Annotated in this window: 53 protein-coding genes and 1 tRNA gene (1 of these 54 only partly in view); 29 read left to right on the top strand and 25 right to left on the bottom strand. The window is 60.5% G+C overall.

Annotated features, from left to right (window positions below; translation table 11 throughout):
• Positions 1-679 precede the first annotated feature (679 nt).
• Both VH599_15640 and VH599_15635 read right to left on the bottom strand, forming a co-directional pair.
• On the bottom strand, positions 680-904 hold the full coding sequence (locus VH599_15640) for a DUF433 domain-containing protein (protein ID HEY7349748.1): 225 nt from the start codon (positions 902-904) through the stop codon (positions 680-682).
• Between the two features lie 76 nt (positions 905-980).
• On the bottom strand, positions 981-1,169 hold the full coding sequence (locus VH599_15635; protein ID HEY7349747.1) for a hypothetical protein: 189 nt from the start codon (positions 1,167-1,169) through the stop codon (positions 981-983).
• An 808-nt stretch (positions 1,170-1,977) separates the two neighbouring features.
• Between VH599_15635 and hutH the strand changes: the two genes are divergently transcribed.
• From hutH to VH599_15615, 4 genes are all read left to right on the top strand, one after another.
• Positions 1,978-3,510 carry a histidine ammonia-lyase gene (hutH, locus tag VH599_15630; protein ID HEY7349746.1) on the top strand — a complete coding sequence of 511 codons (1,533 nt, stop codon included), beginning with the start codon at positions 1,978-1,980 and terminating at the stop codon, positions 3,508-3,510.
• A 358-nt stretch (positions 3,511-3,868) separates the two neighbouring features.
• The gene (locus VH599_15625; GenBank protein ID HEY7349745.1) at positions 3,869-4,492 is read left to right on the top strand and encodes a retropepsin-like aspartic protease; all 624 of its coding nucleotides are present in this window, start codon (positions 3,869-3,871) and stop codon (positions 4,490-4,492) included.
• A gap of 45 nt (positions 4,493-4,537) precedes the next feature.
• Entirely contained in the window at positions 4,538-4,804 is a 267-nt protein-coding gene (locus VH599_15620) for a hypothetical protein (protein HEY7349744.1), read from the top strand.
• A complete protein-coding gene (locus VH599_15615) occupies positions 4,797-4,985 on the top strand; it encodes a hypothetical protein (protein HEY7349743.1) in 189 nt (62 codons plus the stop codon). Before VH599_15620 ends, VH599_15615 begins: the two co-directional genes overlap by 8 nt.
• Here the strand turns inward: VH599_15615 and hutU are convergent.
• From hutU to VH599_15600, 3 genes are all read right to left on the bottom strand, one after another.
• Positions 4,982-6,679, bottom strand: a complete 1,698-nt coding sequence (hutU, locus tag VH599_15610) for a urocanate hydratase (GenBank protein HEY7349742.1) — start codon at positions 6,677-6,679, stop codon at positions 4,982-4,984. The genes VH599_15615 and hutU overlap by 4 nt on opposite strands.
• Before the next feature lie 348 nt (positions 6,680-7,027).
• The gene (locus VH599_15605) at positions 7,028-7,642 is read right to left on the bottom strand and encodes a hypothetical protein (protein HEY7349741.1); all 615 of its coding nucleotides are present in this window, start codon (positions 7,640-7,642) and stop codon (positions 7,028-7,030) included.
• 157 nt (positions 7,643-7,799) lie between these two features.
• Positions 7,800-8,750 carry a hypothetical protein gene (locus VH599_15600; protein ID HEY7349740.1) on the bottom strand — a complete coding sequence of 317 codons (951 nt, stop codon included), beginning with the start codon at positions 8,748-8,750 and terminating at the stop codon, positions 7,800-7,802.
• Positions 8,751-9,031: 281 nt separating this feature from the next.
• Between VH599_15600 and VH599_15595 the strand changes: the two genes are divergently transcribed.
• Positions 9,032-9,667 (top strand): alpha/beta fold hydrolase, encoded by a 636-nt coding sequence (locus tag VH599_15595; GenBank protein ID HEY7349739.1) that lies wholly within the window; start codon positions 9,032-9,034, stop codon positions 9,665-9,667.
• Between the two features lie 222 nt (positions 9,668-9,889).
• Here VH599_15595 and VH599_15590 read toward each other — a convergent pair whose 3' ends face one another.
• Both VH599_15590 and VH599_15585 read right to left on the bottom strand, forming a co-directional pair.
• Entirely contained in the window at positions 9,890-13,699 is a 3,810-nt protein-coding gene (locus tag VH599_15590) for a DEAD/DEAH box helicase (protein HEY7349738.1), read from the bottom strand.
• The gene (locus VH599_15585; protein ID HEY7349737.1) at positions 13,692-14,792 is read right to left on the bottom strand and encodes a diacylglycerol kinase family protein; all 1,101 of its coding nucleotides are present in this window, start codon (positions 14,790-14,792) and stop codon (positions 13,692-13,694) included. The genes VH599_15590 and VH599_15585 overlap by 8 nt, the downstream gene beginning before the upstream one ends.
• Positions 14,793-15,246: 454 nt before the next feature.
• Here VH599_15585 and VH599_15580 point away from each other — a divergent pair, with 454 nt between their 5' ends.
• From VH599_15580 to VH599_15555, 6 genes are all read left to right on the top strand, one after another.
• Positions 15,247-15,528, top strand: coding sequence for a hypothetical protein (locus VH599_15580; protein HEY7349736.1), 282 nt, complete (start codon positions 15,247-15,249; stop codon positions 15,526-15,528).
• A 164-nt stretch (positions 15,529-15,692) separates the two neighbouring features.
• Positions 15,693-16,022: a hypothetical protein gene (locus VH599_15575; GenBank protein HEY7349735.1), complete on the top strand. Its 330-nt coding sequence runs from the start codon at positions 15,693-15,695 to the stop codon at positions 16,020-16,022.
• A 269-nt stretch (positions 16,023-16,291) separates the two neighbouring features.
• Entirely contained in the window at positions 16,292-17,479 is a 1,188-nt protein-coding gene (locus tag VH599_15570) for a septum site-determining protein MinC (GenBank protein ID HEY7349734.1), read from the top strand.
• Between the two features lie 26 nt (positions 17,480-17,505).
• Entirely contained in the window at positions 17,506-18,327 is an 822-nt protein-coding gene (gene minD, locus VH599_15565) for a septum site-determining protein MinD (GenBank protein HEY7349733.1), read from the top strand.
• Between the two features lie 26 nt (positions 18,328-18,353).
• Positions 18,354-19,115 (top strand): cell division topological specificity factor MinE, encoded by a 762-nt coding sequence (gene minE / locus VH599_15560; protein ID HEY7349732.1) that lies wholly within the window; start codon positions 18,354-18,356, stop codon positions 19,113-19,115.
• A 178-nt stretch (positions 19,116-19,293) separates the two neighbouring features.
• Positions 19,294-19,620, top strand: coding sequence for a hypothetical protein (locus VH599_15555; GenBank protein ID HEY7349731.1), 327 nt, complete (start codon positions 19,294-19,296; stop codon positions 19,618-19,620).
• 67 nt (positions 19,621-19,687) lie between these two features.
• Here the strand turns inward: VH599_15555 and lon are convergent, their stop codons facing one another.
• From lon to selB, 4 genes are all read right to left on the bottom strand, one after another.
• Complete coding sequence (lon, locus tag VH599_15550; protein HEY7349730.1) at positions 19,688-22,408, bottom strand: endopeptidase La; 2,721 nt, start codon at positions 22,406-22,408, stop codon at positions 19,688-19,690.
• Complete coding sequence (locus tag VH599_15545; GenBank protein HEY7349729.1) at positions 22,401-23,009, bottom strand: Hsp20/alpha crystallin family protein; 609 nt, start codon at positions 23,007-23,009, stop codon at positions 22,401-22,403. Before VH599_15545 ends, lon begins: the two co-directional genes overlap by 8 nt.
• Before the next feature lie 52 nt (positions 23,010-23,061).
• Positions 23,062-23,274, bottom strand: a complete 213-nt coding sequence (locus VH599_15540) for a hypothetical protein (protein ID HEY7349728.1) — start codon at positions 23,272-23,274, stop codon at positions 23,062-23,064.
• A 282-nt stretch (positions 23,275-23,556) separates the two neighbouring features.
• Complete coding sequence (selB, locus tag VH599_15535) at positions 23,557-25,515, bottom strand: selenocysteine-specific translation elongation factor (GenBank protein ID HEY7349727.1); 1,959 nt, start codon at positions 25,513-25,515, stop codon at positions 23,557-23,559.
• Positions 25,516-25,975: 460 nt separating this feature from the next.
• Between selB and dnaB the strand changes: the two genes are divergently transcribed.
• Genes dnaB through VH599_15520 form a run of 3 tightly spaced genes read left to right on the top strand, consistent with a single transcriptional unit; the run spans position 25,976 to position 29,930 of the window.
• The gene (gene dnaB / locus VH599_15530) at positions 25,976-28,366 is read left to right on the top strand and encodes a replicative DNA helicase (GenBank protein HEY7349726.1); all 2,391 of its coding nucleotides are present in this window, start codon (positions 25,976-25,978) and stop codon (positions 28,364-28,366) included.
• Positions 28,367-28,378: 12 nt separating this feature from the next.
• On the top strand, positions 28,379-29,092 hold the full coding sequence (locus tag VH599_15525) for a DnaD domain protein (GenBank protein HEY7349725.1): 714 nt from the start codon (positions 28,379-28,381) through the stop codon (positions 29,090-29,092).
• The gene (locus VH599_15520; GenBank protein ID HEY7349724.1) at positions 29,064-29,930 is read left to right on the top strand and encodes an ATP-binding protein; all 867 of its coding nucleotides are present in this window, start codon (positions 29,064-29,066) and stop codon (positions 29,928-29,930) included. Before VH599_15525 ends, VH599_15520 begins: the two co-directional genes overlap by 29 nt.
• Positions 29,931-29,954: 24 nt before the next feature.
• Here the strand turns inward: VH599_15520 and VH599_15515 are convergent, their stop codons facing one another.
• From VH599_15515 to clpB, 3 genes are all read right to left on the bottom strand, one after another.
• The gene (locus VH599_15515; protein ID HEY7349723.1) at positions 29,955-31,421 is read right to left on the bottom strand and encodes an FHA domain-containing protein; all 1,467 of its coding nucleotides are present in this window, start codon (positions 31,419-31,421) and stop codon (positions 29,955-29,957) included.
• Between the two features lie 8 nt (positions 31,422-31,429).
• Positions 31,430-32,539: a hypothetical protein gene (locus VH599_15510; protein ID HEY7349722.1), complete on the bottom strand. Its 1,110-nt coding sequence runs from the start codon at positions 32,537-32,539 to the stop codon at positions 31,430-31,432.
• 268 nt (positions 32,540-32,807) lie between these two features.
• On the bottom strand, positions 32,808-35,444 hold the full coding sequence (clpB, locus tag VH599_15505; protein HEY7349721.1) for an ATP-dependent chaperone ClpB: 2,637 nt from the start codon (positions 35,442-35,444) through the stop codon (positions 32,808-32,810).
• A 127-nt stretch (positions 35,445-35,571) separates the two neighbouring features.
• Here clpB and VH599_15500 point away from each other — a divergent pair, with 127 nt between their 5' ends.
• Both VH599_15500 and VH599_15495 read left to right on the top strand, forming a co-directional pair.
• On the top strand, positions 35,572-36,036 hold the full coding sequence (locus tag VH599_15500; GenBank protein ID HEY7349720.1) for a hypothetical protein: 465 nt from the start codon (positions 35,572-35,574) through the stop codon (positions 36,034-36,036).
• A gap of 160 nt (positions 36,037-36,196) precedes the next feature.
• Complete coding sequence (locus VH599_15495) at positions 36,197-37,432, top strand: S53 family peptidase (GenBank protein ID HEY7349719.1); 1,236 nt, start codon at positions 36,197-36,199, stop codon at positions 37,430-37,432.
• Positions 37,433-37,502: 70 nt separating this feature from the next.
• On the opposite strand, the gene VH599_15490 is transcribed toward VH599_15495, so the two are convergent.
• Both VH599_15490 and VH599_15485 read right to left on the bottom strand, forming a co-directional pair.
• The gene (locus tag VH599_15490; GenBank protein ID HEY7349718.1) at positions 37,503-38,939 is read right to left on the bottom strand and encodes an FHA domain-containing protein; all 1,437 of its coding nucleotides are present in this window, start codon (positions 38,937-38,939) and stop codon (positions 37,503-37,505) included.
• Between the two features lie 162 nt (positions 38,940-39,101).
• Positions 39,102-40,454 (bottom strand): NAD(P)/FAD-dependent oxidoreductase, encoded by a 1,353-nt coding sequence (locus tag VH599_15485; protein HEY7349717.1) that lies wholly within the window; start codon positions 40,452-40,454, stop codon positions 39,102-39,104.
• A 228-nt stretch (positions 40,455-40,682) separates the two neighbouring features.
• Between VH599_15485 and VH599_15480 the strand changes: the two genes are divergently transcribed.
• Both VH599_15480 and VH599_15475 read left to right on the top strand, forming a co-directional pair.
• On the top strand, positions 40,683-41,042 hold the full coding sequence (locus tag VH599_15480) for a HEPN domain-containing protein (GenBank protein HEY7349716.1): 360 nt from the start codon (positions 40,683-40,685) through the stop codon (positions 41,040-41,042).
• 12 nt (positions 41,043-41,054) lie between these two features.
• Positions 41,055-41,501, top strand: a complete 447-nt coding sequence (locus VH599_15475) for a nucleotidyltransferase domain-containing protein (GenBank protein HEY7349715.1) — start codon at positions 41,055-41,057, stop codon at positions 41,499-41,501.
• A gap of 90 nt (positions 41,502-41,591) precedes the next feature.
• Here VH599_15475 and VH599_15470 read toward each other — a convergent pair.
• Positions 41,592-41,666, bottom strand: a tRNA-Asn gene (locus VH599_15470).
• A 61-nt stretch (positions 41,667-41,727) separates the two neighbouring features.
• Positions 41,728-42,177 carry a cupin domain-containing protein gene (locus VH599_15465; protein ID HEY7349714.1) on the bottom strand — a complete coding sequence of 150 codons (450 nt, stop codon included), beginning with the start codon at positions 42,175-42,177 and terminating at the stop codon, positions 41,728-41,730.
• 237 nt (positions 42,178-42,414) lie between these two features.
• On the opposite strand from VH599_15465, the gene VH599_15460 reads away from it, so the two are divergent.
• Positions 42,415-42,852 (top strand): OsmC family protein, encoded by a 438-nt coding sequence (locus tag VH599_15460; GenBank protein ID HEY7349713.1) that lies wholly within the window; start codon positions 42,415-42,417, stop codon positions 42,850-42,852.
• Between the two features lie 8 nt (positions 42,853-42,860).
• Positions 42,861-43,784 carry a 16S rRNA (adenine(1518)-N(6)/adenine(1519)-N(6))-dimethyltransferase RsmA gene (gene rsmA / locus VH599_15455; GenBank protein ID HEY7349712.1) on the top strand — a complete coding sequence of 308 codons (924 nt, stop codon included), beginning with the start codon at positions 42,861-42,863 and terminating at the stop codon, positions 43,782-43,784.
• Positions 43,785-43,813: 29 nt separating this feature from the next.
• Here the strand turns inward: rsmA and VH599_15450 are convergent, their stop codons facing one another.
• Positions 43,814-44,473 (bottom strand): Rrf2 family transcriptional regulator, encoded by a 660-nt coding sequence (locus VH599_15450; protein HEY7349711.1) that lies wholly within the window; start codon positions 44,471-44,473, stop codon positions 43,814-43,816.
• Positions 44,474-44,585: 112 nt separating this feature from the next.
• Here VH599_15450 and VH599_15445 point away from each other — a divergent pair, with 112 nt between their 5' ends.
• From VH599_15445 to VH599_15415, 7 genes are all read left to right on the top strand, one after another.
• Positions 44,586-45,689 carry a Xaa-Pro peptidase family protein gene (locus VH599_15445; protein HEY7349710.1) on the top strand — a complete coding sequence of 368 codons (1,104 nt, stop codon included), beginning with the start codon at positions 44,586-44,588 and terminating at the stop codon, positions 45,687-45,689.
• 71 nt (positions 45,690-45,760) lie between these two features.
• Positions 45,761-46,318 carry an elongation factor P gene (gene efp / locus VH599_15440; protein HEY7349709.1) on the top strand — a complete coding sequence of 186 codons (558 nt, stop codon included), beginning with the start codon at positions 45,761-45,763 and terminating at the stop codon, positions 46,316-46,318.
• A gap of 66 nt (positions 46,319-46,384) precedes the next feature.
• Complete coding sequence (locus VH599_15435; GenBank protein ID HEY7349708.1) at positions 46,385-46,924, top strand: biotin/lipoyl-containing protein; 540 nt, start codon at positions 46,385-46,387, stop codon at positions 46,922-46,924.
• 23 nt (positions 46,925-46,947) lie between these two features.
• Positions 46,948-48,225: an exodeoxyribonuclease VII large subunit gene (gene xseA, locus VH599_15430; GenBank protein ID HEY7349707.1), complete on the top strand. Its 1,278-nt coding sequence runs from the start codon at positions 46,948-46,950 to the stop codon at positions 48,223-48,225.
• Positions 48,203-48,454, top strand: a complete 252-nt coding sequence (gene xseB / locus VH599_15425) for an exodeoxyribonuclease VII small subunit (protein HEY7349706.1) — start codon at positions 48,203-48,205, stop codon at positions 48,452-48,454. Before xseA ends, xseB begins: the two co-directional genes overlap by 23 nt.
• Positions 48,455-48,496: 42 nt before the next feature.
• Complete coding sequence (locus VH599_15420; GenBank protein ID HEY7349705.1) at positions 48,497-48,931, top strand: divergent PAP2 family protein; 435 nt, start codon at positions 48,497-48,499, stop codon at positions 48,929-48,931.
• Positions 48,932-49,396: 465 nt separating this feature from the next.
• Positions 49,397-49,723, top strand: coding sequence for a helix-turn-helix transcriptional regulator (locus VH599_15415; protein HEY7349704.1), 327 nt, complete (start codon positions 49,397-49,399; stop codon positions 49,721-49,723).
• Positions 49,724-49,861: 138 nt separating this feature from the next.
• Here the strand turns inward: VH599_15415 and VH599_15410 are convergent, their stop codons facing one another.
• The 5 genes from VH599_15410 to VH599_15390 all read right to left on the bottom strand — a co-directional run bounded on the left by VH599_15410 (position 49,862) and on the right by VH599_15390 (position 53,944).
• A complete protein-coding gene (locus VH599_15410) occupies positions 49,862-50,578 on the bottom strand; it encodes a class I SAM-dependent methyltransferase (protein HEY7349703.1) in 717 nt (238 codons plus the stop codon).
• Between the two features lie 173 nt (positions 50,579-50,751).
• Positions 50,752-51,015 (bottom strand): hypothetical protein, encoded by a 264-nt coding sequence (locus tag VH599_15405; protein HEY7349702.1) that lies wholly within the window; start codon positions 51,013-51,015, stop codon positions 50,752-50,754.
• Positions 51,012-51,191, bottom strand: a complete 180-nt coding sequence (locus VH599_15400) for a hypothetical protein (protein HEY7349701.1) — start codon at positions 51,189-51,191, stop codon at positions 51,012-51,014. Before VH599_15400 ends, VH599_15405 begins: the two co-directional genes overlap by 4 nt.
• A gap of 100 nt (positions 51,192-51,291) precedes the next feature.
• The gene (gene murI, locus VH599_15395) at positions 51,292-52,131 is read right to left on the bottom strand and encodes a glutamate racemase (GenBank protein ID HEY7349700.1); all 840 of its coding nucleotides are present in this window, start codon (positions 52,129-52,131) and stop codon (positions 51,292-51,294) included.
• A gap of 49 nt (positions 52,132-52,180) precedes the next feature.
• Positions 52,181-53,944 (bottom strand): MFS transporter, encoded by a 1,764-nt coding sequence (locus VH599_15390; protein ID HEY7349699.1) that lies wholly within the window; start codon positions 53,942-53,944, stop codon positions 52,181-52,183.
• Between the two features lie 261 nt (positions 53,945-54,205).
• Here VH599_15390 and VH599_15385 point away from each other — a divergent pair, with 261 nt between their 5' ends.
• Both VH599_15385 and prmC read left to right on the top strand, forming a co-directional pair.
• Positions 54,206-55,372 (top strand): transposase, encoded by a 1,167-nt coding sequence (locus VH599_15385; protein ID HEY7349698.1) that lies wholly within the window; start codon positions 54,206-54,208, stop codon positions 55,370-55,372.
• A gap of 55 nt (positions 55,373-55,427) precedes the next feature.
• A complete protein-coding gene (gene prmC / locus VH599_15380) occupies positions 55,428-56,339 on the top strand; it encodes a peptide chain release factor N(5)-glutamine methyltransferase (GenBank protein HEY7349697.1) in 912 nt (303 codons plus the stop codon).
• Here prmC and VH599_15375 read toward each other — a convergent pair.
• Positions 56,317-56,560, bottom strand: the final stretch of a protein-coding gene (locus VH599_15375) for a DsbA family protein (GenBank protein HEY7349696.1). The gene runs 446 nt beyond the window's last position; 244 of the gene's 690 nt are visible here — the last part of the coding sequence; its start codon lies off the right edge, out of view; the stop codon is at positions 56,317-56,319. The genes prmC and VH599_15375 overlap by 23 nt on opposite strands.

The raw sequence follows: 56,560 nt of genomic DNA, 5'->3' as shown, positions 1-56,560 counted from the left end.
CTTCGAGGGAGCGCAACCCGCGCGCTCCCTCTCCGACAAGTGGCGTCCCAGTCTTGGTTCAGGAAGGGGCCGTGAAGCGAACTACCAAGTGTGCATAATAGCCAGTGATAGAATGCCCCCAGCCCCATTCCTGGTACGTCCAGGTCTGGGGGGAATGGCGCGGCGGTGATTGTGTCACTGCCGCGTCATGCCGTTCCAGCAGAACCTCAGCCCACCCGATTGTGGACCAAGTAAGAAGAGTATAGCAGGCGGCGTCGCTTCTGTCAAGCGGCGTAGGAAAACATAGTTCCACCACCTATCGGGGGCCACTTGTAGCGCCGCCATCTTGGCGGCCAGCGTTGGCCTGCTGGTGTGTTGGCCTGGAGGGCGAACGTTCGCCAGAGCGAAGCGTTAGCCGCCTGGAAGGCGGCGCTACAAGTGGCAACCCCCGATAATTGGTGGAACCAGGAAAAACGTCTGGAAATTGCGCGCAAGAATGCGCCTTGCTTTGTGGGGTTATGTATTTCTCTTGCGGATACGTGGTCATTCGTGATGAGGAGGGCATTTTGCGCGGTGGCGATGGCTAAGACGCGAGGGTCTAAGCTGCCTTTTGCACTCTCCCGAATATATGTTACGTGGTGGCCCTGGCTTCTTAGTTTCTCTACAATCAGGTCAGAAATATTTTCGTCTGCTACAATTTTCATGCAGAGCGCTTCTGCTGCGCGCGGACAGCCTTCGTGGCATATCCTAGCGCCGCTTCGATCTCCTCACGAGTAAGGCCGTAATGGTCAATAAGCTCAGGTATGGTGCGGCCACCTGCAAGCTCTTCCAGCACAAATTCAACGGTTATCCTGGTACCTTCGATGGTTGGCTTGCCTACCATCAGGTCGGGGTTCGTAATGATTCGTGGCTTAGCTTTTGCCATGTGTTCTGCTCCTTTCTAGCCAGTCTCAGTATGCCTCAAACAGCTCCAAGAGGCAAGTAAGTTATAGGTTCGGGTTCTACCAAATCTGAGGTGTTGGCAAGCGAGACGTGTTACTTGTAGCGCCGCCATCTTGGCGGCCAGCGTTGGCCTGCTGGTCCGATGGCCTGGAGGGCAAACGCTCGCCCTGGCGCAGCGGTGGCCGCCGGGACGGCGGCGCTACAAGTGACCCCCGATAATTGGTGGAACCATAGGTTCGTTTCGACACGTCAGGCGCCTCTGGTCGGGGCAATGGGTGTGGTATGCTCTGCCTGAGAAGGGAAGGGAAAGCCGCCCCTTCTCGCAAACCCTGGCTAAGAAGGCTGGTATTGCGTATGAACGAGTGGTCAGGCGCCATCGCGCCGAAGCCCGAACCGCCGCAGCCAAGGCCAAGATCAAGCACTACTGGCGCTGCTGTAGGCTTTATTCTCTGTGGTATCTGCTTTCTGGCGTTCCCAAAGTATGCGCCCATGCTTGATCTCGGCGCCGGAGTGTTTTATGGTATGGGCCTTATAATCGTGTCGTCGGGGATAGGGATACTGGCTTTCGCTGTATTCGAGAGGTGGAAGCCTGGACCGCCACAACAAAGCTCAAGGTCAAGCACTATTGGCAGTACTGTCTCCTATATCCTCTTTAGTCTCTGCTTTCTGGCGTTCCCAGAATATGTACCTATGCTTGCTCTGGCTACCGGAGTGTTTTATGGTATGGGCTTTACCTTGCTACTATTTGGGGTAGTGGTGCAGGGTATAGGTATAGTCAGGGGGCAGAATCCCCAACCGCCGCGACAAAACTCAAGGTCAAGTGTCATTGGCTCTGGGCTATTTGGCATACTCGTTGGCATAGGCTTGCTCGTGTTCCCAAAGTATGGGCTTACGGCTGATTTAGGCAGCGGGATATTTTATGGTATGGGCCTGATTATGCTGCTAACTGGGATACTGACACTATGTACTGGTCTAGTCAGGACAAGGTGACTGGTGGGGCCAGCGCCCTCGGCTCATTATGACTCATGATTAACTGGTAGTAAAGGGGTGGCGACGATGCCAACCGTAACGATTGGAGCAGCGCGGCTCACATCCGAGGCGGTAGTGGCGGTGGCCCGCAGCGGGGCCAGGGTGGAACTGGCGGCTGAGGCGGTGGCCCGGGTGCAGGCGGCGCGCGATCTGGTGCAGCGTATTGCCGATGAGGATCGGGTCGTCTATGGCGTGACGACTGGCTTTGGGCATCTGAGCCGGGTGCATATTGGCCCGGCGCAGCTTGCCGATCTGCAACGCAATCTGCTGCGCAGCCACGCTTCCGGCGTGGGTGAACCGCTGCCCGCCGATGTGACGCGGGCGCTGCTGCTGCTGCTGGCGAATAGTCTGGCGCGGGGGCATTCGGGGGTGCGCGTGGAGGTGATTCAGACGCTGCTGGGGCTGCTGAATGCCCAGGTCCAGCCGCTTATCCCATCGCGCGGGTCGGTGGGCGCGAGCGGCGATCTGGCTCCGCTGGCGCATCTGGGCCTGGCGCTGATTGGCGAGGGCGAAGCGATCTCTGATGGCCGCCAGCTTCCCAGCGCCGAAGCGATGCGCCGGGCCGGACTGGAGCCGCTGGAACTTCAGCCCAAAGAGGGGCTGGCGCTCATCAATGGCACGCATCTGATGGAGGCGCTGGGCGTGCTGACGCTGCGCGACGCGCAGGCGCTGCTGGCAGCGGCGGAAGTGGCGGCGGCGATGAGCGTTGAAGGGCTGATGGGGTCGTTTGTGCCGTTCGACGCGCGCATCCACGCTTTGCGCCCCCAGCCGGGGCAGGCCGCTGTTGCGGCGCGCCTGCGCGATCTGCTGGCGGGAAGCGAGATCAACCCGTCGCATAAAGATTGCCCGCGCGTGCAAGACCCCTATACGCTGCGCTGCATTCCCCAGGTGCTGGGGACGGTGCGCGATGCGCTGGACTATTGTGCTGGCGTCTTTGAGAACGAGTTGGGCGCTGTGACCGATAATCCGCTGCTCTTTCCCGATGATGCCGCTTCGCTTTCGGGCGGCAACTTTCACGGCCAGCCGCTGGCGCTGGCGCTGGATATGCTGGCGATTGCTGTTGCCCAACTTGCCGGGTTCTCCGAGCGCCGGACCTTTAGCCTGGTGGGGCCGCACGATTGGGATGAACAGGGCGCGCCGCTCTTTCTGACGCCGAACCCTGGCCTGAACTCCGGGTATATGATTCCGCAGTACGTGGCGGCGGCGCTGGTGAACGAGATCAAGGCGCTGGCGCATCCAGTCAGCATTGATTCGATCCCGACCTCTGCCGGAATGGAGGACTGGAACAGCATGGGTGCGACAGCCGCGCACCAGGCCCGCCAGGCTGTCTCGCTGGCGGCGCGCGTCGTGGCGATAGAACTGCTGTGCGCGGCGCAGATGCTGGAGTTTCGCAAGCCGCTCAAGCCGGGCAAGGGCGTGCAGATGGCCTATGAGCAGGTACGCACCCTTGTACCCGCGCTGGCCGATGATCGCCCGCCCGCGCCCGATATTGAGCGGCTGGCGCAGTCGGTGCTGGCGGGGGAGTATGAAGGCATCGGGGCTGGCGAGGCCGGAGAATAAACATGGGTCATCCCGAATTTTCTAGACCGTCTTGGTCAATGCTCCTGGCTTGTAGCTTCGCTGGCGGAAAGCCGCACCGGACCGAGCGGAGCGCCGCCGTCCCGGCGGCTGAACGCCTCACTGGCGACCAGGGCTGCCCGTTCAGCGTTTCCACGTGCCAGCGTTTGGCCGCCGGGACGGCGGCGCTACACCTGCGGCATTCGCACATCCTGCCAGCAAAACAACACAGCAGAGAAAATTCGAGATGACTCATGTTTAACCACCAGCTTCTATGCAGGTGGCATATCGAGTGCATACCCTTTTCTCCAGAACCTGTCGGACGATCTGGCGAAGGAACTGGAACGAGGGGAAGTGATCTATGCCTGATAACTGCCACCCCCACTGGCGCGAGCGCCGCCAGCAAGGGTCTCGACCTTCTGTGATGGCCCTGCTTATCCTGTCATTAGCCCCGATCCTTTTGCTGACAGCGTGTGTGGTTACTGTTGGAAATGGTCCTGCCTCGACGACCACGAGCGAGGGTATTTCTGAACAGGTGAAGGTCGTTCAAGATCAGAGCGGGGCCACGCTGGTGTTAGCGCCAGTGACCATTCATGGCAAAGGACCATATACCTTTGCCCTCGATACCGGCGCGAGTACCTCGCTGATCTCCAGTTCGCTGGCGCAGCGGCTCGACCTGCCACAGACTGGCGGGCCGGAGCCGATCAGCGGGATTGGCGGCGTCACTCAGGCGATTCCGGTGCAGGTGGATGACTGGAACACTGGAGCGATCCGCCTGCCATCAATGACGATTGCCAGCGCCGCCATTCCGCATGAGGACGGCAGCGCCGACTTTCAAGGCTTGCTCGGCTCCGACATCTGGAGTCGCTTTGGCAAGATCACGCTGGATTACAGCAGCAGCACGCTGACCGTCTACCAGCAGATTGCGCTTGCTCCAGCGGACCGGCGGCTGGTTATCTCGTCCTCTTTTGGAGGAATGTGGTAGGATAGAAGCAGAAGAACAGCACATCACTTCGCCAGGAGGATGAATATGGTACAAAAAAGTCAAGAGGCCAGTGCTTCCTCCAGCCAATTCTCAGAAGAACATGAATCGCCCGAAGCCATTAAGCAGGCACATGAGGAGCTACAAAGGACCATCCAGAAACTACGCGCTTCTGACACCACTGCTGAGCGTCTTCTCCATCTGCTGGATGAATGGCTCATGGATGAGTCTGGTTACGACGAAGCTACCTGGCCTAAGCTGAAAGCTGCTCTAGAGCGGGATCGTCCCTCCGCTCGGAGCCTCTTTGATGAGTAAGGTTGTTTTGTTGGATACCGGCCCGCTTGGCATGATCGTACACCCACGACCAAAGCCTGATATGATTCTCTGCGCTCAGGCTGCTCTTATCAGCAATCCAGAAGATGAGGTCATCATCGCTACCACGAATGTTGGGCATCTCGCGCGCTTCAGTCAGGCTATGCTCTGGAAGGACATCTAACCCTCCTGGTTGAGCATAGGAATCTGGATGCCTTGCTCGCGCGCAAAGTCAATGGCTTCAGGATAGCCCGCGTCTACATGGCGCATCACGCCGGTACCGGGGTCGTTAGTCAGCACGCGGTTCAGCCGGTTGGCTGCGTCGGGTGTGCCATCGGCGACGACGACCATCCCCGCGTGCAGCGAATAGCCAATGCCGACGCCGCCGCCGTGATGTATCGAAACCCACGAAGCCCCCGAAGCCGTGTTGAGCAAAGCGTTCAGGAGAGGCCAGTCGGCGATGGCGTCGGAGCCGTCGCGCATGCGCTCGGTTTCGCGGTAGGGCGAAGCGACGGAGCCGCTGTCCAGGTGGTCGCGGCCAATCACGATGGGCGCTTTCAGTTCGCCCTGGCGCACCAGTTCGTTGAAGGCCAGGCCCAGCCGGGCGCGCTCCCCATAGCCCAGCCAGCAGATGCGCGCGGGCAGCCCCTGGAAGTGTATTTTTTCGCCTGCCAGGCGAATCCAGCGGGCCAGCCCTTCATTTTCGGGGAAGAGCTTGAGGACGAGTTGATCGGTGCGCCGGATGTCTGCGGGGTCGCCCGACAGCGCGGCCCAGCGGAACGGTCCCTTGCCTCGACAAAAGAGCGGGCGAATGAAGGCAGGCACGAAGCCGGGGAAATCGAGCGCGTGAACGTTGCCCGCCAGCAGCGCCTGCCCGCGAATATTGTTGCCGTAGTCAAAGACCACCGCGCCCGATTCCTGCAAGTCCAGCATTGCCAATACATGCTTGTTTATTGATTCCAGCGAGCGGCGCTGGTACTCATCGGGATCGCTCTGGCGCAGTTCTGCCGCCTGCTCGACACTCAGCCCTGCCGGAATATAGCCATTGAGGATGTCGTGGGCGCTGGTCTGGTCCGTCACCAGATCGGGCGTGATGCCGCGCCGCGCCAGTTCAGGATAGATTTCCGCCGCGTTGCCGACCAGCCCAATGGAGCGTGCCTCGCCGCGCCCGGTCAGTTCGTCCACGCGCGCGAGCGCGGCGTCCAGATCGGTGAGCATCTCGTCACAGTAGCCAGTTGCCAGCCGCCGCTGGATATGCTGCGGGTCCACCTCGACAGCCAGGCAGACGCCCTCGTTCATGGTGATGGCGAGTGGCTGCGCGCCACCCATGCCGCCCAGTCCGGCGGTCAGTACAAAGCGTCCTTTGAGCGTGCCGCCGAAGTGCTGGCGGGCGGCTTCGGCAAAGGTTTCGTAGGTACCCTGCACGATGCCTTGCGAGCCGATATATATCCACGAGCCAGCGGTCATCTGGCCGTACATCGTCAGCCCCAGTGCTTCCAGGCGGCGAAACTCGTCCCAGTTGCCCCAATGCGGCACCAGATTGGAGTTGGCAATCAGCACGCGAGGGGAGTAGGGATGGGTGCGGAAGATGCCCACGGGCTTGCCCGATTGGACGAGCAGCGTTTCGTCGCTTTCCAGGCTGCGCAGCGAGCGCACCATCGCGTCGAAACAGGCCCAGTTGCGGGCAGCCTTGCCGGAGCCGCCATAGACGACCAAATCCTGGGGGCGTTCGGCGACCTCTGGGTCGAGATTATTCATCAGCATGCGCAGGGCGGCTTCCTGGCTCCAGCCTTTGCAGGAGAGCGTGTTTCCGCGCGGCGCGCGAACCGTGCGCGGCTGCTCCGCTGCGCCTGCGCCGCGAGTCGTCTCTTCAGGCATGAGTATCTTCCTTTCAGAATCGAAAGCGTGAAGGATGGGGCGACAATGCCTCCGCCAGTGCTTTAACTGTAGCACTCGCGCGTCGCTGCATCAAGCCAGATGTCAATCCTTGATGCGCTGGGCTGGGATGATCTGCCTGTGGACTCCTGGCAAATCGCGCCGCGCTCCCTCTCTGGTTATTGCTCAGCAGGTGGGATGCAGTGCCGACAGGGCAGTTGGGGATAGAGCAAGCCTCCTGAATTGGGTCTATCTGAGGGCCAGCGGTTCAGGAGGCTTGCTTGCCTGGTACCTTTCGTGAAATGAGAAGGCTTGTCTATTGCGCGCCACAGGTTAGCAAGGCGGTAGACGCTACCCGATTTGGAGCAGGCTTTGATCTGCTACCGGGTTGTAGTAGTGTTTTCCATTATAAACGACATCCCAACTCACCTCTGTGTAGTAGTGGTGGCCCGTAATGACTGTTATGATAGGGCCATAATAGTGTCCGCCAGGCTTAGTACCGCAGTTCTGTAACGGGGCGTTGTAAAGGTGGTTGGTAGTCGCGTCGAGCAACTGAACTTTAACCGTACAGCCTCCCCAACCTGAAGGGGCATCCGCAAAAAGGTAGTCATCCGGCACAACCTGGCGCGAGGGGTTGACACTGATGCACGGCTCATCCTCCAAAGGAGGAGGGTTGTAGACATCGTAGAGACATCCCCCTCCACTGCTAAAGGGAGCGGCGCCTTCTTGTGAAGGATAGACGGGGATCGCGTTAGGGTTGTAGGGAAGCTGGTTAGGAATGCCCGGAGAGTCGGTATTGGCGGGGGGATTGGCGCTCACATAGGAGAGATGCGCGGGGATTGCTACAGGGATGGGTGGCGAAGATGTCGCCTGCGCCACTCCTGCCAGACCGATAGTCAGCAACAGGGCAGCTATTACGACAGCCAGCAGGTTTCGGATACGAGCGAATCGGCTCCTTTGCATCATGAGCTACGACCTTGCCTTTCCTTGCAAAACGCAGTTTTCTTACAGGTTCAATGTTCCAAGCCATCTCCAGGCCCGCAGCAAGTGTACCATAAAAATTCATAGCACGCAAGCGGTGAATCTTTAATTTCCTACAGTTTGATACGGATGCAGCGCCCGCTCACTTGTTGGACAGGAGGAGCAGGATCAGGCCACCAGAGGCCGCCAGCGCCGTTACGATGGCAGCGATCATCATGGTGATGACCTGGCCGCGCGGCAAGCGTTTCTTCCTGGGCGCGCTTTGGATGGGCGGAATGGCGGCCATTGCCTGGTAAAACGCTTGAGAAGAGTTGGCGCTCCTGGCGGCTGGCTGCGGGGGAAATGGCCCCTGAAACGGCGCTGCGCCCACAGGCGGCTGAGGGAACGCGCCTGGCGGTTGGAACGAGCTGGCGTTGCTGGTCCCCTGTGGCAGTCCTGGCTGCCAGGGCGCCTGCGGCTGCGCACCCCAGGGCGCTTGCGCGGGCGGATTCGCCCACGCGGGCGCTGCCACAGAGGCAGGCGGCGCGTCTTGCGCGTTCGACAGGGGCGTCAGGGTCTCGTCGGGTATCTCTACGCTGGGCGGAGGCTGTGCGGCCCAGGTGGAAGCGCGAAATGGCGGGAGGACTGGTTGCGCCGGGCCAGAGGCTGGCTTTGGCCCCTGGCTGGCGCTCAAGGGTGGAATGGGATCGGGCAAGGCTGCTGTGGCGACACGAGTCGAGCGAGCGGGTGTCTGGACGGCGGCTGAAGTATCTGACAGGCGGATGCCGCAATCTCCGCAAAAGCGCGCGCCGCGTGGCAATCTGGCGGCGCAGTTCGGGCAGGCAATCGTGTCGTCTGCGTTTGCTGGCCCGTTCCCCTGGGCTGATCTGGGGTCAGTGAGGAGGGTCTGGTTTTGCCAGATAGACGCATCGGCAGGAGGGCCGGAAGGCGTCACAGGCTGGGCGGACATCGGGTTACGAGCGACAGCAACGGGCGCAAACGATGGATTGGCTCCTGGGGTGGAAGGAGGATGCGCCGGGTTTTCTGTTCCACATTCCATGCAAAATCGGTCAGTGGAATAGACGCTTGACTCACATCGGTAACACTGCGGCATTTTGACCCCCCTTACCAGATAATTTCGCCAGGTAATATGCCAGATAATTGCGCCAGCTTCACCCGCTGTCAGGGCCAGAGAAACTCTGCTGTCTATAGTGTACTACAAGCAGGAACAATTCACCACTCTGGCAGATTGGAGCATTGCCTGCTGCTGGCAGTATAGGCCAGGGGCTGCGGTGTCAACTGCGAGCCAGTTGGCATCAGAAGTGTGGTCTGATTCACAAAACGTATGGACACGGCATCGCTCCGGCGCATATACTGAGCCTATGGAGGGCGATTATGGCACAGTTGAAGCATATTGATATTCCCGCCTCGCATGGGCGATTGGAAGGGCTGCTGCGGCTGCCAGAGGAAGCAGAGGATACGCCGCGCCTGGCGGCGGTGGTCTGCCATCCCCATCCGCTGTTTGGGGGGACGATGCACAACAAGACGGTGTTTCGACTGGCGACGGCGCTCAACGAGGTGGGCATCCCCACGCTGCGCTTTAATTTTCGCGGCGTGGGCCTGAGTACCGGAACCTATGATGAGGGGCGCGGCGAGCAAGACGATGTGCGTTCGGCATTGGATGAAGCTCAGCGGCTCTTTCCCGACGTGGCGCTCTGCGTGGCGGGCTTCTCGTTTGGCGCGTGGACCGGGCTGCGCGTGGCCTGCGCCGACGAGCGCGTGCGCCAGATGGTGGGTGTCGGCGTGCCTGCCGCGTCGCTGCTTGTTGATACGCTGGCGAACTGCGCCAAACCCAAACTGATCGTGCAAGGTTCGCTCGATCAGTATGCGCCAGAAGCCCAGCTGCGGGCCAGTTTCGCGGCGATCCCTGAACCCAAGCGCCTTGAAATCATCGCGGGGGCAGACCATTTTCTCACCAATCATCTGGAGGAGCTTGCGCAAGCGGTAACGCGCTATTTCAGGCCAGATTGATGAGCATGGGGGAAGGTTGAGAAGGCAGGGCCAGGCGCTTCTCATCCGTGAGCTACCAGGGTCGCAATGGTACGGAACGTTTGGCCGGGGGGACCATTCTGTTCCTGAATAGAAGCGCCTTGCTACCCCTTATTATATCGGCTGGCTCACAAAGTTGCTGTGAACTAGTTCACAGTTTCTAATATTCCTTCACCTGAAGCAGATTGCTGCTGCTGGCAGGCGCTACGGGTACTCCTCTGGAATATCAGCGCGCAGGTCGCGTTTGTCCTCGTCCTCTTCCATATCGAGCGGCACGCTTTCGTCAGCTACCTGCACAGCCATCGAAGGTACGGTGCGGCTCTGGAGAACGATGCCGCGTATCAAGCCCCTGGCAGCCGCGCCCAATCTTGGGCGAAGCTCCTCCAGGCTCTGGCGCGCCGCCTGAATCTGCACAGCGCGGATGCGGTCGGCTTCGTTTTGTGTGTCGCCGGTTTGCCAGAGGCGCTTTTCGTCAAGCACCTGGCCGACAGCGCCTTGCACCTGTTGGAGCAAGTCAATGGTCTGGTTGAGGATGACCAGCAGATCGCCCTCGGCCAGATCAATGTGCCGTTGCAGGCTGGCAAGCGAAGCGCCCCGCCACCAATGCAGCGCGACGCCATGAAAGGCGTCGTTGATGCCGGGGCTGACATCCAGACCCAGATCAATCTCATTCATCTGCACGCTGCCAATAACCCGATAGACCTCGCGGCGCAGCAAGGCGAGATGCCGCCAGAGGGTGCTGCGGTTGCGCACCGGGCGGTCATCGTCGAAGGCAAACCAGCTTGCCAGTTCGGCCAGTTCGGAGGCATGGAGACGTTCCAGCGGGATCGCCTGAATCATTTCGGTAAACAGAATACCGGCGGGGTGAAAGATGCTGCGCAGCAAGCGCCCCTTGATGGTGAGCCGATCATGGGGGTCTATGTAGCTGAGCGAGCGCAGGACGCTGATGATGCCGTTGAGTTCGGCGGCGCCTGCCCGGCTGAGCGCGCGGTAACGCTCGCGCTCTGGCGGCGCTTTTTTGCGTTCGCGCCGGGCGCGGCGGCCCCGGCTGGCGTCTTCAGCCGCCAGCGCCTCTATAAGCGCCTGATCCTCGGCAGCCAGGGGGGGGAGTTCCTGGTTTGCCAGGCGCTCTTCGTAGAGCAGGCGATGGCTATAACGCTGAAACTCGCGGAAACTGGCGGCGACATCGCGGCGCAGGCGGCGGATGTCGCCACCGCGCCAGAGGTTCAGGACGGAGTTATAGCGCATACTGAAGGCGCTGTTGACCGGCAAGAGCGCGCCGGTGAGGGCCGCAAACGATTGCTCGAATGGCTCCCAGGGCGAGTAGGGGATGATGGCCGCGCCGCGCTCGTCCATGCCGCGTCGGCCCGCGCGCCCGGTAAGCTGCTGGTATTCGTTGGGGGTGAGCAGGCGCATGCCGACGCCATCAAATTTGCTGAGGCTGCCCACCACGACGGAGCGCGCGGGCATGTTGATGCCCAGCGCCAGGGTGTCAGTGGCGAAGACGGCGCGCAGGCGCCCGCGCTGAAAGAGCGTTTCGACCAGCACTTTCAGTCCGGGCAGTAATCCCGCGTGGTGATAGGCCAGGCCGCGCGGCAGCAGCGCGGTGAGCCGCTGGACCTGCTCCAGTTCGCGGTCTTCGGCTGGCAGCACCTCCAGCCAGGCGTTCACCTCTTCGCGCAGCAGGGTTTGTTCTTCCGGCGTGGTCAGCAGGTGGCCTGCGGCGCTGCTGGCGCTTTCTTCGACGATGCGCCGCCCCGGCAGAAAATAGAGGCAGGGGAGGAGATCGGCCTGGCGCAAGGCGGCCAGGATTTCGCCCGGTTCGGGCGCTTCGCGGTCAGCGTTGGGTCGGCCCGCAGTGGCGGCTGGCTGGCCGGGCGCGGCGCTCCCAGGCCGGGCAGATGCCCCGTCTGTCGCGGGCGAACGGCTCTGGCCTTTGCTTTCGCCGCCAAAGGTATAGACGCGCGCTTCGCCGCGTTCGCGGCGGCGTTTGGCTTCGCCGCCAATTTTGGGGAAGCGTTCCACGCGCCTGCCCTCGGCGTTCATCACCAGATGCAGCCGCCCATCCAGGTAGTAATAATGATCGAGGGGGATGGCGCGCTCGGTGTGCAGGACCAGGCTGATGGGCCGATGCACGCGGCTGATCCAGATCGCCAGTTCATCGGCGTTGCTGACAGTGGCCGAAAGGCCGATCAGCGGCACATGTTTGGGCGAGTGGATGATGGCTTCTTCCCAGACCGGCCCGCGCTCAGGGTCGCTCAAGTAGTGCAGTTCATCGAAGATGACGCAGCCCACATCGTTCAGTTCAGGATTAAGGCGAGCGATGAAGGGCTGCTGCTCAGGCGTTCCTGCCGCTGCTTCGGCTCGCGCCCCTTCATTGAAGGTATCTGCCGGGTCAGAAGGCGTCGTGTCCTCTGACCCGCTGCTGTGATCGCTCCGCGCGCCGTACTCGTCGCGGGCCTCCTCCTCCAGCAGCATATTGCGATAGATTTCGGTGGTCATGACCAGGATGGGGGCTTGATTGCGTTCTACGATGTCGCCAGTGACCAGGCCGACCATCTGCGGACCATAACGGGCGCGGAGATCGCGGAACTTCTGGTTAGAGAGGGCTTTCAGCGGCGCGGTATAGATCACGCGCTTGCCTTGATTGTGCGCCATCCAGATGCCATATTCGGCGACAACAGTATTATGGGTCACGACAAATCCATCAATTACATAGAGACCATCGGGCGCGTCAACAGAGATGCAAACCATCTCTGCTTCACCTTGTGGCTCTATGGCTGCGATAGCACGGCAAGGGTTATGTCGCAGGCGAGCCTGGTATCGCTCTGCTTTACGTTGCAATGCAAATGGAGTAATTCCAGCAGGGAGGATAATGTTCTGGCGATAGGCTTTCTGAAAACCAGTGGACTTCTGACGAATCCGTGTGCGCCCGCCCAGGGACCGAACGAGAAAAGCGACATCTTCTGCCAAAGTAGCAGAGACCGTTGTATACTCCAGGTCAGCTCCACTTATCCCAACGCTCCCATCACTATCGAGCAAGCCCTGAAGAAGAGCCAGGCGCTCGGTGGCTGGGGCAAATTTGTACACATGAGGGATGAACTTACCCTCGGCGCGGTGGCCCATGAGACCAAGGCTGCGCAGTTCCGCTACTGCTGGGTTGCGCGTGCCTGGCTGGCTGCTGAGGATATACCAATCATAAGGGCTACCCATTACTTTTCGTAGGGTAGCGCCTTCGGGAAGTAATGTGCGTACTGATTCGATCAGCTCATGATCAGCCGATGTGAAGTGCAGCGCGCTTGTTGAAAATCCGCCATCGCCGAGGAGTAATCCTAGCAGATAGGGATGGAGGTGTCGCTGGGGAATGGTGGCTACCGCTTCAGCAACAGCACGCTGGTACTCTGCTGTGGCAGTTCTGCGCCCTGTCTCACGATGAGCAACGTACCCCTGGGATACTCCGAGGCGTCTGGAGAGTGCGCGCTGCGTCAGACCAGCCCGCTGCCTGACCGCTGCTACCAGTCTCTCTTCATCGGCTGGCTCCGATTTAGGGAACTCAACCGGTTTCACCAGGGGAATGAAGTGTCGTCTTCCTAACCCGTCGGTCAATCCTTCGGCCAAAATCTGTCGCAGGGTCAGTACTCGCCAGGGGAGTTTGTCGTGTTGGCGGGACTTCGTATTGACAGCCCAAAGATGATCCAGATCGCAAACAACTGAAACCCTATCGGTGAAGGTAACACGATAAGCAGGGCGTTTACCTTGTGGATAGCTGCCGGTCACTTTCACCGGCTGCCCGTTTGCGCCAATAACGAGATCACCAATGCGAAGGTCGCCTATCGCCTTCCAGCCTGTCGGAGTGAGTACTGGAGTAGTAGCCTCAAGCGCTTTTCCTGTTCCCGTGGGCGCGGCCACCAGCACCGAGCGGCCCGCTGCCAGATGGGAAATTGCTTCGCGTTGGAAGGGATCGAGCGCAAAAGGATATTCGCTGGCAAAAGCTTCTATCAGGTCGTCAGCCACCGGCTCCTCCACTCTGCGCGGGTGTCTGGCTTGCGCGCGGCACGATGACCTTGAGGGCGCGCGCGGCTGAGGCTACCAGGATGGGGGTGCGTCCGCGTATTTCGCCATCCAGGGTGACATCCGCCGACTGGGCGGTTTCAATCGCCACTTGCCGCGCTTTGACATGCCGAATGCCAGGAAAGTGTCGGCTGATGGCTTCGCGCTTCCCCTCTACGGGCGCAGAAAGAGCCACCTGAGCCGCCGCAAGCAACTGGCGCAGATCAAATCGTTCGACAATCAAAATGTCTAAGAGGTGGTCGTGCAGTTCGACCCCGGCGAGGGTGAACGCCAACGGACCGCCAAAGATCGGAGAATTGATGACGGCCACCTGTAATGCCTGATAATGATAGGGCCGCCCTGGCTCGATGTCGTTCTCGGTTTCTTCGGGGGCCAGCGCGCAGGCTGGATCAGAAAAACGCAAGGTACAATCAAACGTCTGGGCGACGCTGACGGTCTCGACAGCGGCCAACGGATAGGTGAACCGGCCAAAACGCTCGCGCATCGTGGCGTCGGTTGCTAGCTGAGCGAAAGCGACATTCAGCCCCAGGGTCAAGGCATGGGTAAAGAAGGCATGCTCGCTGGAGACGCGATTGGGCGGGAGATCGCGCTGTTCTGGTTCTTCAACCGCTTGCAGCCTGTGAGGCGTGGTGACAGCCGGTTGTGCGCGGCCAAGGTCAACGTGCCTCACGCGGCCTGTGGCAATGATCTGACAGGCTTCGGCCAGTTCCAGCGGCAGCCGCAGCGAGCGGGCGAAATCGTTGGAGGTACCCAGCGGCAGGATGCCCAGCGGTAACTCACTATGCGCCAGATGCGTGGCGGCTGCGCCGACAGTGCCATCGCCACCGGCGGCAATGACCAGTTCGGTTCCCTCGGCTTGCCATTTGTCGGCCAGTGGCGGCTGTCCGTCCAGCGCCTTGACGTTGTATACATGGCTGATGCCGATGCCCTGTTGTTGCAGAAACAGATGGGCTGCATCGAGAGAAAGCTGTTCTTGATAGATATGCGGGCTGGCGATCACCAGCGCGCGGCGCGGGTGCGCGGGTTGGGATTCCATGCTGGTCCTTTTAGCACTGGGAAGAGAGGCGGCCACAAGGCCGCTCTTGACACTATACGGCTTTCGGCAGTATCATGCAAGTATGAAGCAGGCGGCGTTCCTGGGTTCACGATACGTGCGGTGTGGATGCCCACTGCCTTCCGGCGCAATCTCAGGCGCATTGTTTCTCCCTCTGCCTCTGCCAGAGAAGCGATATGCTCTAAAACAAAGAGAGCCAGGTCACAGCCAAAAGATGAGCCGGAACACAGCTTTTTCTTGCCAGGTCGTGTAAACTCTGTACAGAAAGAACGAACGAACCAGAGAAACCGAAAGCGTTCGTAAGCGAAAACAGATTTCTGGAACGTTTCTCTTTCTGGCAAGCACATTGGGCGCTTGTCGAATTATCCAAACGGAGCTGTTCAGCAGCCCGATGGGGCTGGTACAGCGAACAAAGCACAAAAAGGAGAAAGCGAACATGTCTGGTAGCGTCTTTTCATTCGATGTGGGTCTGGGTGCGTCGGTAAAGAAGTATCTGGTAGCTGTTGACAATGATGTGGACCAGTATCGGAGCACTCTCAACACGCAGGTTAATGATCTGTTGAACAGCTGGCAAAGCCCAAACAAGCAGAGCTTCATTGACGATTGGACCAAGTATAGCTGCGGGATGGATTACATCCACGATGCCGGCCCAAGGCTGGTCGCAGGTCTCACGCATGAGATCGACTTGATCAACCAGGCTGAGCAGGTTGGCTTCTAAAGCTCACGGGGTGTCGCGCATCTCTATGTTGCGACACCCCTCCTCTTTTTTTTGGGGAGATGGATACGATGGAGGACCAGATTACGCCGCGAAAGCCCTCACGCCTCTCTACGCTGCCAGGGGGCGAACTTCGCGCCATATGGGACGAAGGCCCAGGAGCGGTAATGCAGTTCTACCCGAAGGGGGATGGCGTCGTGCTGGACTACATTCGGGTGCGACGGGGAAATCACTCTGTCGGGGCGCCATTGTTCGCAAACGCGCTTCAGGCGGCTGGTATCTTCCAACCCCGGTTTGTCGAGAGTTCCCCAATCATCAACCCAACTCTCTCGAAGCTGATCCAATCTGGCGCGTCCTCGGACTTCGCCCAGGCGCATCGCTTCTTGCGCATTCAAGCCCTGGCCTTTGCGAAGGCGCTGGGAGCTACTATGCTCTGTTTAGAGATAGTAAAGAATCCTCATGGCAACTGGATCGCAAGAACCCAACTCTCCTATTAGGGCGGCGCAATTTTAATCGCCAGCCGCCGCTCTGATAATCCTCTCAATTCCCCCACTTCCGCCGATTGTTCTGCCTGTGTGCTGGGGCCGCGCGCCTCTCATCTGCGCCGCCGCGCCAGGATCAGCGCAGGCGCTGCCGCTGCCAGCAGCTTCTGGAGCATGCCCAACATCACTCTTGCCAGTCGGCCTTAACTGTGCTATCGTACATCACTGAGCAGCCAAACATATTCAGAGCAGAAGCAGCGATTGCTTTGTGGGAACGATGGCCTATGAAACCAGCGCCAACACGCGCCGCTCAGCTTGAATCGCGGCCACCCCTGAAGCGCCTGCGCGAGCGCGTGCAGGGGGCGATGAGCCGCCTGGGAAGCTGGGGGAAACGCCTGCTCTCACCCGGCCAGGAGACGGAGGCAGTTGAGGCGCAGCCGCCCGCGATCAAAGCCGAGGAAGCGGCGCGCGGGCACGAACGTGAACAAACCCCAGGCGCGGGAGCAACCGGGTCGGCGCGGCGTGTGGCCCCTGCGCGGCTCGGCCCGCCAGCGCGCAGCCAGCGTTCCTATTTGACGGAGCCGCTGACCGATACCGTGCCCAGGCGCGCGGAGAGAGGAAGTGTCGGTATGACACAAGCGCCAGGAGATGGCGCTGATGCGCTCGCTGCGCAGCGAGCGCGTGGCGTGCCTGAAGAGCAGGTGGCTGGCCCGGCGCGCCAACAGAGCGCGGAGGGGGAGCCGCCCGCCGGGTCAACGCCTGAGCAGGCTGAGGAGATGCGCCGGGCGCTGACGCGCAAGCTCTTGAAAGGGTCGCGCAATGGGATGCTGCTGACGCTGGAGCCGGGGTATGTGTGGTCGCAAGTGCTGGGGGTGCTGGAGGCGCGCCTGGTGGAAGCGCCGACGTTTTTTCAAGGTTCGGTGCTGAGCCTGGATACGCGGCGTCGCCCGCTGGAGCCACAGGAAATTGATGCGCTGCGAGCGTTGTTGGCCCCTTATGAGATGGCTTTCAAGGAAGTGGGGAGCGATGAATTGAACGATCCGCGTATCCTGCCGAGCGGCGCGGTGCGTCCGGCGTATTCAGGCGATACCACGCCGACCCTGGCTATCCGCGCCAGCGATGCGACCAATGCGCTCTTTACCAGGCGCACTATTCGTTCGGGCCAGCGGCTGCGCTACGAGGGTTCGGTGGTGGTGATGGGCGATGTTAATGCTGGAGCGGAAGTGATTGCGGGAGGCGATGTGCTGGTGTGGGGCGCACTGCGCGGAACGGTCCACGCCGGGTATCCAGGCAATGAAGCGGCGGTGGTTTGCGCATTGATGCTGGCGCCAGTTCAACTGCGCATTGGGGCGCTTGCCAGTCGCCCGCCAGAAGATGGCGACCTGGCGCCGCTGACGCCAGAAGTGGCGTCGGTGAAAAACGGTCAGATTGTCGTTGAAAGCTGGAATGCCGGGCGGGCCTCCCGCCGGTAAGCCAGGCCCTCTACCCAGGAGGAAGCATGGACAGTCGGGTACTTACGATTACATCGGGCAAAGGCGGCGTGGGTAAAACGACCACCGCCGCGAATCTCAGTACGGCGCTGGCGATGATGGGTCGCCGTGTGGTGGCGGTGGATGGTGATATTGGGCTGCGCAATCTGGATGCGGTGATGGGCCTGGAGAGTCACATTATTTATGATCTGGTGGATGTGGTTGAGGGACAATGCCAGTTGAGCCAGGCGCTCATCAAAGATAAGCGCCTGCCGGAACTGTATTTGCTGCCTGCCGCCCAGACCCGCGATAAGAATGCGGTTTCCAGCCTGCAAATGGAGCAGCTTTGCCATCAGCTGCGTCGGCAGTTCGAGTTTGTGGTTATTGATTGCCCCGCTGGAATTGAGCAGGGCTTCCGCAATGCGATTGTGGGCGCTGATGAGGTGGTGATCGTGACGAACCCGGAGATGTCGTCGGTGCGCGACGCTGACCGTATTATCGGCTTGATTGAGGCGGCGGGCAAGCCGGAGCCGCTGCTGCTGATTAACCGGCTGCGCCCTGAGATGATTCGGCGCGGCGACATGATGGATGTGACTGATGTGCTGGAAGTGCTGAATATCGGGTTGATCGGCCTGGTTCCCGAAGATGAGTCGGTCATTGTCGCCACCAATCGCGGCGAGCCGGTGGTGATGGAGCCAAAGTCACTGGCCGGAAAGTCGTTTACGAACGCGGCGCGGCGAGTGATGGGCGAAGATGTGCCGCTGGAAGAACTGGACGCGCCCCAAAACTTGCTTGATCGTCTGCGCCGCTTGATAAGCCCAGGCGCTCGCGCCGCCGAAAAAAGGGCCTGATCCTCAAGACCGGGAGGGTATGAGGCATGGGACTGTTTGATAAGCTGTTTGGACGGAAGAAACAACCCGCGCCATCAACGAGCGAGCTGGCGCGCGAGCGCCTGACGCTGATGCTGGTGCATGATCGGCTGAAGCTGACGCCTGATCTGCTGGACCGCATTAAAGGCGAATTGCTGGAAGTAATCTCCAAATATGTGGAGATTGATGAGTCCGGCGTAGATGTGGAACTGACCCATACCGAGCACTCAGATAAGCTGGTGGCGCGTATGCCGGTCAGACGCCAGCGCCTGCATTTTGAGCGCGATGTGCTGGAGCCGGGCATGGGGAATCCGATTGTGGCGGCGGCGGCGCTTGCCAAGATTCACCAGCCCCCAGCCGATGCCGCCAGCCCGCCTGCTGCGCCTGAGCAGGCCAGCGCCCCATCGTCTGGCGATCAGACGCAAGAGGTGTCGGCCCCGAAGACCCAGGAAACGCCTGCTGCGCCAGCCTCTGAGGCGGCCCCGGTATCTGAGACGCCTGCTGGCTCTGCTGAAAAAGGGGAGGAGTCGGCCACGCCAGCGGCGACGAAAGCTGCTGCGACGGAGGCGGCGGCCCAGCCAGGGGCTGAAGCGGAGCAGCCAGCAGCAGCGGAGGCCGCGCCAGCGCCAGATGCTCCCCAGGAAACGCCCGCGTTGCCTGCCGAGGGCAGCGCGGCCCCTGCGGGCGATTCAGCGCCCGGCGCCTCTGCCGCTGAAGGGACTGCGCCGACAGAGACACCCGCGCCAGCAGCGACGCCGACCAAGGGATAGCCCATTTGGGCTGTTGCTCTTGTATGACTGGGCCGTTAGATATATAGTACGCTCACTTTAGAGCAGAACCACTATGCTCTCCCTGTTTTGATGGAAAAAAGCGGGGAGTCTATGCTGTGCGCTCATCATCGCAGAGAGAACAAACCTCGTAGCAGGCTATTTTTGAGGAGGGCCATTCATGCAAATTCGGGATACAGACCCCCGGCAAGCCCCAGGCAGCGGCTCGCTGGCGCAGTTAGGAGGAGACGCCAGCGGGGGCCTGACGCCGACACCCACCACGACGGTGGTTACGTCAAGCCTGGGTACACGGGCAGAGATGCAGGCGGTGATGGAGACCGAGTTTACCAGGGTGGCTTCGTCCCTTTCAACGCTGCATAAGCGTATGGAGCAGTTGATTCAGGAGAATGATCGCCTGCGCCGCGAGCTGGCGGCGTTGCGCGCCGGGGCCAACGTGGTCGTGGAGATCGAGGGCCGCCGCTTCGCTCTCACGCCCGAAAACGGCTAGCAGGCTCAGGAGCAGAAGCAAGCCGTATCGGTGGCCTGTTGATAGGCCACCGATACGGCTTGCTTCTTTAACCTTCTTTGGCGGCCATATCCACGCCGCGATGCAGGTCTTCGACGCCCAGCGATCCCGCGCCATTGGACGGGGCAGGCTCCAGCGCCTCGGCCAGCACTTCGGAGGCGTCGGAGACAGGGACAAAGCGCATCTGCTCGCGCAGGTCTTTAGGCAGGTCTTCCAGGTCAGGCTCGTTGCGTTTGGGTATGATGACCGTTTTGATGCCCGCGCGATGCGCCGCCAGCACCTTCTCTTTCAGTCCCCCGATGGGCAAGACCTTGCCGCGCAGCGAGATTTCGCCGGTCATCGCCACGTCCGAGCGCGCCTTGCGCCCGCTTGCCAGCGAGGCCAGGGCGGTAGTCATGGTCACGCCCGCCGATGGGCCGTCTTTGGGGGTCGCGCCAGCCGGAATGTGAATATGAATGTCCTTCTCCTCAAAGACAGCGGGGTCAATGCCCAGCGCCCCCGCGTTGGAGTGGACGTAGCTGAGCGCGGCCTGCGCCGATTCGCGCATCACTTCGCCAAGCTGGCCGGTCAGAATCAGCCGATTCTCTTTGCCGGGCGTCATGGCAGCCTCGATAAAGAGGATGTCGCCGCCAACGGGGGTCCAGGCCAGGCCGGTGACAACGCCTGGGCGGTCAATGCGTTCGGCCACTTCTTCCATGAAATGCGGGCGGCCCAGCAGTTCGGGCATCTGGTCGGCGGTGATCTGGAACGGTCCCGCCTGGCCCTCTGCGATACGCATGGCAATCTTGCGGCAGACGGTGGCAATTTCGCGCTCCAGATTGCGCACGCCAGCCTCGCGGGTGTATTCGTTGACGATGCGCCGAATTGCCCCGTCATCAATGCTGATCTCGTCTTCTTTCAGGCCATTGGCCTTGATTTGCTTGGGCAGCAGATAGCGCCGGGCGATATGGATTTTCTGCTCTTCGGTATAGCCCGAAAGCTCCAGAATCTCCATGCGGTCACGCAGCGGCGGCGGGATCGGCTCCAGCGAGTTAGCCGTAGCGATGAACATGACTCTGGAAAGATCAAAGGGTAGATCGAGGTAGTTATCACGGAAGTTATAGTTTTGCTCGGGGTCCAGCACCTCCAGCAAAGCGGAAGATGGGTCGCCGCGCCAGTCTGCGCCGACTTTATCTACCTCGTCAAGCATCATCACTGGATCGTTCGCGCCTGTGCGGCGGAGTGTCTGGATGATGCGTCCGGGGAGCGCGCCGATATAGGTGCGGCGGTGGCCGCGAATCTCGGATTCGTCGTGAATGCCACCCAGCGACATGCGCGCAAACTCGCGGCCCAGCGCGCGGGCGATGGATTGGCCCAGCGAGGTTTTGCCGACGCCCGGCGGGCCAACAAAGCAGAGGATCGGTTCGCGCCCCACCCACGTAGGGGTTTTCTGCTCTTTGCCGTTAGAACTCATCTCGATGCCGACCTCGCTGCCCAGGCGGTCCTCTTTGAGTCGGCGCACAGCCAGATATTCCAGAATGCGATCTTTGATCTTTTCCAAATCGTAGTGATCTTCATCCAGCACCGCGCGGGCGTGCGCCACATCTATCTTCTGGCCGGTACTTTTGCTCCAGGGGAGGCTGACCAGGATGTCAAGGTAGGTGCGGATGACCGAATATTCGGGCGAAGCGGCGGGCAGCTTCTCCAGCCGCGAGAGTTCGCGCATGGACTCTTTTTTGGCCTCGTCGGACATTCCCGCCTGCTCGATCTGCTCGCGGAGCTGGTTGATGGTAGCGGCTTCTTCGCTCTCTTCGCCCAGTTCCTTCTGGATGGCTTTAAGCTGCTCGCGCAGGAAATATTCGCGCTGAGCCTTGCCCATCTCTTCCTGGGCCTGGCTCTGAATCTTTTTGCCCAATTCCAGCACTTCCAGTTCTTTGGTCAGGAATTGGGTCATGACGCGCAGCTTCTCCTGAACGGAATCTTCCTCCAGCAGCCCCTGGCGCATATCCAGGTCCATCTGCACGCTGTTGGCGATCAGGTACACGACCTGGCGTGGGTCGTCAATATTGAGGGCCGCCAGCGCCAGTTCGTTAGGCAGATACTGCACCAGGCTCACCAGGCGCTGGAAAAGCTGAACAGCGTTGCGCTTGAGTGCTTCCAGTTCCACGCCATCTTCCACCACCTCCGACGCTACCTCGACCCGCGCTACCAGATAGGGCTGCTCCGCGATGTATTCCTGAATGCGGATGCGCTCCAGCCCCTGCACAATAATCTGGATCGCGCCGTCGGGCGTGCGCAGCATCCGCGCGATGCGCGCCGCTGTGCCAATGCGGAAGGTGTCATCCGGTCCGGCGGATTCAACCTCCGGCGACTTCTGAGCGACCAGGCCCACCAGGCGATTGGCGCGCATGGCGTCGTCAATCAGCTTGATCGAGCGTTCCTGACCGACACCCAGCGGCATCATGGTCAGCGGGTAGACCACCGTCTCTTTCAGCGGCAGGATCGGCAGCGTATCCGGGATGGTGATGCGGCGCTCGTCTTCAGCCTGCGCGCGCGGGCGCGTCTCTATGGCTTCTGGGGCTGGCTCCTCAGCCTCGCCTGGCTCTGGCGCTTCGCCTTCTTCGTCCCTGGAGGGCTGCTCTCCAGTGATGTAGGCGCCAGCAGCAGATGTCCCTTTGACCGCTTCCTCTAACTCATCCAGCAGTTCTTCCAGTTTTTCCAGGTCTCCTTCCATCAGTTCGGTATCTTCTGCGGCGGCGGCGACTTCGTGATTTTTTCGCTCTTCAGGCATGCGTCATGTCCCCTTTGCTGCTCACTACCAGCGGCCCGCTGGCCGGAGCGTGATAGTGGCGCGGGGTAGGATTGCTACCAGTTTCGCCGCTTTCTGGAGTACTCTGCTCGCTTTCGCGCGTTTTCTGGTCGGGAGTCTCCAGTGGAAGGCGGAATGGCTTTGGCTCGCTGGGCGCGGCTTTGGGCAGCAGTACGCGCAAAAAGCCATCGTCATAATGCGCCTCGACGCGGGCGTGTTCGATGTCAATAGGGATAAATATCTCAACTCTGAAGGGGCCATAGCGAATCTGCGCTTCATGGTAACAGATGGACTCGTCGTGTTCGTGGTCGTCATGGCGTTCGCCGCTGACCACCAGGGCGTCGTGATACAGGGTGACATCAATATCGTCTTCGCGCATCCCGGCCAGTTCGATCTTGACGGTAATGGCGTTGGGCGTCTCGTGGATGTCTGCGGGCGGACGCCACTGGCTGGGCCGATGCAGGAAGGCTTGCTGCTGACTCTGGCGCACCAGTTCGTGCCAGAGTTGGTGATAGCGGCGCTCAAGCTCTTGCTGTGAGCCTTGAATGTAGCGAGAGGTAACAGAGCGATAACGCAAGCGCATAGGAAATCACCTCGGTTTCTGGGTCCGCGCGGCCTGGAACGCGGGCATGGCTCTATCCATTCGCTGTGGGCAGGTCTTTTTCGCCACTGGCAAGCTCGGCCTGGCACGTCTGGCAGAGATACTCATATTCGGAGCGTTCTTCAGAGAGGGCATCGCTGGGTACAAGCTGGGCTTGCTGGCGCAAGGTGGACTTGCCGCAGCGGGTACACTGCACGTAGCTGACGGGAAAGGCGGTGCGCCGCGTGCCAAGAATATCTTCTTGCATAGCCAAAACCTCCTGTATAGCTGGGGATACGCTGCCGATGCTGGATTGTGCGCGCCTGAAGCGCGGGAATCCATTCCTGATTATGGCATGCCGGGCAGGTGAAATGCAAGGTATTCTGCTGAGCCTGGCGTCAGACAACACGCGGCGGGAGCGGCAGGAGCCACACCCCCCACCGGGCGCCGCCAGGGACGGCGGCGGTACAGGCAGGAAGCCGCCTGTACCGCCAGCCTCCGTGCTGGCGCGGGCGGGGCGGGTGTGGCGCCTGGGCGTTCGCTACAAGTGTCAGGAAAGGAGGGATGCCGGACCCAGCACGCGATCATCGCCAAGCCGTCGGGTAATGCGCCGCTCGTCCAGATGTTCCAGCAAAGCCAGCATATATTTGCGCGAGGTATTCAGCAGGTCGCGGGCCTCGGCAACGGTGATGGTCTGGCGCCCGCGCAGGTGGGCAACGATGCGCCGGATGGCTTCGTCATAGGCGTCGCGGCTGAAGAGGAACGCATCGCTGATCTTGACGAGCGCGCCTTGATCGATCAGCGCGGCGGTAACATCCGGCCCAACCGCCGCCTCGATCTCAGGACGGCCCGGTGGGCTGAAAGGGTCTGCGTGAAACTGACGCATCAAGGCATCCACTTTGCGCTGCTGATCGGCAGTAAAGCGCGGCGCGTGGTCGGGCAGACGCACAGCCGAGGCCGAGGCTGCCTCGGCCAGATCGCCTGCGGCCACCAGGGCCGCTAATACGTCGCTGGCCTGGCGCGGCGAAAGACCCAGCCGCCCGCGCCATTCTTCCCTGGGCAAGCCTGCGCGCAGTGGGTACTGGCGGTGATGCTCAGCGGCAATCGCTCTGGCCGCTTCGCGCAGCCGCTCCCAGACAGGCGCGGCAAAATAAAACGCTCCCACCCGTGTGACCTGCCCTTGCTCCGCTAATGTCTCCAGGGCAGCGCGCGCTTCTGCTAATGAGAGGCCGCTGCGCCGACTGGCTTCCTCTTCTTCGTAGCCCTGGAGGCCATGCAGCGCATACCCTGGCGGGGCTGCGCCTGATTTCTTACTGTCCGGGCGACGTGGGCCAGCGCCCGCCGCGCCGTTGAGGGCTGTGAACATGACTTCTTCGGGCGCGCCGCGTTCAAGAATCTCCAGGGCGGCCAGCACAGCGGGCTGACGGCGTTTGTGATTGCGTGGCTGGGTGTCAATGATTTCGCCGCCGCCGATGGTGAGGCTGGGCGAAGGGATACGCAGGATAAAACGGTCACGCCGGACGACAGCCACTGGCTCGGCCAGCTTCAACTGCGCCCAGCCGCGCTCGCCGGGCCGCAACTCGTCGCTCTCCAGCAGCCGGACACGCGCCCGCGCTTCTTTAGCGCCAACATAGAGATCAACTTCGGCGTTGTGGGTGAGTGGGCGCGGCGCGCTGCCCAGCAGTTGCAGGCGCGCGTCAAGCAGGGTTGTGGTTCGCAATCGCCCCGGCAAGCTGATAACATCGCCGCGCGCCAGATCGGTTTTGGCGACGCCCACCAGATTCATCGCGGCGCGCCCGCCGGGCTGGGCGGTCTCCACGCTGGTTTTGTGTGTCTGAAGGCTGCGAATGCGCGCCCGCAAGCCCTGGGGCAGTATCTCGACTTCCTGGCCGACGCTGACCGAACCATCCAGCAAGGCGCCGGTGACGACAGTGCCAAAGCCCTGGATGGTAAAGACGCGATCAACCGGCAGGCGCGGGCGGCCACTGTTCTGGCGGCCAGGGGTCGTTTCCAGCAGGCGATCCAGTTCCGCCAATAGTTCAGGCAGGCCCGCCCCGCTGTAAGCCGAAACCGGCAGGATGGGCGCGCCCGCGAGCGTGGTCGTGCTGAGCCGGGCGGCCACTTCTTCGCGCACCAACTCGCGCCAGTCTTCCTCCACCAGATCGCACTTGGTCAGCGCGACAATTCCCCGACTGACACGCAGCAGATCGAGGATCGCCAGATGCTCTTCGGTCTGGGGCATGATGCCCTCATCGGCGGCGACGACCAGCAGGGCCAGATCGATGCCGCCGACACCGGCCAGCATGTTCTTGATAAAGTTTTCGTGGCCTGGAACATCAACGATGCTGACCTCGCGCCCGCTGGGCAGGCGCAGCCAGGCGAAGCCAAGATCAATGGTCATCCCGCGCGCTTTTTCTTCGGCCAGGCGGTCCGGGTCAATGCCGGTGAGCGCGGTGACAAGGGTGGATTTGCCGTGATCAACATGTCCGGCGGTTCCGATACAACTCATGACTGAGAACTCATAGCTGGGCAAGAGGGTATGGGTGCATGCAGGTCAACGCCCCTTTCCGCTGATTATAACCCCTGGCGGTCTGCGGCTGCCAATTTGGCATCTGAAATATCACCGCCTGGCTTGTGGATAACTTTGTGGATAAAGATGTGGATAAGTGCCGATTTATCCCCAATTGACTGTGGATAAAGCGAGAGCAGGTTCCTCAAGCGGCAATGTATGGACGTTTATTGGCAGATTATGCTGACAAAGATGGCATTTTATCCACATATCCACAACCAAAGCTCAGCAGGAGCGATTTGCAAAGTGAAGGAATCGAGTGTATAAAAGAAGATGCCGCCTACTTCATGGCCCCAAAGATGCTTATGTGTTTTGCAAGCTAATGGTATAATCGTCTTTAGAACTGCTGTTCGATATTGTTGGGCTGAGAGCCAGTGTTTCTCTCAAGAGAGCGTGTCTCATGGAAAAGTTGCTGCCGCAGAATATCGAGGCCGAGGAGGGAGTACTCGGCAGCATCATTATTGACCCGGAGGCGGTGGTCCAGGTTGCCGACTTTCTGCGCCCCGAAGATTTCTACCGCGACGCGCATCGCGCGATTTTCCAGGCGGTGCTTGATCTCTATGCAGAGCGCGGCCCGGCTGATCTGATTACGCTGTGCGATGAACTTCAGCGGCGTGGGCGGCTGGAAGAGGTGGGCGGCGCGGCGTATATCTCATCGCTGGTGAACGCGGTGCCGACCAGCGCCAACGTCGAATACTACGCGCGCATTGTGGAGCGCGAATCTATCATGCGGCGGCTGATTCACGCTGCCGGGCAGATGGCGGCGCTGGCCTATAACGAAAGCGACGCCAATATTGCCCTCGATAAAGCCGAGCAGTTAATCTTCTCCATCAGCCAGCGTTATAACCGCTCCGATTTTGACGACCTGCGCACCCTGCTGGAAGACTATTATGAGAAGCTCGACAAACTGCACGAGCAGCGCGGCTCGCTGGTCGGCCTGCCAACTGGTTTCCACGATCTGGATAAAATGACCGGCGGCCTGCAAAAGTCCGATCTCATCATTCTGGCGGCGAGACCGGCTGTAGGCAAAAGCGCCCTGGCCTTGTCGCTCGCTTATAATACCGCGCTCAAGAAGAATCGCGTGGCGTTTTTCGCGCTGGAGATGAGCAAAGAACAACTGGTGCAGCGCCTGCTGGCAATGGATACGGGCATCGATCAGCAGCGGCTGCGCACGGGGATGATCGAAGATGAGGAGTGGGAACGCATCAGTCGCGCTATCGGGCGGCTCTCGCAGATCGATCTGTATATTGATGATACGGCGGGTATCTCCACGATGGAGATGCGCAGCAAGGCGCGCCGTCTGGCCGCCGAACGTGGTATTGATCTGGTGATCGTTGATTATCTGCAATTGATGCAGGGCCACGCTGGTGGGCGCAACGAGAACCGCGTGCAGGAGATTTCGGAGATTAGCCGGAACTTGAAGGCGCTGGCCCGCGAATTGGATGTGCCGGTGCTGGCGCTCTCGCAGCTTTCGCGCGCGGTGGAGAGCCGACAGTCGCGGGTACCCCAGCTTTCCGATCTGCGAGAGAGTGGCTGTTTGACAGGGGAGACGCTGATCTATCTGCCTGATGAGGGGAGCTATCGGCGCATTGATAGCCTTGTTGGGCAGAGCGGCTTTAACGTCCTGGCGCTTAATACAGAGACATGGAAGCTGGAGCCACGCCCGGTGCTGCGCGCCTTCTCAACCGGGCATAAGCTGGTATATCAGCTCAAAACACAGCTTGGCCGCAGCATTCGGGCAACCGGCAATCACCAATTCTTAACCATTGAAGGCTGGCGGCGGCTTGATGAGATGAAGCCTGAGATGCGTATCGCCTTGCCGCGCACGTTGCCCGGCCCGCAAACAGCGACGGTGCCTCAAGAAGAATTAGCACTGCTGGAAGCGATGGGCATTGATGGGCTACGCTCCTATGAAAAGTTTGTTCCGGCCTGTGTCTTCGCCCAGCCGCGAGAAGAAATTGCCTGCTTCTTGCGACATCTGTGGGCGACGGATGGAACAGCCTGGTCTCATATAACTCATGCCCCCACCATCTATTATGCGACGAGCAGCCTCAAATTAGTGACTGATGTGCAGTCCTTGCTTTTGCGTCTGGACATCAATGCCAGGGTGATATGTGTCCCACAACCAAATAAGGGGCGCGATCAATACCATGTGGATGTTTCTGGGAAGCCCGATCAAGAGCGATTCATTAACCAAATTGGAATCGTCGGCGAGCGCAAGCAAAAGATGCTGGAAGGGGTGCGGGCATATCTAGCAACTCGCACTGCGAATACCAACCGTGATGTGGTTCCCCGCTCTGTTTGGCGAGAGATCGTATATCCGGCCCGCGTGGCTGTTGGCATGACGGAGCGACAGATGCAAGCTGCGATAGGTGTAGCCTATTGTGGCAGCACTTTGGCTAAGAGCAATCTCAGCCGGGAGCGCGCCACTCGTGTAGCTGAGGTAGTACGTTCAGAGGAGTTGATGCAGCTTGCGAGCAGCGATGTGTACTGGGATGAGATTGTTTCTATTGAGTTGGATAGTGAAGAAGAGGTGTACGACCTGACAGTAGAGGGTCTGCATAACTTTGTGGGCAACAATATCATTGCTCACAACTCGATAGAGCAAGATAGCGATATAGTATTGTTTATCTATCGAGATGAAATCTATAATCCAGACAGTGATCGCAAAAATATCGCCGATATTATTGTTGCCAAGCACCGCAACGGGCCGATTGGGCAGTTCAGCCTGTACTTCAAGTCCAGCCAGACGCTGTTCCGCAACCTTGATCTCCATGGGACGCAGCCGTAGGAGTGTAGTCGTATGCCAGCCTTCAGTGGTTTTCCTGCCGGGAAGAATCCCTCGGTCCCGCTGCCGGAGCAGTTTTTTACCGCGCTGCTGCCGGAGATTGAGGATTACGCCGAACTGAAGGTGACGCTGCATCTCTTCTGGAGGCTTTCGCAGAAGCGGGGGACGCCGCGCTGCGCCAGCGAGCGTGAACTGGCTGCCGACCCGATCTTGCGGCGGAGCCTGCGGCGCAAGGGCGATCCGCGCCCGCCGGAGGAACGATTGCGCGCGGGGTTGGAACTGGCGGTGGCGCGCGGTACGCTCCTGTGTGTGCGGCTGCGATTGGATGATGAACTGGTGGGCTGGTACTTTTTCAATACGGAGCCGAGCCGCCAGGCGGTGGCGCAGCTTCGGGAGGGCGAACTGCCCGCCGAACGATTGTTGAAGCTGGAGGGTCCGGCGGGCGAGGCTGGCGCGTCGTTTGCAGCAGGCGCTATCTCGGTGGAAGTGGACCAGCCCACGATCTTTACGCTCTATGAGCAAAACATCGGTCTGTTGGTACCGCTGCTGGCTGATGAACTGAAGGATGCCGCTGAGCATTACCCCGAAGACTGGATTATGGACGCTTTCCGCGAGGCGATGCAGCAGAATAAACGCAACTGGAGCTATATTCGCGCCATTCTGCGGCGCTGGGAAACCGAAGGCAAAGGAGGGGTGAGTCATGGAACGCCTGGGCGATTCGCTCGCTAATTATCCGCAGCGTCGTCAGCAGCCGCCCAATGGCAACGGGCCATCCGAGCAGCTTTCGCTGGATCACCTGCTGGATGAGGCTAGCAGAGAACATGGCGCGGCCAGGTCACAAACGAAGGCCAGTCGGCGGCAGGACGGCGATCAAGCCTGCCCGATCTGTCATGGCGCGGGCTATCTTGGGCAAGACTTGCCGGTGGACGACCCCAATTTTGGCAAGATTGTGCCTTGCGTCTGCAAAGAGAAAGAACTCAAAAATAAGCGTCGTCTGGAACTGGGGCGGCTTGCCAGGCTCGATTCGCACTGGGACCAGACCTTTGATACGTTCGATCAGAGCGTCCCCGGCGTTCAGGAAGCGTATCGGATGGCGCACGCCTACGCGGATGACCCGCAAGGATGGCTGGTCTTGAGTGGCCCGGTTGGCTGTGGCAAGACCCATCTGGCGGCGGCGATTGCCAATGTCTGCCTGGAGCATGATAGCCTGGTGATTTTTTCGACGGTTCCTGAACTTCTGGATCATCTGCGCACCGCGTTTGCCCCCAGCAATGAGATGCCCTATCACGAATTGTTTGATCGCATTCGGGAGGCGTATTTGCTGGTGCTGGATGATCTGGGTGTGGAGCATTCTACGGCCTGGGCAACGGAAAAACTTTTCCAGATCATCAACTATCGCTACGAGTACCGCATGCCCACGATTATTACGACCAATACGGACTTGAAGGGCCTCGATCTGCGCATTCAATCGCGCCTCTTTGATCTGGGGCTGGCGCGCCGCTGTCATATCAAGGCAGCGGATTATCGCCCGCGCAATGTGCCTGCCAAACAGGGACGCCGCTCCTAGCGGGAGATGTATGCGCTGGCTGCTTCACGATTGATTGGTTGGCGGCGGTTTGGCGGGAGCCAGAAAGGCGCGATCAGTGACCAGGCGGTGTGGGTGAAAGGCGTGGTTAGAGAGTTGGGCTGGCGCTGCGCTTTTGGGTTCCTGGTCGCTCTCTGAAGCGCCAGATGTCTGCTCTCGCGGGCGCGTGGGCAGCCGCAGCGGGCGGGGGGTTTCGCGCCCGCGCAGGGGAATGGTTGGCGATTTCGGCGGCAGCGCCCTGGTTGGGGCGCCGGTGGTGATTTCATCGTCGGCTGGCGTCTCGTTGGCTGCGGGGGCTGCCTCTGCTCGCGCCTCTTCAGAAGCCTCGCTCTCTTCATGGGCGCTGAGATAGCGCAGGGGGATATTACCGATGGTCAGCGTATCCCCATCTACCAGCCGCTGAGGCGAACTGAGGCGCTGCCCGTTGAGGGCGGCGCCGTTGCGGCTGCCCAGGTCTTGCACGTACCAGCCGGTTTCCTGACGGAGAATCTGCGCGTGCTGGCGGGAGATCGAGGCGTCGGGAATGAAGACATCGCACTCGCTGCTGCGGCCAATCGTGATCACCGCTTTGTTGAGTTGAAAGACCTGTCCTGCTCCTGGCCCGCCGCTGAGCAAGAGCCGCCCGCCAGAGATTTCTGGCTGAGCAGGCTGAGGGCGCAGCGCGGGAAGCGCGAGGGTTTCACCGTCGTGAGCGCCGCCATCCTGCTCCTGCTGCGAAGCGGGCCGGGCGTTCTGGCGCATCTGGCGCAGTGGGTCTTCATAGCGAAATCGCTGGCCGCCAATCTCCAACAGATCGCCATCCTGAAGCGGCGCCAACCCCCAGATCTTCTGCCCGTTGACGGACGTGCCGTTCATGCTGCCGCGATCCATCAGATAGGCGCGGCCACGATCCAGGCGCAGTTCGGCGTGGTAGCGCGAGGCCAGATCGGTCTCCAGCAGGATGTCGTTATCACGTTCGCGGCCCAATAAGATCACCTGGCGGCTGAGCGCGACCCGGCGCTGGAGGTAAGGGCCATCGAGATGCACCAGGACGCCCCAGGTGACACCTGGCCCCAGCGGCTCGCGCTGGCGTTCTTCGAGGCTTTCGCTGACCGGAAGGATGCGCACAGCGCGGCTCGCCTGGCGCAGACGCAGTTGGCGGGGGTCGAATGGCGGGGCCAGCAGCAGAAAACCGGCGCTGATGCCCAGCGGGAGCATCCAGCCGATCACCGCAACCCAGGCCAGCCAGAGCAGCACTTCGGAAACGCTCAGCGCCGGTCCTTGCAGGTCTAGCCGGGTCTGACTCCAGATAATGGCTGGCAGGATACAGACAGCAGCAGCCAGACACCCCAACATAGCGCCTGCCAGTTGGCGCGGCGTGCCACGCCTGCGAGCGAGCGCATACGTGGCGACTCCCGCCGCGACCAGCAGGCTGCATCCCAAACCACCGTAGCAGCCCGCGCGGAACCACATAGGGAAATTTGCCGTGATCACTATGCCCCTCATTCCATCGGCCAGATGTTTTGCTGCTGGCGCTCTGCCGCAATATCAATCACACGAGTAATTGGTTCAATGCCGTGATCGTGTTCGCTATCGCCTTGCTGGTTGGCCTGCCGCCCCAGATTGTGCTGTCCCAACAGCGATGTTTCCCAGAACTCCTGTACGGTGCTGGTTGGCCCCAGCGCCACGCCTAGAAAGGCATGGGAGGCGCTGATATAGATAAACGGGCGCATATGCAGGCTCTCGATGGCCGAGGCCATTGTTAACGTAGTTTCCACACACATGCCTATCCCCGATTGCAGCAAATCTTTGGGAAGCAGGATATTTTCGACCTGTGGCTGGCCGTAGTGAATGGTAATGCGGCTGTAGCGGATATGGTAATCCTGCTCCAGAGTGTCATAGATGGCGTTGACCTGATTGATGACATCTTGCTGGGAACCATCATACCCGATCAGCGAGGTCGTGCCGGGATAGAGCGAGGGGTTGTCTTTGATGCGCTGAGTGGTGCGATCAAGCAACTGGCGGATAGCAGGGTCTTGTGGCGTGACCCAGCCCGCCAGGAAATCAGCGTCGCTTCGGCCCTGCGGGTCTATCCAACTCATGGCGCGGCTGCTGAGCAGACGCAGCGGCTTGCTATCTTCGCAGGATTTGCCCGACGCATCGCGCACGCGCAAGACCACCTGGCTATCTCGATACGAGACGTTTGCCAGCGTGTCAATGACGCCAGGGAGAATGGGGGGATGAAAGTCCTGCGTTTTCCAGCCAGGCGTGGCGTCTACAGCAATGGGCTGCTCTAGCGAGAAGTTTGGAATCTGGACGCTCAGCGTGATGTGCTGGGGCGCTGCGCTGCGATAGCGCACCGTGAGCAGCCTGGGAAGGTTGCTATAGAAGCCGGTCAGCAATCTTGGCCGGTCGCTCCTGTCGGCGGCCAGCGCCTGCGGGGCAAGGCTCCAGGTAAACTCAGCGCCGCACGACCCCTGGCCGTAGCTGGCGTAGGCTTGCTGATAGAGTTGATAGGAGCGCAGACCACCCCCCACGTACACGGCAGCGGCAAGGAAAAGGCCGAGCAGGAAGAGGCCAAGTTTCAGCGCGCGTTTCCCCAGGATGCTCATGAGCCAGGTTCCGATGCTGTATAGGCTTGCTGTATCGCAATGCGGTTGAATCTACGAAGGCCCGGCGCAGGCGGACGCGCTCCGGGGAGCGTGGAGATGATGGGGGTTGCCTGCCCTCTCCTGTCCTCCTGGCAGCACCAGGGTAGCACAGGCGCGGCATCTCAACAAGGGAAAGTAGTACTTTTGGGGAATAGAGACGCCAGAGAACGTTACTGTGAGTGTCAGGAGGATGGGCAGCGCATGCGCTGCCCATCCTCCTGACGGGGCGCTAGGCGCTCTGGACTCCGGCGGGTGTCTTGCGCTCGAAGGCCAGGCCGTTGCCGAGCGGCGCGACATCAACGACAATGGTATCGCCGTCGCTGAACGCGCCCTGAAGCAGCAGCTTCGAGAGCGGATTTTCGATCTCGCGCTGAATCGCTCGCTTGAGCGGGCGCGCTCCAAAGACGGGATCGTAGCCTTCGCGGGCCACCAGGTCTTTGGCGGCGTCGCTCAGTTCCAGCGTAATCTTGCGATCCGCCAGCCGCTTTTGCAGGCTGCGCGTCTGTATCTCGACGATCTGCTTGATCTGCTCCTGCCCCAATGCCTGGAAGACGATAATCTCGTCAATACGATTGATGAACTCTGGCCGGAAGTATTCGTGCAGGCGCTCGCGTGTCTCTTTGGCAAGCTCGTCGTCGGTCAGGCCGTCCAGTTCATGGAGCCACTGATTGCCCAGGTTGCTCGTCATGATGACCACCGTGTTCTTGAAGTCCACGGTGCGCCCGTGTCCATCGGTCAGGCGGCCATCATCCAGCAGTTGCAGCAAGACGTTAATGACATCGGCGTGGGCCTTCTCGATCTCGTCAAAGAGGACGACGCTGTAGGGTCGGCGGCGCACCGCCTCGGTCAACTGGCCGCCCTCGTCGTAGCCGACGTAGCCGGGGGGCGCGCCGATCAGACGGCTGACGGTGTGCTTCTCCATGTACTCGGACATATCAATGCGCACCATCGCCTGCTCGTCATCGAACAGGAACTCTGCCAGGGCGCGCGCCAGTTCGGTCTTGCCGACGCCGGTTGGCCCCAGGAAGATGAAGCTGCCCAGCGGGCGATTCGGGTCTTGCAGGCCCGCCCGCGAGCGCCGCACTGCATCCGAGACGATGGCAATCGCCTCGTCCTGGCCGACAACGCGCTGCCGGATGCGCTCCTCCATGTTGAGCAGCTTCTGTACCTCGCTTTCCATCATGCGGGTGACGGGGATGCCGGTCCAGCGAGCGACGATCTCGGCGATGTCTTCGGCGGTCACTTCCTCTTTGAGCATGCGCCGACTCTGCTGAAGCTCGTCCAGGCGCGCCTTGGCTTCCTCAAGCTGGCGCTCCAGATCGGCGACGGCCTTCTTCTTCTCCAGGTGCGCCGCCCAGGCGTCGGAGGTATTGCGTTCCTGTGCCGAGCGGAAGGCGCGCTCCAGATCGATCTGCGCCTGATCTAGCTGTTCGTTCAGGGCGCGAATGCGGGCAATTGGCTCCTGCTCGCTCTCCAGGTGCATCTGAATGGCGCGCTGCTGTTCGCGCAGACTTGCCAGTTCGTGATCAACGCGCGCCAGACGCTCCAAGCTGGCGGGGTCGTCTTTCTGCCGCAGTTCTTGCTGCTCGCCCACCAGCAGGCCGATCTTGCGCTCGACATCGGCCAGTTCGACGGGCTTGCTGTCCAGCGTCACGCGCAGACGGCTGGCGGCTTCGTCCACCAGATCGATGGCTTTATCCGGCAAAAAGCGATCAGTGATGTAGCGGTGCGAGAGTTCGGCGGCGGCCACCAGGGCTTCATCGGTGATGCGGATGCCGTGATGTACCTCGTATTTGATGCGCAGGCCGCGCAGAATCTCCAGCGTTTCTTCGACGGTTGGCTCACCAACCATCACCGGCTGAAAGCGCCGTTCCAGGGCGGCGTCCTTCTCGATGTACTTGCGATATTCGTCCAGGGTCGTTGCGCCGATGCAGTGCAGTTCGCCGCGCGCCAACATCGGCTTGAGCATGTTGGAGGCATCCATCGCGCCTTCGGCTGCGCCCGCCCCGACGACGGTATGTAGTTCATCAATGAAGAGGATGATCTGGCCGTTGGAAGACGTGACCTCTTGTAAGACAGCTTTCAGGCGATCTTCGAATTCGCCCCGGAACTTGGCTCCGGCGATCAGCGCGCCCAGGTCCAGCGCGACGACGCGGTGATCGATCAGCGTCGTGGGCACGTCTTTATTGACGATGCGGTTTGCCAGTCCTTCGGCGATAGCCGTTTTTCCAACGCCCGGCTCGCCGATCAACACGGGGTTATTTTTGGTGCGGCGGCTCAGCACTTGAATGACGCGGCGAATCTCTTCATCGCGGCCAATCACCGGGTCGAGCTTGCCCTGTTCGGCCTGCGCGGTGAGATCGCGGCCATACTTTTCCAGCGCCTGATATTTGCCTTCAGGGTTGGTATCGGTGACTCGCTGCGAGCCGCGCATCTGAGAAAGCGCCTTGCGGGTGGCGTCAGGTGTTGCGCCTGCCGACCGCAGCAGGCGCGGCGCAACACCGTCGCGCAGCCCTTCCAGGGCCAGCAGCAGATGCTCGGTGCTGAGGTATTCGTCTTTGTAATGCTCGGCCTGCTTCCAGGCGTCCTCAATCGTCAGGCGCAGCCGCGATGCAACCGTTGGCTCCAATCCACCGTAGACTTTAGGGAGGCGATCTAGTTCCGCGTTGACCTGGCTGCGCAGCAGCGAGGGAACGCCGCCAATTTTAGTAATAATTTCGGGGACAATGCCGCCATCCTGCTCCAGCAGGGCAGAGAGTAGATGCTCGGCGTCTACCTGGGGATGGTTGTGTTCCTGGGCGATCTCTTGTGCCCGGCCCAGCGCGTCGCGGGCTTTCTCGGTGAAGCGATCTATCTTCATCGCCATTGGCGTTCCTCCTCCTGCTGAGGGTGCGTGCAAGTTGATAGGCGGTACGGTATTCGGGAGCGCGCGGGTGTGCGCTCTTTGCATGCAATTATAACACTCTGATAGGATTCATGCAAGATAATTTGATATGAGTGCTATCAAAGTTCGTCATGCCCACCTCGCTGTGATTTTTCATCGCGGTTCCACCACCTATCGGGGGCTGGCGCCTGTAGCGCCGCCGTCCCGGCGGCTCAACGCTGCGCCAGGGCGAGCGTTCGCCCTCCGGGCCACGGCGCCAGCAGGCCAACGCTGGCCGCCGGGACGGCGGCGCTACAGGTACACCGCCCCGCAGCCCCCTGCCGCCGGGACGGCGGCGCTGCAAGGTGGCCCCCGCTTTTTGGCAGAACTTTTCATCGCCCCAGGCTTGACACCACGCCCTTCGCATGGTATGCTTTCTCTGGACCTCTCCTTCGGACCCCTTGAACGGAATGGTGCTCAGTATCATGGATGTGCCTCTCTTGCGCTGTTCATAACCAGGCGATTGTCAATTTCCTCCGTTACCACAAACCGGGCCAGAATTATCGCTGGTGGTCATACGACCATCTCAACATAGAACCATCTGGAGATAGGACAATATCGTCTGAACCTCTCGGACGGTTGCGCTGCCAGGTTTCTTCCGGCCACGATGCAAGGCCGGAGGTGTGGTTTTGCCTGGGCATGGCTCTCCATTGGTGGAGGGCTTGCTTACACACAGCAGGAGGAAATCGGCACACATGCGACTACTGAAACGTGTCCTCTCGCTCTCCAGCGCGTTCGCGCTCGTCAGTGCTCTGGCGCTGACAGTGGCCTTCGCGGGGGTAGCGAGTGCTGCGCCTGCTAGCGCAGCTTCGCCCGCCACGTTTACCAACGCCTGCGGCAGCGCCGCACGAGGCTTTGCCCGCTGCTTTGCTATCCAACGACATGGTGGCAGCAGCGCCGTCCAGAGCCTGGCCGTCTCGCCTAACGTTACCAGTTGCGCCAACCCGTCTAGTGGTTATACCCCCTGCGATCTCCAGTCTGCGTACAACGTCGTCAATTCAACGGCTGGCAGCGGCCAGACGATAGCCATTGTTGATGCCTTTGATGATCCCAACGCCGAGTCTGATCTGGCGGTCTATCGCGCGCAGTTTGGTCTGCCAGCCTGCACGACCGCCAATGGGTGCTTCCGCAAGCTCAATCAGAGCGGCAATCAAGGCCCCTATCCTGCAACGAATGTTGGCTGGGCCGAAGAAATCTCACTCGACCTCGATATGGTCAGCGCCATCTGCCCCAATTGCCATATCATGCTCGTGGAGGCCAATTCTAACAGCTTTAACAATCTTGCAGCGGCAGTTGATACAGCCGCCAGCCACGGCGCCACTGCAATCAGCAACAGCTATGGTGGTGGCGAGTTTAACGGCGAAACCTCCTTTGAGTCTCACTACAATCATCCGGGTATTCCTGTGACAGTAAGTTCCGGGGACAGCGGCTTTGGCGTGGAGTTCCCGGCGGCATCGCGTTATGTGACGGCTGTTGGTGGTACCCATCTGGTTCACGCCAGCAATAGCCGGGGCTGGACTGAGACGGTTTGGAGCGGCGCGGGCAGTGGTTGCAGCCGCTATGTGCCAAAGCCGACCTGGCAGAATGGGCTGACCGGCAATTGCGCGCGGCGGGCGGTTGCCGATGTGTCGGCGGTTGCCGATCCCAATACCGGTGTGGATGTGTATGACACGTTCGGCGTCGGCGGCTGGCTGGTCTTTGGTGGCACCAGCGTGGCTGCTCCGATCATCGCCAGTTTCTATGGGCTGGCCGGCAATGGGAGCATCATTAACAACGCTTCCTTTGCCTATAGCCACGCGAGCAGCTTCTTTGATGTCACCAGCGGCAGCAACGGGAATTGCAGCCGCCGCAACCGAGTCCTTTGTACCGCCGGGGTTGGCTGGGATGGCCCGACGGGCCTCGGCACGCCTAACGGCACTGGCGGATTCTGATCTTTTGAGGGATCGCTTATAACCAGCAGCGGCCTGGCTGATCAGCCAGGCCGCTGTTCATCTCTCTCGCTTAGATGGGCAGGCGCAAGGAACCCGGCCCGTCAAATGGTGGCGCAGGCTGATAGGAAATGACGACCTCCGCCGGGACCGGCGTGGGATGCAGCGGCTGGCCGCTCGCTGCGTCAACGACCATGAAGAGCAACTGGTCGGTGGCTCCTGGGGCCGTTGGGCGCAGCGGCGTGATTTGCAGGGCGCCTTCCTCCACCCCGCCCGGCGCGGGGACGCGCAGGGTGATGCCTGGTCCGCCGAAGTAGAAGGCATCCTGCGCGGCAGACCAGATGCGCACCGTGATGGTTGCGCCCGGTTGCAAGCCGCCAGGGGCGACAAACTGGGTTGCCAGCCGCACTCTGATGTCCGTGGTTTGCAGCGGGCGCAACCCCTTGGAGAAAAACACGGTTCCATCCAGCGGCCCTGCTGCCGGAGCAGATGGCTGGGGGGCTGGCCCAAATGGGCCGGGCTGCCCAGGCTGGCCGGGCCACGCCTGTGGCTGTGGCTGTTGGGGCCAGGGCTGTGGCCCAGGCGCCTGCGGCTGTCCCGGCTGTTGGGGCCAGGGCTGCGGCTGTGCCTGTGGGGGCGCAGGCCAGGGCTGGGGGGCAGGTCCAGGCATGGGCGCGGCTGTAGGGCCGCCGAAACCGGAAGAACCGCCAGGAGCCTGAGCCGCCGGGCCGCTCTGCGCGGCCAGGTTCGCGCCGCAGTTCAGACAAAACGCCTTGTTTGCCATAGTGGGCTGACCACAGCTCTGGCATGTAATCATCCCTGTCCCTACGGAGGCGGGCGCGGGCGGCGCTTGAAAACCAGGCGTGGGTGCGGCGGGCTGGAACTGTGGCGCGGCAGGTTGGAAGGGCTGTCCCGGTGGCGGCTGCTGGAAAGCGGGCGCAGCCTGGGCTTGCGGGAAGCCCGGTGGTGGCTGGTCCATTGCTGGCGTCGGTTGTGGCGGCGGGGGAAACAGGTCCGGCTGCGGCGGCGCGTTGAAGGCTGGCTGAGGGATCGGTTGATTGAACGTCGACTCCTGCGCCGCTGGGGTGGGCTGCAGCGGCTGCGCTAGGGGTTGGCTCTCTGGCCCGGCTGGCCTCAGCGCCGCGCTGACAAGTGTAAAGGTAAGTTCGTTGCCGCCGACCTTGATTGATTGGCCGTTATGCAGCACAAACGGGTACAGAATCTTTTCCCCATCCACGTAGGTGCCATTATTGCTTTGCTGGTCTTCGATGACATAGCCAACGTTGCTGCGCCGAATGACGGCATGGCGGCGCGAGACGCTGCGATCATCTGGCAAGGCTACATCGTTCGTTGCCAGGCGGCCAATAGTGATCTCGTCTTTGTCCAGCCCATACTCTTTGAGTTGCCCATCGGCCCGTCTCAGGATGAGTCTGGCAGCAACTTGCTGAGCGCGCGGAGCAACCAGGGTCGCGTCGTTTGTGCCTGGCGGCTGGTCGTCTTGAGATTGCATACGTTGTTCCTCCGCAGCCCACGCTGCTCTTAAACAGCCTCGCTGCGCCTCCTATCTCTGGCATCGAGGGTGTTCCCCTGCTCATGATTATCTTACCATATCTGGCAACAGAAGATCGCGGCTGGCTCTTGGTGGTCTACGCGAGCAAGGGCTGCGGGAACATCAGGCGACGACCTGTTCTCGCTTTGTTGGCTGGTCTGGCGCTGGCGGCTTCGAGGGAGGCACGCTGGGTTTTGCGGGGAGTTCGGCAATCTCGCGGCCAAATAAGAGATCGTCGGTCCAATCAACTGCGACGCGCAGGCGCATTCTGAAGCGCGGCATCTTGACGAGATAGATGGTGCGCCACATGATCCAGGCGAGTTTGCCAGAAAAGCACATGCCATAGACGCTTGCCACGCCAGTGCGCTTGCCGATTATCGCCAGTTCGCCAATTGGCCGATAGACAAATGGCTGGGGCGCTTCTCCACGCAGCGTCGCCACAATATTGCGCGCGAGGATTTTTCCTTCGCGTGTGGCGTTCTGCGCCGTAGGAGTATATGGCTGCTGCTTCCCAGGCTGGGGAACATCGGCGCAATCGCCGATGGCCCAGGCGCCTGCAAGACCTGCTATCCTGAAGCACTCATCCGTTACGATGCCGCCGCGATGGCTGCGCTCGCAATCGAGGTTTTTGACTGCCGGACTTGGAGCGACGCCACCTGTCCAGATCAGCAGATGGGTTTTGATGCGCTCGCCGCCCTTCAGTTCCACATAGTCGTTGCTTGCCCCGCTGAGGGAGGCGCGTAACCTGACCTCAACCCCGCGCTGCTCAAGCTTCTGGAGTGTATAAGCGGCCAGTTTTTCATTAAGCTCTGGCAGCAGGCGATCACCGGCGTGGATGAGGATGGTGTGGATGTCGCTGGGCATGATGCGCGGATAGTTTTGCGCGACTTCGCGGACGAGATCATTCAGGGCGGCCATCGTCTCGACGCCGGAAAAGCCGCCGCCGCCAACTACAAAGGTCAGCAGTTCTTGCCGCAGGTCCGGGTCTGGCTCTTCGTCGGCGCGTTCCAGCAGGGCCAGCGCGCGGTTCTGGATCGCGGCGGCATCGCCCAGGCTTTTGATGGTCAGGGAGTTTTCGGGCAACCCTGGTATACCATGATAGTTGATGATCGACCCCAGCGCCATGACGAGGTGATCGGCCTCCAGCGTTTCCTCTCTATCAGGAAAGGCATCTTCCGCGCGGCCAAGAGCGATGGTCACGCGCTTGTTCTGGAGATCAATGTGTTCGACACGTCCCTGCTTGAAATTGATGCGGCGCGAAAAGTGGCGAATGGCGATCACGATATGGCGCGTATCAAGCTGGCCTCCGGCGACTTCTGTGAGCATGGGGGTGAAGACGAAAAAATTATTCTCGTCAATCAGGGTAATCTCCCCATCTGCGGCGCGAGGCAGGAGTCGCGCCAATTCTTGGGCAGCATACACGCCTGCGAAGCCTGCCCCCAGGATCACGATTTTGGGGCGTCCTGATGTACTCATGTCCTGCTCCTGTGGTTTGGGCGCGCTGGCGCCGTCAAAGTCCTGCTGAGTGGTGGTGAATCTGCTATCTGCGCGGCAAGAGCCATGCCAGAAGCCGCAGCGCATCATGTTATTGAGCCTGAAACGAAGAGCGCCAGGACGAGATCGAGATAAGGGATATGTATCTTGTAATCAAGCCCCTTGTAGCCTGCCCCGCTGGCCTGATATACTGTCTGAGGAGGGACCGGGATGAAAGCCAGCGATCATTTCCGTAAAGCCGAACACTTTCTTGTTCGCCAGCAGCGGCTGGATGTGGGCGAGGACAGCGATATGATCGCCAGCGCCTGTCACGCAGCGGCCCATCATTATGTTTGCGCCGCTCTGGAGTGGCTTGGACACGACCCGCAGCGTTATGGACACAAACATAGCAAACACCCGGCAGTTTTGCGCGATGCTAACGCGCCGCCCGCTATCCGCGAAGCCTGGCAAGACCTGGAAGAACTGCGTAATCGCGGGCTGTATGGTGGGGGCGTCGATCAGCAGGAAGCGGAGCAGGCCAGAACCTTGCTGCTGCGTATTCAGGCGTGGGCTGTGTCCTGTCGCTCCTAGAAGGGAGTTCCTATGCTCAACCCAAAGCAGCGGCGGCTTTATCAGCGAGGCTATGCGGGATTGCTGGCGCAAATCACGCGCCTGGTTCAGTTGGCCCAGGCCCCGGACTCGAACATTGCGGCCCTGGTGCTCTACGGGTCCACCGCGCGCCTGGAACCGCATCGAGACAGCGATGCTGACCTGATTGTCTTGCTATGCGATTGGGAGCAGCGAAGCCAGGCGAGTGCTATCGTCGTCGAAGCTAGCAGCATTTATGATGTCTGGCCGTTCTCGCCCCTGCGAACCGATCTCCAGGCCAGTAATCTCCCAGCGGACCTGCTGGATCAGGTTGCCCAGGATGGGATACTCCTTTACCTGCGTCCAGGGCTTCAGCTTCCCGCCGCGCTTCAGTCGCTCCGACCCTACGAACACTGGCTTGGGCAAGTAGAGCGCCTGTTGCACCAGCCGATCTCGGCCTGAACGGATGGGTGTGTGCGCTCTTTGTCCTGCTTTGCCAACTGTGTTCGCTTGAGGCGAAAAAGATGCCTGAGAACTGGCTTCTCAGGCATTTGGCTCCTCGGACAGGATTCGAACCTGTAACCCACCGGTTAACAGCCGGTTGCTCTACCGTTGAGCTACCGAGGAATAGGCTCACGGCCCCGTCTGGGGGTAACGCATACAGTATACTATGTGATTGCAGCCCGCGTCAAGAGGTTGAGGTCGGATGTTCCCCGGTTTTGGCAGCCAGGGTGTATTCGGCGGGCGCGAAGAACACCAGGATGCTCAAATCCTCGGTGATGCTGTGGAAGCGATGCGGCACGTTTGCCGCCACAAAAACGACAGACCCCACCTGCACCGCGCGATCTTCGCCATCCACGCGGATAGACCCCTGGCCGCTGGCAATATAATATACTTCGTCTTCGCTGTGGGGCTGCTGGGGATCAACAGCGCCAGCGGGGAGCGAATAGAGGCCCATGCTGAGCGAGGGATGGCGCAGAAACTCTGTATAACGAACGCTGGCGCGATCATGGGCGCTGAGAAGCTGGGAAAGCTCGAAAGCTTGCATCGGTGTAGCCCTCCAGATAAGCATTACAATGGGCGGGTTCCACCAATGATCGGGGGTTGCCGCTGGTAGCGCCGCCGTCTCGGCGGCCAACGGTGGCCTGCTGGCGCCGTGGCCCGGAGGGCGAACGCGCGCCCTGGCGCAGCGTTGAGCCGCCGAGACGGCGGCGCTACAGGTGGCCCCCGCTTTTTGGTAGAACCCAATAGGCGCATCATATTGACAATGCCTTCAGGAATATATCACACTGCCAGCATCTGCCGGATGAGCAGGATAGCCAGAAAGGCGCAGTGTGGAAAACGGGCAAGTATTGTCCATGAGGGAAGAGATGCAATGGCGCAGTTGACAGTACACGTTCGCACAGTTCATGAAGCCCCTACGGCGGTTGGCTGGGCAGGCAATCGCACGCTTACGATTGACCGCCCGGAACAGGCCAGGGGCATGGGGCTTGGTTACAGTGGTGGCGAACTGCTGTTTCTTTCGATTGGGGCCTGTTATTGCAACGATATTTACCGTGAGGCCGCCAAACGGGGGATCGTGGTCAAAAGCGTGCAGGTTGAGGTCAGCGGAGATTGGGGCGGTGAGCCGGTGCGCGCCCAGAATGTGACCTTTTCAGCAAAAGTGGAAGCGGAGGCGAGCGAGGCGGAGATTCAGGCGTTGATGGAGCATACAGATCGCGTTGCCGAAATCCCGAACTCTCTGAGGATGGGAACGCCGGTTCAGCTTTCCACTGTGCAAGCGGTATCCCTGCCGCGCAAGCCCCAGGAATGAAGGATGAGATGATGGCAGCGCAACCACCTACAGAGCCGCAGGAGCGTCAGAACGAGAGCGATAGATTCTCCGCTGTGCCTGACCTGAGCGATCCGGCGGTGGTGCGGCGTCTGCTTCAGCGATATGGCGTGCGCCCGCAAAAGACGTTTGGGCAATACTGGCTGGAGGACCGCCAGGCGCTGGAGCGCATCGTGACGGCGGCGGAACTGGCCCCTGACGCGGCGGCGCTGGAAGTCGGCGCGGGGATGGGCGTATTGACGGTGGCGCTGGCGCGGGCGGTGGGGCCGGGCGGGCGCGTGGTAGCGGTGGAGATCGAGCGCGATGTGCTGGCGATTCTGCGCGAGGTGACGGCTCCGCTGGGCAATGTGGAGGTTCTGCCGCGCAATCTGCTGGAAGTGGAGCCGCGCGCTCTTTTTCAGGGGACGCCCTACGCGCTGGTGGCGAATCTGCCCTATTACATTACGGCTTCGACACTGCGCCATTTTCTGGAATGCGCGCAGCCGCCAGTGCGGATGGTCGTGCTGGTGCAGCAGGAGGTGGCCGAGCGCCTGACGGCAGCGCCAGGCAATTTGAGCCTGCTGGGGGTGAGCGTGCAGTTTTACGGCCAGACGCGCCTGATCGCGCGCGTACCCGCTTCGTCCTTCTATCCGCCGCCCAGGGTTGATTCGGCAATTGTGCGCATTGATGTCTATGAGCGCCCGCCGCTCGCGCTGGAGGATGCGGCGCGCGAGCGTTTTTTTCAGATCGTGCGCGCGGGCTTCGGCCAGAAGCGCAAAACGCTGCGCAACGCGCTGATGCTGGGCCTGAACGAGTCGGCCCCGGTGGTGGAAGGCTGGTTCACAATGGCAGGCATTGATGCTCGCCGCCGCGCTGAAACGCTTTCTTTGGAGGAATGGGGGAAACTGGCGGCGGCGTCCCAGGATACGGTGTGAGCGGCTGGTTCGTTGGGGGACGCTATCAGCTAAATGTCATACATCGCCTCGGCAGGAGCGACGTGATGCTGCCGGGCGAGTTCTTCAATGCTGGTGCTCATGACCAACTGCTGGGTGAATTCATCAACTTTCAGCCAGACTTCGCGCAGCGCGCAGCCTGAAGATTGGTTGCAGGAGCCGGGGTCGGTGACACATTCCATAGGGGCCAGCGAACCATCGAGCGCCTGAATCACTTCGCCCATCATGATCTGCGTGGGCGGCTTTGCCAGCAAATGCCCGCCCTGTGGGCCGCGCACGCTGCGAATCAGCCCTGCTTTACGCATACAGATCAACAACTGGTCCAGGTAATATTCGGGGATGGCTTGTCTGTGCGCAATATCGCTGCATTGCACCGGCCCCTGGCCGTAATAGTGCGCCAGATCAAGGACCGCCCGCAAACCATAGTCGCTCTTCATCGTCAGTTTCACTTGTGTTCCCCCTTCCGCGTCGTCAGACAACGGATGAGCCAATCGTCCACTGACCTGAGCCTGGGTAGCGTTCGGGCGATGGCAATGGTTAGAGTTGAGGCGTTGCTCCTGGCCTACGCGATAGATGTATCCAACATTAGAATACCTTATTTGGTCGTCAGGTGTCAACTTTGCCGAGAGAAACGGTCCCTCATCCGGTGTGCTATACTTCTCTAAAGGCACACTTTAAGGCATCCTGTAAGGCACACGTTTGCCACCCTACCTCATGTTCTTGGGCTGCGCTGCCAGCATGGCCGGGCCGCGAGCTTCAGCTTATCTGCCACTGGAGAATCGAATGTCTACACCTGCCGAGCGCGTCGAACGCTTGCGCCAGAGGATGGCGGAATTACAGGTTGATGCGCTGCTGATTACTCAGGATATGAGCCGCTATTATCTTAGCGGCTTTTATGCCCACGATGAAGGTCTGGATATTGCCGGTCAGTTGCTCATCGGCAGCGACAGAATGCTGCTTGTCACCGATGGGCGCTATACCGAGCAGGCCACGCGCGAAGCGCCTGATGTGCCGCTGGTCATTCGCCAGGCCGCATTTGGCCCCATCCTCGCTGAAACGATCCGCCAGCAAGGCTGGCAGACGGTTGGCCTCGAGGCCGAGCGGGTTTCGGTGGCGATCTATCAAAGCATGCTCGCTGAGAGCAAAGATGCCTTCACGCTAAAGGCGCTGAACGATGTCGTCGAACCGCTGCGGGAATGCAAAGATGAAGGCGAAGTTGAGCGTATCAGGCAGGCGCAGCAGATTACCGATGAGACCTTTGCCCACCTGCAAGGCTGGCTTCGCCCAGGGCTGACGGAAAAAGAAGTGGCCTGGGAGATTCTGCGCTTTATGCTGGCGCAGGGAGCCGAAGACGCGTCGTTCCCCTCCATTGTCGCTTCCGGGCCAAATGCCGCCCTGCCGCACGCGACGCCAACCGAGCGCAAGTTGGAAAAAGGCGAGCCAATCACGATAGATATGGGTACGCGCTATCAGGGCTATTGCTCGGATATGACACGCACTCTCTGCCTGGGCGAGCCAGACGCCAAACTGCGCGAGGTTCATGAGGTGGTCTTGCGGGCGCAGATGGCCTGCGAGGCGGGGCTGCGCGCGGACCTGGTGGGCCAGGCTGCCGATGCGCTGGCGCGCGCGACAATTGAGCAGGCGGGCTACGGCGAATATTATGTGCATGGCACTGGTCACGGTGTTGGCCTGGAGGTTCATGAATACCCGCGCATGAGCCGCTTTAACTCCGACGCGCCGCTGCGCGTGGGAGCGGTGGTGACGATTGAGCCTGGCATCTATATCCCCGGCTGGGGCGGTGTGCGCATTGAAGATATGGGCGTGATTACCCAAACGGGTGTGAATATTCTGACCCGCGCGCCAAAAGAACTGGTACTGAATGCTTAGGAGGAGCGGCCAGCGTACTCCTCGCCCTGGAGTTTGCTGGCCCCGAAGCTGGTCTTGCAGGAGGACAACTGATGATCTCGGTGGGCGATCTGAAGCGCGGCGCGACCATTGACCTGGATGGTCAATTGATGAGCATTATCGAATGGCAGCATATTAAGATCGGGCGCGGCGGCGCGATTGTGCGTGTGAAGATGCGCAATCTGCGCACGGGAGCCATCTTCGAGCGCACCTTCGATTCGGGCGAAAAGTTTCCGCGCGTGGACCTGGATGAGCGCCCGGTCCAGTTTCAATATCAGGATGGCGATCATTACTATTTCATGGATACCGAAAACTTCGAGCAGATTCCGCTCACGACGGCGCAGCTTGGCGATAACCGCTATTATCTGGTGGATGGGCTGACGTTTGAGCTGGTCAGTTATAATGAGGAACCACTGTCGCTGGAGCCGCCAGCGACAGTGGACCTGCGCGTGACCTATACCGAGCCGGGCTTCAAGGGGGATACGGCGACTGGCGGAACCAAGCCAGCCACGCTGGAGACGGGCCTGACGGTGCAGGTGCCGCTCTTTGTCAGTACGGGCGATGTGATCCGGGTGAAAACCGATACCGCATCCTATCTGGAGCGGGTATAGCGGTTTCTGCTTGCTTCGTCAGCAGGCATACAGATCGGTATGGTATGACGCGAACAGGGGGGCGCGATGGTAAAAGAGCAAGGCGAGTCCAGGGTTTCAGCGGCGTCAACCGCTCCAGATGCCAGCATCAGCGTGGAGCAGGTGCGTCGGCTGATTCAGATGATGGATACGAGTGATGTCCATGAACTGACCATTGAACGCGAGAGTGAGGGGCTGCGGCTGACGCTGCGCAAGCCTACGCCGCTCGTTGGGGCCGGGTCAGTACTGGCGGCTATGGAGGACCAGAATGCTTCTGCGGTGGCTGCGGCGGCGCAAGAGGCTGTGCCAGAGAGTGCCGAGTCTGCGCCAGCCGCCCCGGAAACGCTCCAGAAGGTGGCAGCGACGCTGGTGGGTACATTTCGAGTCAGCTTGAAGCGCGGCTCCAAGGCCGCCGTGTCTGTAGGCGATCAGGTTCGTGTGGGGCAGATCGTCGGCGCGGTCGAGGCGCTGAATGTGATGAATGAAGTCGAGACGCCAGTCGCCGGGCGAGTGGTGGAGATTGTCGTTAAAGACGGTCAGCCGGTGGAATACGGTCAGCATATGATGACTATTGATACCACTGTTTAGCCGTTCTAGCCCCCAGCGAGTAGATGATGCAACTCTTCGCGGTCAGCCAGTTGACGCTTTATCTCAAAGAGGTGCTGGAGACAGACCCGCTCTTGCAGGACGTTTGGGTGCAGGGCGAGATTTCTAATTACTCGCAGTCTTCTGCCGGGCATCAATATTTTTCGCTCAAGGATGAGGGCGCGCAACTGCGCTGCGTGATGTTTCGTCGCGCGGGCGCTCCACACAACTCGCGCGCCCATCTCTTTGCGCCGCTGCTCGCGCCAGCCCCGGTGACACTGCGCAATGGTATGGCGGTGCTGGCGCGCGGACGGCTGACCCTTTATGAGAGCCGGGGCGACTATCAACTGGTCGTGGGGGAAATCGAAGAGGCTGGCGTCGGGCTGCTCCATCTGCGCTTTGAGCAGATGAAACAGCGCCTGGAGGCTGAGGGGTTGTTTGCTGAAGAGCGCAAGCGCCCGCTGCCGCGCGTACCAGGTGTGATTGGGATAGTCACTTCGCCCCAGGCTGCCGCGCTGCGCGATATGCTGCGGGTGCTGCGCACGCGCTGCCCGCTGGTGCGCGTGATTCTGGCGCCCACGCTGGTGCAGGGCGAAGCTGCCGCCAGGCAAATCGCGGCGGCCATTGACCTGCTCAACACGCATGGCGCGGCGGATGTGATTATCGTGGCGCGCGGCGGCGGGTCAGTGGAAGAACTCTGGGCCTTTAACGAAGAAGAGGTTGCCCGCGCGATTTACCGCTCGCGCCTGCCGGTGATTACCGGCGTAGGCCACGAAACCGATTTTACCATCGCCGATTTTGTAGCCGATTATCGCGCTTCCACGCCCACCGCCGCTGCCGCCGCGGCGGTACCTGACGCGGCTGAGTGGCGGCGTTCGGTGGCCGATGCCCAGGAACGCCTGACCGAGTTGATGGAAAGTAAGCTGGAACTGCTGCGCGGCGCGCTCACCGGGTATCAGCGCGATCTCGTGCGCGCCAGTCCCATGAGCCGCCTGACCCGCGCTCGCCAGCAGGTGGATGAGGCCACGCGCACGATGAGCGAACGCCTGGATCATGTACTGGGGATGCGCCGCGAGCGTCTGCGCGGCGCGGCGCTGCATCTGAACTCGCTCAGCCCGCTGCTGACGATTGCGCGCGGCTACGCGGTGGTGCGCCGCGAGGCCAACGGCCAGACAGTGAAGAGCGTGCATCAGGTGGAAGCAGGGGAGGAACTGGATATTCAGGTGCGCGATGGGCATATTCGCAGCGTGGTCTGGCATCTAGTCGCGGAGGACGAGCAGGATGACCAAACAGAAGCAGAATGAGTTTGTCGGGCTGACCTTCGAGGAGGCGTTTGAGCGTCTGGAGCAGGCGGTGGAGGCTATGGATGGTGGCGATCTCTCGCTGGATGAGGCGATGGCCCATTTCGAGGAGGGTATGAAGCTGGCGCAGTACTGCGAGCGCCTGCTGGATGACGCCGAACTGCGCGTGCAGCAGCTCCTCACCGATAGCGCGGGAAGTCTGACGTTGGCGTCGTTTGAGAGTGAGCATTAGTGGCCGTCACGCGGTCACGCCTTACAACGCTGGGAAGGTGCTATGGCGCTCCTGCAAAACCAACTCCTGATTGCCGCTGTGCTGGCGTTGCTGCTTGCCCAGGTTGCCAAAGGGCTGATCGCCTTGATTCGTGACCGCCGCTTTGATTTTCAATATATCGCGGGGGCTGGCGGCATGCCCAGTTCGCATTCGGCTTTTGTGACGGCGCTGGCAACTGCCGCCGGGAAGCAGTTGGGCCTGGATTCGCCGGTCTTCGCGGTGTGCGTAGTCTTTGCCGCGATTGTCATGTATGACGCCGCCGGAGTGCGGCGCGCGGTGAGCGTGCAGGCGCGCATCCTCAATCAGATGATGGAAGATTACTTCGATAAGAAGGGGATTCAGCAGGCGCGCCTGCGCGAACTGATCGGCCACACGCCCTTTCAAGTGCTGATCGGCGCTGTCCTGGGCTTCCTGGTGGGCTTTCTGGTGACGGTATGAGACCCCAGGAAGTGATGAAGGCGAGGGGCCGGATATTGAAAATTGGTGATTTTTATGTTACCATCTTCTCATGGGATGGACGGTAGAGTATTACGAGCAAGCGGATGGGCTACAGCCCGCCGAACTCTTTGAGGATACGCTGAAGCGTAGCAACCCGAAACTTGCTGCCAAGATAAGACGCATTGCTTTGGAGTTGGAAAAGTATGGGCCTCACCTTGGTGGAGGTCTCATCGAAGCGTGCAGAGGATATAGTGGATTATGGGAGATTCGCGCCATTCATAGCCAGTCGTTGGGACGCGAGTTGTTTGGTTTTGATAGCGCAAGAGCCGTCTTGCTGCACAGGTACGTGAAACGTGGTGGAGAGGCTGCCTCAAAATCTGATCTGAAGCTGGCATTTGCTTATTGGCAGGATTATCAGCGAACACGCAGGGTTAGCCCTGAAGAGCCTGAACTGGAGCACCAGCTATGAGCCGTTTTCATCAGCGTCTGCAAGAAGACATGAAAGATTCAGAGTTCGCTGCTGGCTTTCGTGAGATGGATGCAGCGTTGAACTTGCTGCACGCCATTGAGGAGGCGCGCAGGTCGCTGCATATAACGCAGAAAGAGCTAGCCACAAGAATGGGAAGACGGCGCGAAGCTGTAACCCGTATTCTGACCGGAGATGAAGCCAACCCTACTCTTGAGACGATTACAGAATTGCTCTCCGCCCTGGGCCTAAAAGCGGAAATCACTCTGCGTCCAGCGGAACCAGATGATACACCCATCACAGCAACGTTTGTTTCCTCAACCTGAGCTTCAGCTCGCTATCGTTCAGGAACGAGAAACCCTTGGGGGCAGGGTTCTCAGAAGCAGACTATACTTCTCTCCTCTATGCCGCCACGTATTGGCGAATATCTACCTGCACTCCTGCTCGGTAGCTTCTTCCTCACATCAGGGCTTCACCAGGCTCAGGATCAAAAAGAAGGGGAAGTGATAGCCGATGGGAATCAGCGTGGCGCTGGTCCGTGTAAACGTGCCTTCGGGAGAGGGAACGTCTACCAGGCGTTGCAATTGAAATCCTGCCGCGAAGCAGGCACTCAGATATTCCTCAAAGGTTCGCTGATAATAATAGACGTGGACGCCTGCCTCTGCCATGCCTCGGTAGGGAAACGCTTTCCCAGAGTCAAAGTAGTTGGTGACTTGCCCGCGCAGCACCATCGAGTAGGGATTATTCAGGAAGAACACCGCGCGGCCTCCCCGTTTGACGACGGACCCCAGGGTCGAGAGAAAGCCCCGGTAGTCGGCAACGTCATTGAGGACGAACCAACTCACGCTCAGGTCAAAGTGCTGATGATAGGCAGGCAGCGGTTGGCTGAGATCGGCCACCTGATAGGTGATCCTGCCTTCCGAGTCTTTCGCGCGGGCGATCTCGACGAGGCGTGGGGAAATATCTATTCCTGCCACAGTAGCTCCCCGCCTGGCAAGGATGCGGGCAAGATACCCTTCACCACACCCCGCATCCAACACCGTTAAGCCGGAGACATCACCGACGACTTCGAGAAACAACGAGAGAAACGGGTCGTCCTTGATTTCCTTCCCTTCCCGATCACTGGTGTATGCAGCATACTGAGCGGCAAAATCATTGTAAGCATCAATTTTGGGTTGCATCAGGTGTTTCCTTTCTTCTGACGCAAGAGTTCTTTACCAGGGATTTACGCGAGGCTGTTACAGCTATCTCCCCCTCAAGCGTTATGGTTGTTGTACCGGGCTGTGTCTCGCCATGTTTGCAGATCACACATTTCATGACTTTCTCCCCTGGTTCTTGTTTCGGGTCAGACTGGCTAGAAGCGAGCAATGATTTTGTCATACTCGGCATGTGTGCCGATCCAGAACCACAGAAGATGGTCAGGTTTGCGATAAGCGAGGGCGTGGTAGTGGATTCCGATCCGCACAGAGGAGAGAGGGTGCTTGCTGTTCAAGGGCTTAAAGTGTAAGCTAGAAGGATTGGCTCGGAAGAGTCGGTGGGCTTCGCGTGCCTGCTGCTGCGCCTCTTGCGGCAAGGCATCGAGCAATTCCCGAAATCGTCGGGTCGTTTTCGATTTCACAACAACTCGTCCAGGTCGCGTGTCAAACCTGCTGCATCCTCTGCAAGCGCCTCAGCCACCATTTCATCAAGCGCCTTCTCTGAACGTGGATCGTTAAATAATTCGTTCCAGCGCCGTTCTGCCTGTAATAGCTCAAGGATGAGTTGAGCGATCACTTTTTGCTCATCTTCCGTCATAAGTCTACCACTCTCATCGGTTAGCTTGCCATAAGTATATCATGATTGGGGTGTGTTTTGTTTTCTTTCCGAAAGGTTATCCCGATTTGCGCTCAGCCCTTTACTGGCCCGATGGCATTGGAGCCAGCGCCTGCTTTGCCAGGATGGGGCGGCCAAGAATGCTGGAAGCGACGGCGCTGAAGGCGAGCGGATCGCCGCTGCAATAGACGTGCAGGCGCGCTTCGTCGCTGAGGGGCGCGCTGCTCTCGCGCAGCATTTGCCCCTCTTCGAGGACGTGCCGCGCCTGCCGGGCGACAGCCACGCCGCTGTCAATGACGGTGACGCCAGGGCCAGCGACCTGTTCGATAGCAGAGCGCAGTAGGGGGAAATGGGTGCAGCCCAATACCAGGGTATCCACGCCCTGGGCGAGCAATGGGTCAATATAGCCATGCAGCGTGGCTTCGACTTCGGGGCCGTCGAACTGGCCCGCCTCGCAGTGTTCCACCAGACGGGTGCAGCCAATGGTGATCGTTTCGACGCCGTTACGCAGTTCTTCCACCAGCGCCAGAAAGAGCGGGTTGCGCGAAACGGCGTCGGTTGTCATCACGCCCACCTTGCCAGTCTTCGTGACCTGCGAGGCCGGTTTCACGGCTGGCACCACCGCCACAAAGGGGACAGTGTAACGCTGGCGCAGGCTCTCCCTGGCGACGACGGAGGCATAGTTGCAGGCCAGCACGATCAGTTTGGCGTTCTGGCTCAGGAAGAACTCCGAGGCAGCGGCGGCAAAGGAGCGAATCTCATCGGCGCTGCGTTTGCCAAAGGGGCAATGGGCTGTGTCGCCGAAGAAGACGAAGCGCTCATCCGGCAGCGCGCGCATGAGTTCTACCAGAACGGTCAGCCCGCCGGTCCCCGAATCGAAGACGCCGATAGCGCCCTGCTTACTCATCGCTGTGTCGGTCATCGCTCCAACCCTCTTCCTGCCATCGGTATACGTCTCATTCGCCCACGCGCTAACGGCTGCGGCCAGGGCCACCGGATTGTTCCCAGGGCCGCAGGCGCAGCGAGCGGCGCGGGGCGGGCGGCTCCTCTATCGGCTCGGCAGGCGCCCACTGGTCTGCGTCGTCCTGCGCTCCGTCCTCCTCATAGAATGGTTCTTCCGCCTCATCGTAGTTCGCGCCATTCTGGCTGCTCGCGCCGTTCGCCCAGCGACGACCAAATTGCCGCGAGGGCGGCTGATACATCGGCTGTTCTTCTTCTTGTTCCTGCTCGCCCGCTTCGTCAAAATCGGCGGCCTCCTCTTCAGCAGGCTCACCTTCTCCTGGTTCGTAGCCCTCGGCCCCCTCTTCCATCGGCTCAAAATCGCTCTCCGGTTCTTCTGCGTTCCGAGCAGCCGCCCTGCGGTACTTGAATCGGGCGGCCCGGCCTGAGAGAACCAGCCAGGCGGATATTCCTGCGAAGATGACCAGCCCGCTGGCAACGCCCAGGATGATGCCAATGGAGATGGAAAGCGCGGCAACGCTGCCCAGCAGGATACCGACATTCCCCAGCAGTGCGGTCAGCGTTTCGTAGCCGACAGAGAGCCGGGAAAAATATTTGCGCTCGCCCGTTTCGACCAGCGCGGTCTGCGCGGCAAGCAGAGCCATCCCGTTGGTGAGGCCCATCGCGGCAGCCCAGAGGATGGCGATGCTGAGGGAACGGCTGGAGATGAAGCCAGCAGTGGTCAAGCCCATGCCCAGCACCGTGTAGATGAAGGTGGTAATGGGCGATACATGGGCGTCAAGCTGCCTGAACCAGACGCTGCCCAGCAAGACACCGGCTGCATTGGCGCCCACCAGCAGGCCAAGATAGGCGCCGGGGTAGCCAAGGTACGCGCTGACAAAGAAGACTTCCAGCACATTGAAGGTGCCGCCAACAAAAGCAATCAGGGCTACAATGCTGGCAATGGTCCCAAAGGGGCGCTGTCGAAGCGCCAGCCGGATGCCCTTCACGCTGTCAGCGATGCCGCTGCGCAGCACGCTGCGGGTCCACGATTCCTCTTCGTCCTCCTCGGCGGCTTCTGCGTCAGGTTCCTCTTCTGCATCTTGATCGGCAGCGCGGCGTCTGCGCCGGGCTTGAACGGCGCGCACCTTGGCCGTGAATTGCTGATCCATCGCCTGCGCGCCACCGGCAGAGAGCAGCAGCAGGAAGCCTGCCACGATCAAGCCGGGGATAGGCGTCGGCCCCAGCATCAGAAAGAGCATAGCGGCCAGGATGGGGCCAGCGATGGTCATGATGGCGACGCTGCCCTGGATGCGCGAGATGCCGCGCGGGTGTTCGCTGGGACGAACCACAGCAGTGATGGCCGAACGCTGCGCGGCCAGCGAGAAACGGCTCATCAGGCCGATGCAGAAACAGAGCAGATAAATGACCGCCAGGGCGCGCCTGGGTGTGAAGACCGGCAGGACCGTCGCGCAGAGAAAGAAGGTCAGCAGGCCGCGCACCACATCCGTGACAAACATCGTGCGGCGGCGGCTCCAGCGTTCGGTAGCGGCTTCGGCGAATGGCCCGAAGAGCGCGTAAGGCGCGCCCAGCGCCACCAGCGCCAGCCCCACCTGGAGCGGCGAATTAGTCAGGTCACTGAGCCAGATAATCAGCGTGACGACAAAGAGCGCATCACAGAGCGCGGTCACGCTCTGCTTTAACCAGAGCAAGGCAAAATCAGAGCTAATCAGTATGCGCTCTATTCGCCCTCTGGGGCGTCGTCGCCGGGTTCTCCGTCGTCGGGGTCTCTCCATTAGATGCTTTCTCCTGCTTGCCGTTCTGCTGCGGCGCAACACACTGAGTTTTCATTATAGGCCAGCCGCTCAGAGAAGGTCAATAAAACGGGACAAGAGTACGGGGTGAGATTATCAAAGGCCGCTGGTATTGACACTATACAGCATAAGGGCTGTATAATACGAGTATGCGGAAAGCAGACGACCATCCCAAATGCCTTGTCTCAACGGTAGGCGACGCTCCTCCTCGCATCATCAAACAGTCTATTGAGGCGCAAAAGGGTGTATAGGAAAGCATTCAAGTACCGGCTCTACCCGACGCCCCAGCAGGAGCACCACCTGCTCTTTGTGCTGCGCCGCTGCCGTCACTTGTACAACAGCGCCCTGGAACAGCGCAAGGCGTTCTACCAGATGCGCCGCGCGAGTTTGGGGTACACGCAACAGGCAGCAGAACTCACCGAACTCAAAGCAGCCTACCCCGCCTATCAAGACATCTATAGCCAGGTCTTGCAGGATGTCTTGCGCCGGCTCGACAAAGCCTTTGCCGCCTTCTTCCGGCGTATCAGAAACGGGGAGACGCCGGGCTATCCGCGATTCCAGGGAGCGGGCCGCTATGACAGCTTCACCTATCCCCAAGCGGGCTTTGCCCTGGCTGGCAATGTCCTGACGCTCTCCAAAATCGGCGACCTGAAAGTTCGCCTGCACCGTCCGTTGGAAGGCCAGGTGAAAACCTGCACGATTAAGCGAGACGTGACTCACTGGTATGTCACCTTCTCCTGCGAGGTGGAAGAGGAGCCATTGCCGCCCTGCGAGGATGCCGTAGGCATTGATCTGGGCGTACTGCATTTTGCCACGTTGTCCACTGGCGAGTCGATTGAAAACCCGCGTCACTACCGCAAGGGTCTCAAGCGCATCAAGCGCTTGCAACAGGCGAAGGACCACAAGCAGCGCGGTTCCCATCGGCGCAAGCGGGCGGCGCTCGCGCTCGCAAAAGCGCATCGCACGGTCCGGCGCCAGCGCCAGGACTTTCACCACAAAGCCGCTCGTTTTCTGGTGAATCGGTTCGGGCTGCTGGTCATGGAAGACTTGCCGATCACGAATATGAGCGCGGCGCCCGACCCCAAGCCGGACCCCGACAACGAGGAGCAGTACTTGCCCAATGGAGCCAGCGCCAAGGCTGGCCTGAATCAATCTATTCTGGATGCTGGCTGGGGACAGTTCCAACAGTATTGTGTCGCCAAGGCTGCAAGCGCCGGACGACGGGTGCTGTTCGTGAATCCCTCTCTGACGAGCCAGCTTTGCAGCGGCTGTGGTCGGGTCGTGCAAAAAGCGTTAGACGAGCGTTGGCATTCCTGTGAATGCGGCTGCTCGTTGGACCGCGACCACAACGCAGCGTTAAACATTTTGTTCCGAGGCCAGGAAGTGGCCCACGACTCTACGGGGTCGTAGAAGCCCCTCGCGCAAGCTTTGGGGTACTTCACAATGGGCCAGCGAGGAGGAACGCATGGCAACCATTCGAGAGGCGCTGAACAGCGCGCGGGCGCGCCTGCGAGCAGCAGAGATCAGCAGCCCTGATCTGGACGCGGCGGTGCTGCTCGCGTCTGTGCTGGAGGTTGATCGGGCGGCGCTCTACGCCCACCCTGAGCGGGCGCTGCCGCCAGAAGCGCAGGCGACGTATGAGGCCATGATTGCGCGACGGCTTCAGGGGGAGCCGGTAGCCTACATCAGCGGCCACAAAGAGTTTATGGGCCTGGATTTTCTGACCGACCGCCGCGCCCTGATCCCGCGCCCGGAGACAGAACTGCTGGTAGAGATGGCGCTGGCCGAGATACGCCGCAGAGGGGAAGCAGCGCAGACCGATCAGCGCCCGCCGCCAGAGGCGCTGATCGGTCTGCGCGTGGCGGATATTGGTACGGGCAGTGGAGCGATTGCCATTGCGCTGGCGGTTCACGAGCCGCGCCTGCCCTTGATCTATGCGACGGACATTTCGGCGGAGGCGCTGGCGCTGGCCGAGGAGAATGCGCGGCGGCTGGGCGCGGCGTCGCGGCTGCGGCTGCTCCAGGGTGATTTGCTGGAGCCGTTGCCGGAGCCGGTGGACCTGCTGCTGGCGAATCTGCCCTATATTGCCGATAACGAGCAAGAGATTCTGGCTCCTGACGTGCGCGACTACGAGCCGCATCTGGCCCTCTTTGGCGCGGATGATGGCCTGGGGCCTATCCGCAGCCTCCTGGCGAGCGCGCCGCCGCTGCTGAAGCCGGGAGCGGTGCTGTTGCTGGAATACGGCTATAATCAGCGCGCCCGCCTGACCGACCTGATCCCATCGGCGCTGCCGGGCGCTCAGATACGCTTCATCAGCGATTACGCGGGCTGGGACCGATTGGTGGAGATTCGCGTTATGCCAGCGCCTCAGCAATAATAGCCCGGTAGATGTCCAGCGGATCGCCTTCGGGATAGTCGCTGGGCTTGATGCCGATCACATGCTCTTCAGCATCCCAAAGCAGTTCGGGCGTGGCGGGATAGGGCCGCTGCTCGCCAGAGGGCAGGACCAGCGTAGGGCTGCCCGCAACCTTCAGCGCGTTCCAGCCCCGGTCACTTTCTTCCATCACCAGATGCTTATAGCGCCCGCTGTCGAAGTCG

Source organism: Ktedonobacterales bacterium, assembly GCA_036557285.1.
Lineage (GTDB): Bacteria > Chloroflexota > Ktedonobacteria > Ktedonobacterales > DATBGS01 > DATBHW01.
Note: the sequence above shows the minus strand (reverse complement) of the source record. Positions and strands in the feature narration are given on the sequence as shown.

Bases quoted from the DNA above. Each gene is read 5' to 3' on its own strand.
- VH599_15640 (HEY7349748.1), bottom strand. From the start codon at position 904: ATGGCAAAAGCTAAGCCACGAATCATTACGAACCCCGACCTGATGGTA.
- hutH (HEY7349746.1), top strand. From the start codon at position 1,978: ATGCCAACCGTAACGATTGGAGCAGCGCGGCTCACATCCGAGGCGGTA.
- VH599_15625 (HEY7349745.1), top strand. From the start codon at position 3,869: ATGCCTGATAACTGCCACCCCCACTGGCGCGAGCGCCGCCAGCAAGGG.
- VH599_15620 (HEY7349744.1), top strand. From the start codon at position 4,538: ATGGTACAAAAAAGTCAAGAGGCCAGTGCTTCCTCCAGCCAATTCTCA.
- VH599_15615 (HEY7349743.1), top strand. From the start codon at position 4,797: ATGAGTAAGGTTGTTTTGTTGGATACCGGCCCGCTTGGCATGATCGTA.
- hutU (HEY7349742.1), bottom strand. From the start codon at position 6,679: ATGCCTGAAGAGACGACTCGCGGCGCAGGCGCAGCGGAGCAGCCGCGC.
- VH599_15605 (HEY7349741.1), bottom strand. From the start codon at position 7,642: ATGATGCAAAGGAGCCGATTCGCTCGTATCCGAAACCTGCTGGCTGTC.
- VH599_15600 (HEY7349740.1), bottom strand. From the start codon at position 8,750: ATGCCGCAGTGTTACCGATGTGAGTCAAGCGTCTATTCCACTGACCGA.
- VH599_15595 (HEY7349739.1), top strand. From the start codon at position 9,032: ATGGCACAGTTGAAGCATATTGATATTCCCGCCTCGCATGGGCGATTG.
- VH599_15585 (HEY7349737.1), bottom strand. From the start codon at position 14,792: ATGGAATCCCAACCCGCGCACCCGCGCCGCGCGCTGGTGATCGCCAGC.
- VH599_15580 (HEY7349736.1), top strand. From the start codon at position 15,247: ATGTCTGGTAGCGTCTTTTCATTCGATGTGGGTCTGGGTGCGTCGGTA.
- VH599_15575 (HEY7349735.1), top strand. From the start codon at position 15,693: ATGCAGTTCTACCCGAAGGGGGATGGCGTCGTGCTGGACTACATTCGG.
- VH599_15570 (HEY7349734.1), top strand. From the start codon at position 16,292: ATGAAACCAGCGCCAACACGCGCCGCTCAGCTTGAATCGCGGCCACCC.
- minD (HEY7349733.1), top strand. From the start codon at position 17,506: ATGGACAGTCGGGTACTTACGATTACATCGGGCAAAGGCGGCGTGGGT.
- minE (HEY7349732.1), top strand. From the start codon at position 18,354: ATGGGACTGTTTGATAAGCTGTTTGGACGGAAGAAACAACCCGCGCCA.
- VH599_15555 (HEY7349731.1), top strand. From the start codon at position 19,294: ATGCAAATTCGGGATACAGACCCCCGGCAAGCCCCAGGCAGCGGCTCG.
- lon (HEY7349730.1), bottom strand. From the start codon at position 22,408: ATGCCTGAAGAGCGAAAAAATCACGAAGTCGCCGCCGCCGCAGAAGAT.
- VH599_15545 (HEY7349729.1), bottom strand. From the start codon at position 23,009: ATGCGCTTGCGTTATCGCTCTGTTACCTCTCGCTACATTCAAGGCTCA.
- VH599_15540 (HEY7349728.1), bottom strand. From the start codon at position 23,274: ATGCAAGAAGATATTCTTGGCACGCGGCGCACCGCCTTTCCCGTCAGC.
- selB (HEY7349727.1), bottom strand. From the start codon at position 25,515: ATGAGTTGTATCGGAACCGCCGGACATGTTGATCACGGCAAATCCACC.
- dnaB (HEY7349726.1), top strand. From the start codon at position 25,976: ATGGAAAAGTTGCTGCCGCAGAATATCGAGGCCGAGGAGGGAGTACTC.
- VH599_15525 (HEY7349725.1), top strand. From the start codon at position 28,379: ATGCCAGCCTTCAGTGGTTTTCCTGCCGGGAAGAATCCCTCGGTCCCG.
- VH599_15520 (HEY7349724.1), top strand. From the start codon at position 29,064: ATGGAACGCCTGGGCGATTCGCTCGCTAATTATCCGCAGCGTCGTCAG.
- VH599_15510 (HEY7349722.1), bottom strand. From the start codon at position 32,539: ATGAGCATCCTGGGGAAACGCGCGCTGAAACTTGGCCTCTTCCTGCTC.
- clpB (HEY7349721.1), bottom strand. From the start codon at position 35,444: ATGGCGATGAAGATAGATCGCTTCACCGAGAAAGCCCGCGACGCGCTG.
- VH599_15500 (HEY7349720.1), top strand. From the start codon at position 35,572: ATGAGTGCTATCAAAGTTCGTCATGCCCACCTCGCTGTGATTTTTCAT.
- VH599_15495 (HEY7349719.1), top strand. From the start codon at position 36,197: ATGCGACTACTGAAACGTGTCCTCTCGCTCTCCAGCGCGTTCGCGCTC.
- VH599_15490 (HEY7349718.1), bottom strand. From the start codon at position 38,939: ATGCAATCTCAAGACGACCAGCCGCCAGGCACAAACGACGCGACCCTG.
- VH599_15485 (HEY7349717.1), bottom strand. From the start codon at position 40,454: ATGAGTACATCAGGACGCCCCAAAATCGTGATCCTGGGGGCAGGCTTC.
- VH599_15480 (HEY7349716.1), top strand. From the start codon at position 40,683: ATGAAAGCCAGCGATCATTTCCGTAAAGCCGAACACTTTCTTGTTCGC.
- VH599_15475 (HEY7349715.1), top strand. From the start codon at position 41,055: ATGCTCAACCCAAAGCAGCGGCGGCTTTATCAGCGAGGCTATGCGGGA.
- VH599_15460 (HEY7349713.1), top strand. From the start codon at position 42,415: ATGGCGCAGTTGACAGTACACGTTCGCACAGTTCATGAAGCCCCTACG.
- rsmA (HEY7349712.1), top strand. From the start codon at position 42,861: ATGATGGCAGCGCAACCACCTACAGAGCCGCAGGAGCGTCAGAACGAG.
- VH599_15445 (HEY7349710.1), top strand. From the start codon at position 44,586: ATGTCTACACCTGCCGAGCGCGTCGAACGCTTGCGCCAGAGGATGGCG.
- efp (HEY7349709.1), top strand. From the start codon at position 45,761: ATGATCTCGGTGGGCGATCTGAAGCGCGGCGCGACCATTGACCTGGAT.
- VH599_15435 (HEY7349708.1), top strand. From the start codon at position 46,385: ATGGTAAAAGAGCAAGGCGAGTCCAGGGTTTCAGCGGCGTCAACCGCT.
- xseA (HEY7349707.1), top strand. From the start codon at position 46,948: ATGATGCAACTCTTCGCGGTCAGCCAGTTGACGCTTTATCTCAAAGAG.
- xseB (HEY7349706.1), top strand. From the start codon at position 48,203: ATGACCAAACAGAAGCAGAATGAGTTTGTCGGGCTGACCTTCGAGGAG.
- VH599_15420 (HEY7349705.1), top strand. From the start codon at position 48,497: ATGGCGCTCCTGCAAAACCAACTCCTGATTGCCGCTGTGCTGGCGTTG.
- VH599_15415 (HEY7349704.1), top strand. From the start codon at position 49,397: ATGAGCCGTTTTCATCAGCGTCTGCAAGAAGACATGAAAGATTCAGAG.
- VH599_15410 (HEY7349703.1), bottom strand. From the start codon at position 50,578: ATGCAACCCAAAATTGATGCTTACAATGATTTTGCCGCTCAGTATGCT.
- VH599_15400 (HEY7349701.1), bottom strand. From the start codon at position 51,191: ATGACGGAAGATGAGCAAAAAGTGATCGCTCAACTCATCCTTGAGCTA.
- murI (HEY7349700.1), bottom strand. From the start codon at position 52,131: ATGACCGACACAGCGATGAGTAAGCAGGGCGCTATCGGCGTCTTCGAT.
- VH599_15390 (HEY7349699.1), bottom strand. From the start codon at position 53,944: ATGGAGAGACCCCGACGACGGAGAACCCGGCGACGACGCCCCAGAGGG.
- prmC (HEY7349697.1), top strand. From the start codon at position 55,428: ATGGCAACCATTCGAGAGGCGCTGAACAGCGCGCGGGCGCGCCTGCGA.